The sequence below is a fragment of the Alteromonas sp. S167 genome (assembly GCF_036864375.1).
Lineage (GTDB): Bacteria > Pseudomonadota > Gammaproteobacteria > Enterobacterales > Alteromonadaceae > Alteromonas.
This window is the reverse complement of the sequence record NZ_JAZETR010000013.1, coordinates 1-57,671: the sequence shown is the minus strand read 5'-3', so window position 1 is coordinate 57,671 and position 57,671 is coordinate 1. Positions and strand designations below refer to the sequence as shown.

Sequence of the window (57,671 nt, the reverse complement as noted above, 5' to 3'; positions counted from 1 at the left end):
TTAGAGCGGTACAATACTCTATTCATTCTATCCAGCCACTTTATCAGTTTATCTGGAAATGCATTTTTTAAACCGCTACATGTGAATTGGGTAATATGCGGGCTGTTGCGTCTGAACCGAAGTCTTACGTCGTAAACGAAGGAATAGTGAACATCGCCAGACAGAATAATAAACTCAGGCGGTGTTTTATAATGTCTAAAGATATTCAGCATAACGTTTGCTGTACCTTTATGTGCCATCCAGTTTTCAGCATCGACAGTAAGTGCTTTTCCAAAAAACGTGAACACTTTTTGGATAGCTTCTATAACTTTAACGCCATATATCGGTGCTGCTGATACAACGATTACGGCTTCTTTACCTATAATAGAATGTTGAAAGTCGCATAACGCTTCCCAATCCATCAACCCTGACGGCTTATTCATGTTCGATTCTGAACGCCATCGCTGGGTGCGTGTATCAAGTACTTCGATGGGCGGAGATGTTTCTAAACGATAATGCCATTGGTCAAAATCTAATAGCGCATCAATCATGCTGTCGTGCCCAGTAAGTTCACCTTGTTGGATACTTGATTGAAGTTGCTCGATAAGTGGTTTTACTTTCTCAGGCGCGTTACCCCAACCTTGGCATATCAAATAACCCAGTAAAGCATTACCTACCATGCGTTTTGAAAGTGGGTTGCCATAAACTTCTTGTTCCCATCCTCGGGTAAGGTTCCAATCATCTGTTACGTCGTGATCATCAAATATCATGTAGGTGGGTATGTGCGCGAGTGCGCGCCGTACCGCAGGAAGTTGTTTAACAAAACCCTTTATTGCAATGTGCTCTTTGTCGAACAAATCATGATATTTATTGGGCACGTGACTTTTATCTATTGATACGTGCGACCACATTGCATCTGACCAAGCCAGAATATACATGGCAAAAATTTCAGCACTTGAGATCAGATGGTTTTGCGCATTAACCGAGGTGAAAACTGGTTTTTTCTTAGCACCAAAAAACAGTGAAGATAACACGGTATTGGTGGCTATTTGGGGCAACAATTGTTCTCTTTGGTAAAAACCAAATTCATGTTCGGCCAGTTCGCTTGAATGTGGTACTACAGCACCTGTTAGCGTTTCATGAAAAAGTCCAAGTAGGTCGATGGTATTGTGAATGGCCTTAAGCATAGGGCCTGCAACATCATCGGCGTATATTTGGTCGCCTGTCATCAACAATAAATCAGGTGGAGTAGCATCATTTTGAAATGCGTTTTCGTGCAGTGTATCAACTTGCGCTAATGCATCGTCGTCGTGAAAATGTGGCTTTCTGCAAGACCCATGTAATATTGTTGTGGGCGATGAGGTGTAATGAAAATGCAGTGAAGTACAATTACTGTATAGCAATTGCTGTAAAGATGAATGCCAGCATTGCTGGTTGTCGCTGTTGGTAAAGTGAAGGTTGTACTGAATTCGTCTATTTTCAGGAAACGGGTTTTCACTATTAAATGACAGTAAATGCACGAATGCGCGCTCACCCACTTGTACTGACTGGCAATCTGATGCGCCCGACAAAGCACCATCAGCCAAGTGCAAAGACAGTGAAATATCATCACTAACACTACTTACAAGCCAAACGTAACATTTGTCAGCAGTAACTCGGCGGACTATTGGGCCTGCCACAACAACGGGAAGGGGCTGCATCACCTTTAAGAATACCTCTTAGTCTGTCTGTACTAAAACCTAGGCGGCATAAAACATCTGCATACCTTACTCTTTTTTGTTTATAAACGGTATGCTGGATATAATCCGTTACAATTATGTTAGTCACTTTATATGTAGGGCGTTGTCTACGTAAAATACTGACTACCTAAATGCTTTGTTTTCAAGACGAGATCAATGCTCGCTTGTAAACCTACATGACTTTTTAAATTGACAATAAATTGATAACTCCCGAGGTATAGCGAATTCATGTTTAATAAAATTGTCTTTACTCTGTGTGCGCTGTTATGCGTTTCAGCATGCAGTAAATCTGCAGAAACTGTGACCACACCAGAAAAAGAATTGCTTGCTACTACCACGGTCGGTGAATGGATTGTTGATGCTGAAGGTAACGTCATGTTTGACCCTCAAACGTCAGGGCTGGTTTTACTTGATGGCATGTTGACTACTATCGCCGACGCCAGTGCTGAATCATCTCAGCAACTCAAGCTGCATATGATAAATCCATCAAATTCACATTTGGTAAGTTCAACACCGCGTTTTCACTTTGCATCATCGGTAAGAAGAAGTTGTTTTTACAACTATTTAAACGACCAGCCTGACCTAGAAGCACTGGCTGTAGACCCACGCAATCCTGATGTTATCTACACGGTAACCGAAGATGCCACTCGCACGGGCGCTTTGAGCACGCGCTGCGAAGCTAAATTTGCAGAAACGGGGTCGACTGACTACCCAACGTTACTTGTTAAGCTTACACGTCTTGATGATGGTCGTGTTGAGGTAAGTAATGTTCGCCCTTTGCAATTTGCTTCATCTCTTGAAGTAGGTAATTTTCCAAACGATGGCATAGAAGGTCTTACCATGGACAAAGACGGCACGCTGTACCTTGGTTTAGAAAAAGACAAAGCCGGTCAGCCACGTATTTTTACCTTAAATATCGATGACAACTTCTGGTCTACCGGCGATTTTGCCCCTGTGAAAGAGCCTAATTTAATATTGCCAACATTTAGCGCTGGCAACCATCCTATTAACGGGTTGGCACTTTACAGTGATAGCGCACAAGGCACCTTTATTATCGCAGCAGCGCGCAATGACAATGAACTGTGGATTATTGACATCAGCGGTGATAAAGACACAAAACGCATTCCTGTCACTTTTAAGGTAAATGGCGGCGAGGCGTGTGGACAATATTTAATGGATAACGCGTCTATGGAAGGCTTAATTGTTGAAGGCGATACGCTATGGATTATTAACGATCCGTGGGAAAAGAATTATATGAAAAACGCCATTTGCGAAGCTGATACTAAACGCTACGAAGACTTAGCACCTTTATTGTTTCCCGTTACCATCAACAGTAAGTGGTTTGAATAACGTGCTTAACAGCATTTTTAGGTTTGGTTAAGTGAATCAGAAAAAACTAAAAAGGGTTGCTCGAGGCAACCCTTTTTTATGCTTATTTGAATTGTGCTAGGCATCGCTTCGAAGACGCGATGCGAATGTCTTTTTGAACTTCGCCAACTTTGGCGCCACAACCATTGCGCAGTATTGGTTCTGCGGATTATTTTTAAAATAGTCTTGATGATAATCTTCAGCGTCATAGTAGTTGTTTATTTCGACAACTTCGGTAACAACAGGATCTGGCCAAATCTCTTCTTCGGTAATTTCGGCAATAATTTTCTCAGCTTCAGCTTTTTGGGCATCATTGTGATAAAAAACGGCACTACGATATTGTGTACCCACGTCGTTACCCTGGCGATTAAGCTGGGTTGGGTTGTGCAGTGCAAAGAAAATTTCAAGTACCTCGCGATAAGAAAGGCTGTCTGCATCGAAGGTTACTTGCACAACCTCCGCATGGCCTGTGTTGCCGCTGCATACTTCTTCGTAGGTTGGATCAGCTTTGTCTCCACCTGCGTAACCTGAAATCGCTTTTTCAACGCCATCAACGCTATTAAAAGCCGATTCAATACACCAAAAGCATCCACCCGCAAGCGTTGCTACTTGTAAATTTGCCATGTTAAAACCTCGCTAACTATATGGCTGTAGTGTGGGTGTGGGTGAGCTACAACTCAAGTCATCCAACCTAGTTTTTTTAGCGTATAAATGCATAACAAATTCACAAATGTAGTGGGAATTACCTATAGCTATTCATGCGCGGCGCAAATAAGTTCGAAGATCCGTCATTATTATAAAGCGCTAAATTATATGAATCGTACGTTGGTAACCTCATTCAGGAGTAGTTTTTTGATCATTTTTTATGACGGTTATTGTCCGTTGTGCATGGCAGAGATGAATCACCTGCGCAAGCGAGATAAACATCAGCGCCTTAAATTGGTTGATATACAAGACCCAGACTTTAGTGTTCAGTATCCCACGTTAGATTGGCATGCTTTGAATGCCCGGATACACGCCTTACGAGACGATGGTACGTTAATAACTGGTCTAGATGTAACCCACGAAGCTTGGAAAGCAGTTGGCATGGGATGGGTTTATGCTCCACTGCGTTGGCCCGTTATTCGCATTTTCGCAGACATGTTTTACAACGTTTTTGCGAAGCACCGATATACCATCTCATTTTTACTGACAGGTAAAAAACGCACTTGCGACCGCTGTATTCCAGGAGAACCCAATGGCAAATAATACACTTATCGTTGGTGCAAGTGGCGGAATAGGTCAAGCACTTGTAAAACAGTACGCACAAAACAGCGACCATGTTTATGCGGTTACCCGTGCGACCAAAATTGATTCGGACATGCCAAACAACGTTTCGCTTCATTCCATGAAGTCGCAAAACGACGCCGCCATCTCTGAATTTCTAAAAGGTTTAAAAAGTGAAGGAATTGCGCTTTCCACCGTTGTCATCACCACAGGCTTTTTACATAACGACGATGCAGGTATCCACCCCGAAAAGCGTTTAGAAGATATTTCCGAAGAAGCGATGGCACAATACTTTGCGGTTAATACCATTATTCCTTCGCTGTGGGTCAAGCAGCTTGTAAACGTAATGGATAAGCACAACGCTACGGTTATTTGTTTAAGTGCTAGGGTGGGGAGTATTTCCGATAATGGCCTTGGTGGCTGGTACGGCTATCGCGCGTCAAAAGCTGCGCTTAACATGATGATGAAAACGGCGTCGGTTGAATATAAGCGTAGATTGAAAGATACAATGCTAGTGTGTTATCACCCTGGTACGGTTGATACGTCGTTGTCGAAGCCGTTTCAAAAAAATGTGGCCGCAAAAAAGCTATTTACCCCCGACTTTACGGCAAGTCAGCTAATCACCCATGTTGCATCACTAGATAGAGAGCAAGTTTGTCATTTTATAGACTGGAATGGCGAAGTGGTAACCTGGTGATACGGTCCGACCACATTTCTGTCGGCTCAACATCAAGACTTTTTATTTGACTGCTGTTACCATGCTATTTTTGGGAATGGTGCAGCGTATTGATATGCCTGAAGAGGTTGCAATACAACGCGTTGACGCCAAAGTGAGTCATTTCATTTAACGCCATCCCGATAATTAATAACAATAACTCAACAAGAGGAAGGGATATGAGCGGGGCCAGAGAACAGTTCGGATCGCGCATAGGATTTATTTTAGCTGCAGCGGGTTCTGCAGTGGGGATTGGTAACCTAGTAGGTTTCCCTGTAGGTGCTGCGAAAAATGGCGGCGGTGCATTCTTATTGATGTACGCCATTTTCGTTTTCGCTATTTGTTTGCCAGTAATGCTTGCCGAAATGTCGGTGGGCAGACATGCGAAGAAAGACCCACTTGGTGCTTACAGCGCTATTAGTAACGAAAGTCCTAAATGGAAACTAGCAGGCTGGTTGGCTATAGCCACACCTTTTATGATTGCCGTGTTCTACATGGTTATCACCGTGTGGATTTTTGGTTACCTGTTCGAAGCTGTTAGCGGTAATTTAGATAAGCTTGCCAACCCAGATACCTTCGGCATTTTTATCAACTCGCCTTCAATATTTGCGTATATGGCAGTGGTAGTTGGTGTGGTGTACCTAATACTACAGGGTGGTGTTAAAGAGGGTATTGAAAAAGCCGCTAAACTGCTGATGCCTGCCTTGTTCGTTATGTTACTTGGCTTGGTCATCTTTGTTCTAACCCGTGAAAATGCTATGGCTGGTGTTGAGTTTTACATAGTACCTGACTTCTCTAAGCTTACTGCCTCGGTAGTTAACGGCGCGCTTGCACAGGCTTTCTTCTCGCTATCATTAGGTATGGGTATTTTAATTACCTACGGAAGCTATATTGATAAACGCGCAGACGTTCCGACTTCAGCAAAGCTAGTTGCGCTAACTGATACCGCGGTAGCGTTTACCGCTGGCCTTATGATTTTGCCTGCTATTTTCTCGTTTAATCCCGAGATAAATCCAGACGAGTTAAGCGAGTCGTCAGTGGGCATGATATTCACATACTTGCCGAATATCTTTTTAGCGCTTCAAGACTCAATTGGTTATTTAGGGGCATCTTTTGTTGCTAGCCTTTTCTTTTTATTGGTGTTCTTCGCAGCAATTACGTCTTTGGTTTCTATCTTTGAAGTACCTGTTGCAGCACTTATGGATGAGAAAGGCGTTAGTCGTAAATGGGCATTGGCGTCACTGGGTAGCATCATGATCGTGCTAGCAATTTTAAGTGCGCTATCGTTCGGTAAAGTAGAGTTCCTTACACAGTTTATGCATTATGCAGGTGTTGATAAGTCGCTGTTTGACGTGATTATCGACGTATTTTACGAGACTATTTTGCCACTTAATGGCTTACTTATTTGTATCTTTGTAATTTATCGCTGGAAGAGTGCTAACTTTAATGCCTCATTGGAAGAAGGCAGTGATGGTTACAAAGGCAGCTGGTTTGAAAAGTATGTGGATGTTTCATTGAAAACATTTATACCGCTAATTCTGCTGGTTATTTTTGTTAATACTGTTGCGGTTAAATATTTCGGTTTTAGTGTGTTCGGCTAAGCTTTTAGCATCCCAGTACGCACAAGACTAAGTAAATAAAAAGGCGGTAGCATCAACATGCGCGACCGCCTTTTTTGATCAATCAATTTTGATTAACCCAAAAATCGAACAGTTGACTACATTACGTCAATACATATCGTAAGGGTCTGCGTAAGTCGGCGATATGCCTACTTCCTTCCAGCTTTTCTCAGCATTTATCACCTTTCCGCAAGGCGCTAATTCTGTATCACTGAACGTGGGCTCGGGAATGTTAAACGCTTGTGCCGCTTTAACGTAGTAGTCTCCGCGTTTTGGATGTGCAGAACTGCAAAGTTGAAACACCTTGTTCGATAAGGGTTTTGTGATAATAACCTTTAGTGCCTCAACCACATCGAGAATGTGTACCAAATTTACTCTCTTATTTCCGGCACTGATATCTCGTCCGCTGAGCGATTTTGCGGGGTGGCGGTCTGGACCCACTAAACCGGCTAAGCGCACAATTGACACCTTAACTTTTTCGCTTAGCGTTAATAAACGGTTTTCTATTGTCACATGGGCATGAGCCGATGCCGTCTCAGGTGAAGTAGGCGAATTTTCAGTTATTATATCGCTGGCTCTATTGCTAGTTGCATCGCCGTATACTGAAGTTGTGCTGATAAATACAATGTGCGATACGTTCGCAGCAATAGCATCATCGATGAGCGACAGCATGTTCTTTGTGAAAGTTTCAAGGTTAGTGCTTCTGCGACCTGGAGGTATGTTAATAACGAATGTGGCACCGCTTAAATGTTTTGTGAGCACGCTAGTAGTGTCGCCTAAAGTAAACTGAACACCCTCAATACCTTGTGCTTTAATTGCACCTACCTTGTCTTCACTTCTGGAAGTGGCAACCAAGCTATATTCATCCTTAACGCTGGCGGCTAAATAGCCTGCTAACCACCCGTAACCGCTAATTACTAATTTGTTCGGCACTCTCTTCTCTCCAAAAAAGCATTTTCGTTTAAAAGCGTAAAGCCGCTTAAGACGTATAGTCGTTTAAAACACAATTGTGCCTAAGCATAACCTAACTAATACCTTGTTGCTGCAATGAATATACGCACAAAAAAGCCGAGTTGTTTTACCAACTCGGCTTGTCCATTTTCTGCTGTATTTTTCTGCTTTCGCTTTAACCTGTCCGCTTCCTTGAAATAAGCCGTGGTGAAAGCCTTAGTTTCAGACCTTTACCACAGTAAGCGTTAAGCATTATTACATGCGCATCTCACCGTGACTTTCCATATCTAACAAGTTCAAATCATCTAGACCTGAAATTGTTGCCTGCATTTGGCCTTCGGCGTAATCAGCTTTTTGTAGCACTTCACAAAGCGCGTCAGCTTTTTCTTCAAGTGCTGCTGCTTGAGACTCTAGACGAAACTCCAAGTCTTCGCCCCACGTCTCCATGCGCTGTTCAAATTCTGACATATCACCACCTTCCCACAGCATTTGAGTACCCAGTGCTATAAGAATGCGACCCATAGATTCGCTTACTAGCGACTCTAACTCTGCTTCAAACTCTTGCTCCCAGCTTTCATCAAACCAGCCTGGTTCTTCAAACTCAGTCGAGTCGACACGAAGGTTGCCGGCATCGTCATAGAAAGAAGTTGATAACTTAGTTTCTAATGAGGTAAACAGTGCTTGGAAATCATCGTCCATGGTGTTGTCGCCAAGCAGTTCGGTAAATACTTCGCTTACTGCCACGTTGGCAATTTTTAAACCTTCACTTGCGATAGTAAGTGTCATTGGAATTGCCATATCGATACTGTCGTAGTATTCGGTTACCCAGCGCTGCTGTTCGCTATCTAGCGCTACGTCTTTGCCGTTTAGCGTTAGGTTATAGTACTGGTCAATTTTCACTACGTTGCCGCTGTCCATTTTAACGGTTAGGTCGCCTTGGTAATATTGAATGTGACCATCAAGCTCTACATCACAGCTGTTGTTCTGAAAGTGTGTATCGTGGGCCATTGCTTGGCCACTAAGTAAAGCACTTGCTACTGCAGCTGAAACCAATAATTTGTTCGACATTGTTATTTCCTTAATCAAAATTGACGAAGCAACGCTTTCTTGAACCACATCACACCGCGGGTGGCAATGGAGCGTGTTGATAGGTTTGATTTTGCAATGCGCTTGCCATTATTTATTGTTCAATAAAATCAATGGTTTGCGATTTTTTATGCGACTGTTTAATTTAAGGTTTATTCAATACTTAGCGAAAAAAGTGATTTAGTAGCAAATTTGACCAAGATCAATTTTGATGAATTTGTGGCGATTTCTGGCTAATTAAACTAAACCCAAGCATGTTCAAAACATTTTTATTGGTGCATAATACCGCCAATTATTTTTAGGGGTACCAAAATGGCTGATTGGATTAATGCAATTATGTTTGGTGTTGCGCTAATTGCCTTTACTCTGGGGCTAAGCAGCATCGTTATGGGCTTAATGACTGCGAAAGCAGGTGCAGAAGGCATGCAAGAGAAAATTGAATACGGTTTCTTTGGTGTTACCGGTTTGATCGTGTGTATGCTTATGGCCTATGCCTTGGCGTAACTTTTGTCTTAGTACATAACTTACGTCAAAAAAACCGGCTTTTGAGCCGGTTTTTTTGTGTCTTAATATCTGTTCAAAACAAAGTGCGACGAGATGCAATGTAACTAATCCGCGTCAGCGCTTTGTTCACTGTCACCTTTAAGCTTGTTTTCATTATGACTCGCGCGCTCTTCTTTAAGATACTGCTCACGCTGAGCTAACAGCGATAGGTGGCCGTCTCTTTGGTAAGCCCTTAGCTCAAACGATGCAAGCATAGCCATCACATGATCAAATACATCAGCCTGTATTTTCTCGTACTTTACCCACGCTTTTTCAGCACTAAAGCAGTAAATTTCCAGTGGCAGCCCAAGTTCATTCGGCGGAAGTTGACGTACCATTAACGTAAGGTCCTGATTAATATTGGGGTGCTTACGAAGATAGGCCTCAAGATAGGCTCTAAAGGTACCAATATTGGTTAACCGTCTGCTGTTTAGCAAATCTGACTCATCAATAGACATATCGCGGTGATAGTCGCGAAGCTCTGTTTTCTTCTTTTCAATATAGTCATTAATGAAGCGAATACCCGACAAGCGTTCTAGCATATTGTTGTCGCAAAGCTTAATAGAATGTATATCGATATACACTGCACGTTTAATTCTTCGCCCGCCTGACTCCTGCATGCCACGCCAGTTCTTTACTGCTTCTGTGGTTAAACTATAAGTCGGCAGGGTTGAAATAGTATTATCCCAGTTTTGTACTTTAACGTTGGTTAAACCTATTTCCAGAATTTCGCCGTCTACTTCGTACTTGGGCATCGAAATCCAGTCACCGGTGTTAAACATTCGGTTCGCAGCAATTTGAATACCGGCAACAAAACCTAAAATTGTGTCTCTGAAAATAAGCAGCAGTACAGCAGCTATTGCGGTTAAGCCTGATAAAAGCAATAAAGGACTTTTGCCCACAATAAGCGAGATGCTAAGTAAAATAGCAACGATGGCAAAGGCAAGTTTAGAAACTTGAATAAAGCCAGTGATAGGAGCACGACGCGCCAGTGCCGATGCGTTGTACACATCTTCTATCGTACTTAGTAATGCATATACTGCAAGAACACCGCTATACAGCATATAAAGTTGGGCGCTTTTTATAATGGCGCCGTGCATCACGGCTTCATCTTCTATCAGCACAGGTGTAGCAATATAGATAAACAGAGCAGGAAAGAGGTGCATTAAACGCCTAAAGAAACCGTGTTCTTGTAGGGCGTTATCCCAACGGTTGTTAGACTTATATACCCAGTTAGCAATTTGAGGACGTATTAATAGCCTAGCAATAATGTAAATGAACGCTGATACAACAAGTATTGTACTTAACGCTAATACATTAAAAAGCGGGTCTTCCGTGGTTAAGTTTGGAAAGAGATCTTTAACGTAATGAACAAAGGTATCGCGTATAGAAGAGCTCATCTCCATAGCTTATGACTCCAATAAATTCTTAATGCGGTTGTCTTTGTTTTTCCACAATCCGTTAAGCCAATTCTGAAAATACACGCGAAACTCTGACTCGGTTTTAGCGGATTCCTGTTGTAGTTCTGGCACCGGCGTAACGTTAACGTCTATTACGATTTTTGTCATACGCCCGCTAAGCATGGCCATCATTGGGTGGCGTTTGTTTTCAGGATATAGCAAAGAAATATCAAGCACATTGGTAAATAACTCGCCCATTGCGGCAAGCGTAAAAGATACGCCACCAGCCTTTGGCGGTAATAGATTCGTATAAGGGCTTTGCTTTTCTATGTGCTTATCTGTAGTGAAGCGGGTGCCTTCAACAAAGTTAATCACGGTTGTTGGTACCGTTCTAAACTTCTCACAATAGGCTTTTGTGGTTTCTAAGTCTTTGCCTTTTTTCTCTGGGTATTTTTCAAGATAAGCCTTGGTGTAGCGATGCATAAAGGGCATATCAAGCGCCCACGCACCTAACCCAACGAAAGGAAGCCAAATTAACTCCTTTTTTAAGAAAAACTTAGGGGCAGGAATACGATGGGTGGCAAACTCAATTAATAGAATAATATCTAGGTAGCTTAGGTGATTGGCAATAATTAAATACCAGCGGTCTTTAGCTAATTCGCCGTGAACCGCACACTCAATATCTACGCTGTTAAACAGTCGAATAAGTAGCACGCTGATGCGCCCGAAGCTAAACATTAGGGCATGCATTACGCTATTCCAAGCAGTCCTAATGCGACCGTTAGGCAGCAGTAGTTTTACCAGGCCAAGTAAAATAATAAGCCCACCCCACAGCGCTAAATTAGCAATTTGAAGGGTAGTGTGAATAACGAAAATAAATGGAGCCAGTACTGCACGGATCATAATGGTTTCTGAGTTGCGTTGAGAGAGTCTAATAAATTGTCTTTTGCTTGCCAGCGTTCATTAAGCCACGCTTGAAAGCGTTCACGAACGTGAGGATCGTCAAAATATTTATCGCTAAAAATGCCGTGCTCCATAATATCTTTAATGGGCATAACATCAATGTTTACTCGAATATTTCGCACCTTCCCGCTTACAAAATCCCAGAACGACGGAACGCCTTGTGGGTAATCAATGGTGACATCAATAAGTTTGTGCAGATGGTCGCCCATTGCCGAAAGTACAAATGCAACGCCACCAGCTTTAGGCTTTAAAAGATGCGCAAAAGGCGACCCTTGCTTAGCATGCTTACCAGCAGTAAAGCGTGTTCCCTCTACAAAATTCATAATACTGACAGGCTTTGTACGAAATTTTTCACACGCCTGGCGCGTGGTTTCCATATCTTTACCTTTCAGATGAGGATGTTTTGCTAGGAATGCTTTTGAGTACCTGCGCATAAATGGAAAGTCGAGTGCCCACCAAGCTAGGCCAAGAATGGGTACGTAAATAAGCTCTTTTTTGAGGAAAAATTTTAAAAAGGGGATTTTGCGATTAAATACGCGCTGAAGTACAAGAATATCAACCCACGACTGATGGTTTGCTATCACTAAGTACCAATCATTACGGGTTAACTTTTCCAGGCCATTTACTTGCCACGACGTGCGGCCGCTAATTCGTTGGTTTAAATTGTTAACGCTAATCCATGCGGTGGCACACGCATCTAACAAATAAGATATAAAACGTCGCCATGGTGCGATAGGAATGAGTTTAAATACTGCCAGAATAAAGATGGGGGTAGACCACAACACAGTATTGAAAAAGTATACGATGACAGAAATAGTGCCCACAATATGATGCAGCAAAGCGTTTACCATTGTACTTACCTCAAAAATTAGGCACTTAGTGTAAACGAACTTGATCTAAAATCCGATAGAGCCTTTACTGAATCACCAATAAACATGTAAATAATTAAAGATAAGGAGTTGGAATGAAGCTAGTTGGCGAAAATAGAGTATTTGGTGGTAGACACCTTCGCTATACGCACTCGTCTGAAACAACGCATTGCGAGATGACATTCGCACTGTTTCTTCCCCCTTTCGCGTCGGCAGAAAAGCCTGTGCCTGTTCTGTATTGGTTATCTGGACTAACGTGTACCGACCAAAACTTTATGCAAAAAGCAGGGGCTATGAAATTGGCTGCCGAGCTTGGCATGGCCATTGTTGCACCTGATACCTCGCCGCGAGGAGATGATGTACCCGATGACGAAAACGGTGCTTACGATTTTGGGCATGGGGCTGGGTTTTACGTTGATGCAACGCAAGCGCCGTGGGATAAGCATTACAAGATGTACAGCTATATCACACAAGAGCTTCCTGCTTTGATTGAACGCGAGTTTCCAGTCACCAAAGAAAAAGCCATCAGTGGCCATTCCATGGGCGGTCATGGTGCGCTAGTTATTGGCATGCGAAACCCTAATAAATATGTTTCTGTATCGGCGTTTAGCCCTATTGCGAACCCAAGCGATTGCCCATGGGGTAAGAAAGCACTTAGTCTATATTTGGGCGAAGATAAAACTGCGTGGGAAGACTACGATGCATCCCTATTGCTTGCGAATAAAGCGCACTACATTCCTATGTTGGTAGAACAAGGCACAAAAGACGAATTTCTACAGGACCAGTTAAAGCCGCAATCTCTGGTGCATGCTGCGCAACGTTCTGAAACGCAGCTTACATTGAACATGCATGAAGGCTACGACCATAGTTATTACTTTATTGCTTCTTTTATAGAAGAGCATCTTGAGTTCCACGCAGGGCACATGGGCCTTATCTAGCGTTTTATTTCATTGTTTCCTTAAAAGCCGAGGCAATGCCCTCGGTTTTTCATTGTGGCAGTAAGTAAAATTGGTCAAGTTTCATAGTGCTATATGTTTACTCATTGAAATCTAAACCTGCCTTATTGTTTTTTTATTGAACATAGGTACTATACGCCGCTCGCAAACGCATGCCCTGCGTTGCCTGTGTTAATACCAAGTAAGTTGAGGTTGTTTGAACGTGCCTATCACTGAGTTAAATCGTAAATTTTCTGTCGCTCCAATGCTGGATTGGGCTGGTTGAATCGCTTCGAGTGTTGTTTTATATAGCGTTTACCTAAAGCTCTTTACCCCAATTCCCCTATATGGTCCCCCCGTTTGAGGACTAATAACCCACTATAATGAGAAATGCTGCAATTGCTAGTGTGTAGCAAGGTATTTGCGAATCGCTGCTCTACGTTTGAATGTGCTTAGTAACTTCTCTCTTGGCGAGCCTATCTAATTTTAGGACCAACCAGGAGAATATTATGAAGATCACAAAAGAAAGAATGTTCAACACACTAATCAGGTTTGCTAATTCTAGTATGAGGCTAGGCTATATATTCCTCGCATTCACATTATTTCCATGGGCACACGAATGCATTTCGGTGGCGCTTCGTTGGAAATCAATTACCGAGGCTAACTTAGAATATAATGACTACTTTTATTATCACTGTGTTTGTGTGGCTGCATCGCTTTTTTTCGCGCTGTCGGCGACTACTCTTTTACGCTACATGAAGGACGAATAATCCGGAATGATTTACGGGCACAAAGTGCCCGTTTTTCGTTTTCGCAATATTGTTAGTTCAGATTATTTCGTAGCGTGAAGTTCTTTATATATGAAATATTATCAACAAGTAGTGGATGATTTAGTGCAAAGGAAACTGCGAAAGCAAAAATAGAATTTAGTTTATCCGTAGCACGACTTTCATAATACTAAGTTAGCAAGGTGTAACCAAATTCTGCGCTAGTAAGTTTTAGATTAAGTAGCTTATATTATTTTCATAGTGTAGGTTTATACAAATATAGTCAACTATTTAGGCAGGAAGCTCAGATAATGCTAAAAAAGAAGGCTTTAACATTCGCGACTTTGTTTTTTGGCATAACTGGTTGTATTGTTCAAACTGTTCCTCAACAACAATCTACAAAAGAAATGCCAGTCTATACTGAGCAGGAGACGGAGGATTGTTCGGCCCTTGGTTTCCCTCCAAGTAGAATGAAATACTTTGATTATGCTCTTGAAAAATGGAACCCACGATTCACATGTACGGCAATTCTAGAATGTGTAAGCACGTACCGCGAATTCGGGATTGATATAGTATTCGAGCATCCAAAAGAATATAAATTTTCTAATGTCTATAACTCTCAAATATACAAGTCATGCACGAGTGAAAAACTAGCTGAACTCTATAACGCTAATTCAGAGAGGTACTTTAGTGAAGTACAGGGCTTACTCAGAAAAGCTGATATAGTCCAAGGAGATGAACTATTAAGGCGGGCAGTTCATGTACACACCTTGGTTGATAAAGGCGAGTACGAATCAACAAATGAGTTTCAGGCTCGTAAAGTACAAAAAGCAAAGGAGCTTATACCCTCTATAATGCTTATAGGTAGTTCTTACACAGTAAATAATCTTCGCTACGATGCAGATTCAGAGATTTATAAATTTATCTATAATAGGCTAAACCTTCAGCCGTTTAATTTTAAGATAGCCAGACAAACCCAGAGGCAAGGAAATGTCTCTTATCAGTCTATTATTGGTGTGATAGATGGCTCTTCTTCAAGCTCGGTCAGTCTCAGTTTTGATATAAGTGATTCATATTTTGAATTACACACTTTTAAGAAAGGTGGGTTAAAAGTGCCGATATCTGAGGCGAAAAAAGAAAAATATGAGCTTTACTTGTTCTTTCTTGTTGCAATCAATAATTATGATATTACTTTAGATACTGAATATACTTCAGCAACACTTTCTTCACCTTCTTCATCAATGGAAAAAAAATATACGATAAAAGCAGATAAAGTAATACCTGTAATTTACAGTAAGAGCGAAGACAAGTTTTACACGATAACAATGAAAAGTATCAAAGTTCCCGATAATATTAAATTAAGTGATTTTTTGTAAAAAGATAAGACATTATTGAAAAGCTGTTGTCAGCGGAAAAAGTCATTCTTTCTCTAAGCTCTACTCAGAGGACAAAAGAGAGAGCTGATGAGGTAGTTTAATTAATAGTAACTTTCGAACGTTTTCGAAGCCTTAGAAGCGAGCAAGTGGAAGTGGTTACCAGAAAGCTCTTATATCGTTAGGTTTAAGATTTTCTGTGTACCAACTAGCACTGAATAGATCATTTTTTCAATGGCGTTTGATCCTACTTTTTAGCATAACGACTTTAATTTATTGTGATTAACTTTTTACTTTTAGTATTAAAAGTCAGCAGGCCACAGTAAATATTTAGAAAGATCATTCGCTAGTACAAATTTAGGTGCTCTTGTTGAGTCATAGAAGCTGAAGGCCGTAAAAGACTCATTCGTGAGCGCTTTTGTGTAGCCGATCGCGGACGCAACACAGCTATCACTGAAAAACTCAAGCGATAATGCCTCCAAAGGGATAAGACATGTCCCGAATTGCCTTATCAACGCGTTTGTCAAAATTTCCCTTTGTTTATCATTTGAAAAGTGAGTCGCAGACTTTGTTCTCATTGCTCATCCGATTGGCTTTTTATAAATTCTAGAAAATCGTGCATAAGCACCAAGTGAGGTGCTTTATTCGAGTCAATAAGCTTGAAGATCTTCAAACCTTTCTGTTTAAGCGCATCAATATGTTCTCTATTAAGTTTCGCCTTGAAGCCGAAGAAATGAGAGAGGTCTTGTATATTGACGATTGCACCAAATTGTACAGATAGCTCAAACGCGAGTTGGCTTGTTGATATTTTATTACTCATAAGAATGCTCACTTCTTCGTTGCAGAATAACCTCGGCCAATTCATCAAGGCATACTCTGTCTTGGTCAAACAGTCTTTGAAAGCTAGGGGCAAAATCGTTCTTCTTCAGCTTCGTCTTGAACTGTCTTTGTGCTAATCCAGTTAAGCGACAGCCAAGCTCAAGCGCTGGAACGTGAGGTGTTTTGAATTCGTAAAGTAGTGCAGAAAAAACATCAATTTTTTGCATGAAAACTCTCTAGATAATTGTGGCGTTTAATCAATCTAGATATATTTTCTATCTAAAAAACAGTGTATTGCAAACTTTCGAGAAAAATGAAAACGTCAACCAGTTTTCCTGTTTGAGCGTCTTCTCGTATGTATTTCATTTACTTAACGTGCGTTGGATAAGATCTTCAAAAAGCATATAAAACACCCAATTTGCGTGTTTTCTAGTATGTATTTCATTAACTTAACGAGAGTTGTACAAAACCATCAAAAAAAAATAAAAAAACATCCTTCTTGCGACCTAAATAAGAATTATCTGCCTGTTATTTGTGCTTTACTGGCGGGTGAAGCCTATTTACCAAGCTATCTAAGACATAAAAAAGCCACTCAATTTGTGTTTAAAAAATTTACATAATTATTTAAAAAGATGGTTTTTGAGTGTTTTGTAAACAATTTCTCTACAGAGCACTATGATAGAAATAGCCAGCAAAAAGCTGGCTAAAAGTTTAGCTGAATGTGTCAAATCGACACAATACTTTTGAAGAACTCAGTCATTGTTTGCCCAAAAAAGGCTTGAAAGAGCTTGTAGTTGTCTTGTTTTTTATGGAAGCAACGAATTTTGAACTCATGTGTGAGCAGCTTCGAATACTCGCAGAAATCGATTAAATACTCGCTTTTCGGAATTTCATCCGATGATTGTCTTGCGACCAAAAGAATAAACTCTTCATTTCTTAAAATATTACGATGAAGAACAATTTGCTCCTCTTCAGATTCGAATAGAACAATATACTCGTTTGCCCAGTCGTGCTGCCCATACTCTGTGTACATATCAGTCATCTCCTATTTTTTTGACCTCAATGTTATCTAGCTCCGCGTTGGGGAAATTTAATGCCATTAAAAATTTAGCTAGTCTAATCTTCTGCGTAATGTTTCTTTCTTCAAACAGAGAATGATTTTCCGCTGCCAGTTACTAAGTAGTTGAGAAACCAACGTAAAAAAAGGAAGATTATGAAAAAGAAAAATGAACAGTTAACGTTTGACTTTGAGCAGGCAAAAAATCCGCTAGAAGAAGTGATTTTCATACTGTATGAAATTGTAATTCTTAGGTCATTTGAAGCCGATAGTGACATTAATTTCGCAAGTCTAAACTCAAATGAACAAAAGCATTTATTGATAGCTTACTTGAGAGACAATATTCCAGAGGAATGGAAAGCTGAACCCGTCGTTTCGTTAATCGAAAAGCTACATAAACCTCAATATTCTTTTTACTGAGAAAATATAGTTTTTGATTTAGTATGAAAGCGAATATTAAGTTCGCTCTCTGCAAGTTTAGTGAGCGCGGTTACCGATCGGCTCTATCGTGATAGGTATATACACTAATAGCAGCGTTACAATTTTTTATTGAGCTGCAGCTGTGTACTTATTCAAGCCATTCAGGAATATTTAGCAAAATTGGTGCAGTGAGCGAATAGCAGACCGTAGGCACTATAAGGCATATGATACGCGAAAGGTATAAAGAAATAGTTCAATCGTAAATTTAATTTGTGACATCGAATAAGTAGAGCGGCTCATGGTCTGTGCCCTAAATCACCGCACCAATTTAAACATATATTCGTATAATGTGTTGGCTCAATCTAAAGAATTACCGTCCCATTCGTGATTTGGGTCAGGTAAAAAGGTTAGCCCAATTCCTTCTGTTGTATAAGATGCACCAACCAACCATCCCCCTGGTACTTTACTTCTAAATGTAAACTTGTAGGCTTGTCTGGCTCCATCATTTCGAAGTGCTTCCCAAGTCAATCCTGGCCCTTCTGTATTACCACTTGAAAAAATTCCCATGTATTATTTGACCTTCTGTGATTATTTTGCAAAACAGAATAGCACTGAGCCAAATTACGTCAATATGGTTATATCCAAAGAGTAAGGTTTCAAATTAATAAACATAATGGTGGTTGATTTATTAAACCTTTTTGTCGATGAGTACCAGTAAACTTTATATAACTGTGGTTCAAATCATTAAATCTGAATGACTGCAAATTGCACATTTGGGGCTGACATATGTCTAAGAATCGATACTAGCGTCCGACCGCTCTTTGTCTGAAGGAGCCTCTGAAGCCGTTAGGCTTATCCGTGATTAATATGGTCATTTCATATTCTTTAATATGAAAGCATAGGAATATGGTGTTTCAGAAAAAACGAGTGGTACTATGAACCTTCAGTAATGAACTTTTAGATATGAAGTGTGCTTGAACAATGGAGTGTGAAATGGAAATTGAGATTAGTAACTGCAATAACATTGATAATGGATTAATAAAGATTGCAGAAGGAATACTGAATATAAAGTACGCAATCAATGGTACGGGTAAGAGTACCATATCGAAAGCAATTCAAAAGTCAGTTTCATCAAGACTCAATGGGACTAAAGAATTTACAGAACTTAGGCCGTTCAAGGCATTTAATGATGACTCAATTGTTCCAACAATCACAGGCGATGAAGCAATCAATAGCGTTAAGGTGTTTGATGAGTCTTATATTAATGAGTTTGCTTTTCAGCCAGACGAACTTCTCAAAGGAAGCTTTGAAATTCTCATAAGAGATGAGGAATATGACTCCGTTATGGCAGAAATCGATGAGCTTGTATCTCAAATAAAGAGCCAATTTCAAGAAGACGATGAAATCGAGGCATTGATAGTTGATTTTGACGAGCTGAGTAGTAGCTTTGGCAAACCTACTAAGACTGGCGTGCATGGGTCCAGCACAATAGCTAAAGCTCTCAAGGGAGGTAATAAAGTAGCTAATATTCCGAAGGGTCTCGAAATATACCAGAACTTCATCCAAGGACAGGACAATGTAAAGTGGGTTAAATGGCAGCTCGATGGCGGGCAATTTATAGAAGAATCTGATAATTGTCCCTACTGTGTTAGTGATGTAAAGGAAGTAAAAGAAACAATAAAGCGCGTTGGTGAGGTTTACGATCCCAAATCAATTCAGAGCCTCAATAAACTCGTACAAGTATTTCACCGTCTTGACAAATATTTTTCAGATCAAACAAAAGAAATAATAAATAATTTCGTTTCAAGTGTTGACGGATACACGGAAGAACAGACCGGATATCTTCTTGAGGTAAAAGGACAAATCGATAGGCTTAACGACATGTTTAAGCATCTTAAAAATATTGGATTCTTTACTTTTAAAGATGTTGATAAAGTGATCGATGAATTACGAAAATACAAAATAGATCAAAATCTATATGCACATCTTCAGTCAGATGAAACATTATCAAAAATTGAAAAAGTAAATGACTCCGTAGAACAGCTTATAGGTAAAGCTGGTCAACTTCAGGGCCGAATAGCCATTCAAAAGCGGCATATTGAGAAGGTGGTACAAGAAAATAAGAAAGCTATTAACTCATTTCTTAGTAATGCGGGATATAGATACAAAGTCGATCTTGTTGAGGATGAATCAGGAAAACATAAACTAAAACTAATTCATGAAGATCTTGATTCGGAAGAAGTTTCTGGTGTCAGAAATGTACTCAGCTATGGAGAGAGAAATGCTTTTGCATTAGTTCTATTTATGTTTGATACAGTCAAGAGCGTTCCCGATTTGATCGTCTTAGACGACCCAATTTCTTCATTCGACAAAAATAAAAAATATGCAATTATCGAGATGTTATTCAAAAAGGAGAAATCCTTTAGGGGGAAAACAGTTTTATTGCTTAGTCACGATTTTGAGCCGATCGTTGATATGCTTTATCATCATACGGACAGGTTCGATAAGCCCAGCGCTTCTTTTCTACAGAATAATAACGGTCAGCTAATAGAGATAGATATTGAGAAAGATGACATTATGACTTTTGTTGATGTTAACTCTTCAAATCTTACAACTGATACAAACTTGGTAGCCAAGCTCGTATACATACGTAGAACATATGAAATTCTTAATTCAAGAGGAATGGCATACCAGCTGGTATCAAACGCCCTCCATAGAAGAAAAGAGCCTCTAGTATTTGAGGATGGGACATCACGTGAAATGACTGAAGACGAGATACTAGGTGCAGTAGCTGAAATTCAGCAGCATATTTCAGATTTTGACTATTCAGAATTTATTCAATTAATACTTGATAATTCTGCAATGATCGATCTCTACAATTCGTGCAGCAATAATTATGAAAAGTTACACATATACAGAATTATATCGGAAGGAAATAAAGGGGCAGATCATGACGATATAGTTCTGAAGTTTATTAACCAAGCGTTTCACATTGAGAATGACTACATTTATCAGTTAAACCCTGCAAAATATCAAACAGTACCGCAGTATGTTATCGAAGAGTGTGATCAATACATTGCAACGCTGTAAGAAAGGATCCAACAGGCGCATATTGTCGGACTGGTTTTTACTTCGCCCCAAGCCAGCCGAAAATGCGGGCGTTGTACGTCCGTTGCTTGTCTGTAGGTGACCTTTACGCAGTGGCGCTGATAAGTTCGTTAAGTTAAGTGGTTATTGAAGCTTCGATTATTTTTTAGCGTGATTTTTAGCGATGTAAATCGAGCCAAAAATCATGATCGCGAGCGGCAATAAAAAAATAATTTCTGCTGGCATGAATAGCTCCTATTATTAAAGTTTCTCAGGATGTTTGATGATGTAAACAGCGACTGCAACGATAACACCGAAGATGACTGCCATCGGCAACAGCGTCACGATTGAGTCTATAAAATTTGACATAAGTCAGATTACTTCTTTTTTAGGTGATTAATCAATAAGCCAAAAACAGCTATACCGCCAATGGCGACGTAAATTCCGAGTATTTGAATTTCGTTCATCACGCTTTCTGCTCATTATTCCTTCTATTATAGCTTAATGAAAATTTCGCACTTGCAAAGTTTTCCATTAACTTTTGTTTGCCTAACGGCTTATTTCTTATATTTCATAAAAGCACTCGTACCCTCTAGAAACAAACCTGTGTTTCTAGAGGATAGAAAAAACATATTTACTTTCGTTCTTAGCTGTCTTTTTGGTGAGGTTTCAGCCTGTTTATCGAATTATTCAAATATGCTCTGCCATACGCAATTCTCTTCTCCAGCGGTCAAGCGTGCTTATACTTATGTTATGTCGTTTTGCTAGTTGTGAGCGAGAAATATCAAGGGTGTTTAGTTGTTTAACTATTTGAATACGCTTATCAAGTGCGCACTTATATCGTTCACCCCCTTGCTCGACAAGTTCCCTCGTCTCAAGCTCGTCATGAAATCGTGGTTCAATACCTTCGAATATATTGTGCCATTTTGGCTTCTCCGACATGACAAAGTAACTAATATTTTCGCGGCAGTTAGGTGAGGCCGTTGTTATTCTCTCCACTTTGCGCCAAATATTTCTAAAGATAGCTTCGGAGCGACAAACAAAGATTTGCTCTACATTTTCGAAGTCCGGACATACGATGCTACCGGTTTCATCTACATTTACTAACTCTCGGAATAAGTTTCTAAGGGTGTCTGAATAACAATCTTCTTTTTGATATTTTTCCGCAAAAACTTCTAACCAGTGCGTCAAACTACCTGCGTGTTGTGATATGCCTCTACTTGAATTCTCAATTTCGATGATGAGTAACGTCATATCAGTCGTTATAGCCAAAATATCTGGGATGCATTGAAAAATTGTGCTGGCAGTATTTTTCACTGCCTGAATCTCATGCTCGGATTTAATACCGTTGATTATGTGATTTCCAAACTCGATTTGTTCAGATTGCAATGCTATGAGAAATTCATTAGCTAAGTGCCGGTGATACTGATGTTCGAAGTTACTTAAAAACCCCCTAGCTTTATAAAAAGTCGAGATTTTTTCTAATAAGTCACTTCTTTTATCATTTTTAAGCAATGAGGCCCCTCGGCGAGAGAGTGCAAAAGCTTTAACGCCAGGAGAGTCATTATACGTTTCTGTCCAGATAAGATTGTCTGCCATCATACGCCTTAGTACATGTCGTATTGTTTGAACGCTGGTTTCGCAGTACATGGCAAGTTGGCTTTGGCTAAGCCAACCAAATTTTCCCAGTGCGAAAAGAATATTTACTTCATTTTCTTCACCTAAGAAGATTTGTTTCGCTGCTGCTCCACTTAACTTTTTGCGGTTTTGCATATTTTTACTTTCCTAGTTATTTGTCGACTGAAAAATAACTAGGCTGTTGATGTGCAAACTCTGGCTACACCCTCACTTAAGCGAGGGTGTAGCCAGACAAGAGTACGATATCTTCGTGCTGGACGCACTGCGATATCTTTGGTTTTCGGGCTTTTAGCTCTCCGCTGCTGAACGCAGCTACATTCTAAAAGCGCACGAAAAGCCGCCCTACGTCGCATTCGCGACTCCGAGCAACCACCACTTTCAGTGAATTGGCGTTGTACGGGGCGAGGTTGCACCTCTTCGCACGAACTGACAATTCATCTTTCAAGTCGAGGTTGCTCGGAATCGCTGCGCATCCTCGGGCGGGGGCTAGCCCCCACAATCTTTGCGTTGCTGGGGCAACTTCTTAACGCTGGGGCGTACGAAAAAATTGCGGCTCCCCCAACTTTGTCGCTGAACGCGCCTCAGTTTAAAGACAAAAAAGCCGCTCAAATTAGATAATAAATGCTCACATTGTAAGTAGGCACTGCGCTGCAAAAATCTCGACTTTTGAAGTCAACGCAGCAAATGTTGAGTTAATTGTGAGTATTGCTTGTTGAACACTTAGAGTCTCGAGGATCAATAATTGCGATGAATCGTAATTTTTTAAAGCAACAATGAAAAAATTTCGCACAAAAGGTGCATATATAAAGATAGAACACTGGGTAACTGCTGTTCCGTCAGGTCTCTCGAAAAATCGAGAGCTACGTAAATAAAAGTCTGGCTTTGTTAACGTAGCGAGAGAGATGCCTCTAAGCAGATGTAGAGGTACTGATTGCAAAACCATTCTTTGCTAGTTTCGTTCTGCAATTGCATATTGACGTCTTTTGGATTTTTACAAAAGAGAAAAGAGCACTTCGTAAGAAGTGCTCTTTTTATAGCAAAACTTTACTTCATTTCAATACAGTCAGCTGACTCTTATTAAAAAACAGTTGCTTATGAAAGCTCAATCATTAATGTATTTATTCAATAAATATTGTGTGCAGAATTTAAATGAATGAGTCAAAAGCAATGAAGTGTTTACTCGCTGTTTTGAGTGTAGTTACAGCAGTATGTATGCCGATGTTATTGTACTACGCGAGCATAGATTTACTTGAGTTTGGATGTGTTTTCGCACTTATCAATATCGGAGTATTTTGGAAAATTTATTTGGGGGCAAAAAGATATTTTGATCAGCAAGAACTCGGCTTTGGGGAGTCTTCAGGTAACAGGTTGCTGAGCTATGCGCTTTTTGAGTTCTACTAGCAATTTAAAAGTAGCGACTATCTAAGTGTTCTGACAAAAGTTTATGTCCTCTCGGCCAAGGAAGGCCGAAATCCCCGTTTGTAGCGTCTATTTAATATGGATTTAGACAAAAAAGGAAAATCTGATGAGAGCATCATGAATTGAACAAAGCAATAATTGTAGGGCCTGATATCATATTATGGATAGGCTTGGCGGCATTTTTGTCCTCAACAGCTATAAGAATCTACCTCCTGAGGGACCCAAAAAGAATGCATAGCTAATGCAGTTTAACGCCCGAGAGGGCGTTTTTTATTACGCTAAGGCAAGTATTCCAATGAAAATGAAGATCTCTCAAAAAGAAAAAATTAACGTTTAAAACACCCCATAAAACTAAGTCGTCGCAGTCAGCCAGATAACCCTTAATTCGTTCTCTACTTTAGTATATAGTTTGGGCAGTAGACTTGTTAAACAGGGAACGTTGTATGGTGTTCACAAGTAATTTTGAATTTTTAAAAACGCATGGAGCTTGGTTTTATAATCTCGCAGCAAGTGCTGAACGCAACTTCTCCTCTGATCCCAATACAACACTAATTAAAATGCGCCAACTAGGCGAGGCGATTGCTCAGAATATTGCAGCAAGAGTCGGTGTTGAGTATGGCAATGACGTCAAGCAAGTAGATTTACTTCGCGATATAGATTATTCACTTAGATTAGATGACAACGTTAGAGAAGCCTTTCATACCTTAAGAAAGTTAGGTAACAAAGCAACCCACGAATTTGATAGTAGCAGTCACCGCGACGCCCTTAAGTCGATGATGGTAGGCCATGCGCTATCAATGTGGTTTCACAGTACATTCGGGGGAGATAAAGCCAAAGGCTTTAAAGTTTCCAAGTTTGTAAAACCTGAAGATCCCTCCGCCTACGTTAGAGAAATAGAAGAGCAATTAGAACAACTCAAGATCGAATCTCAACGCACATCAGACCGCATAAAGGTTGCTGAAAAGCTTAGCCAAATTGAGCATGAAAAAGCCGAAGCTGAGCGCCTTCGTGCAGAGCGAATGGCTGAAGAGCGTGAGATATGGGAACAATTAGCGCATGAGCAAGAAGAAGCGCTTGCCAACTACCGAGCTGAAGTTGAGTGTGAGAATAAAGACAACTTTGACCATTTCAAAGCTCAACCAAAAGAGCAGCAGGCCGCTGAGCTTCAGCGCATCGAAAAATCTCACTTTGAAATGGATGAAGCGGAGACCCGTGTCATCATCGACCAGCAACTTATTGATGCAGGTTGGGAAGCTGATACAGAGAATTTACGCTATTCCAAAGGCGCTCGCCCAGAACCCAATAAAAACCGTGCTATTGCAGAGTGGCCCACAGATTCTGGGCCAGCGGATTACGCACTCTTTATCGGCACAACGCTAGTGGCTGTTGTCGAAGCAAAGAAGAATGCCAAGAATGTATATGGCGCTATCGACCAAGCCAAACGTTATGCAAAAGGTATTTCATTGTTAGCTGACGATGTTGAGGTAACAGAATACGGCGAATTCAAAGTACCGCTTACGTTCGCAACCAATGGTCGCGCGTATTTAAAACAACTGGAACAAGAAAGCGGGATATGGTTTTTAGACGTTCGTGATACCACCAATCGTCGCAAAGCGTTGAAAGGCTGGTACTCCCCTCAAGAAATCAAGACGTATTTGCGCCAAACACCCCAAAAAGCCAATGCACAATTAGATGAGATGGGTTTTGAGTACGAACTTCAGCTACGTGACTATCAGAAAAAAGCCATTCTCAGCGTTGAGCAAGCCATTAAAGATGAAAAAGAGCGTGCGCTTGTAGCAATGGCAACCGGAACAGGCAAAACAAAAACCTGTATCGCGCTCGTGTACCGTCTTCTAAAAGCCGAACGTTTTCGCCGAATCCTGTTTCTGGTAGATCGCAGTGCTCTTGGCGTTCAGGCCACTGTCGATTTTGGTGAAGTGCGTATGGAAAACCTCAATACGTTTGCAGATACCTTTGACGTGCTAGGAATGGAGCCAGAAAAAAATCCAAAACCAACGCCTGATGACGACACAAAAGTACACGTGGCTACGGTGCAAGGTTTGGTTAAGCGTATTATGTACCCGTCAGAAGATGCGACTAAGCCAGGAGTAGGGCAGTATGACTGCATCGTAGTGGATGAGTGTCACCGAGGTTACTTGTTAGACCGAGAGCTAAGTGAAACCGAGGTAAAGTTTAGGGATCAGCAAGATTATGTTTCGAAATATCGCGCCGTAATAGACTACTTCGATGCATTTAAAATTGGGCTAACAGCCACTCCCGCGATACATACCACCGATATCTTTGGCGACCCAGTATTCTCTTACAGCTATACCGAAGCAGTAATTGATGGCTACCTCGTTGACCATCTACCCCCTGTAAGAATTCATACCAAACTCAACACCGATGGTATTCATTACAATGTGAATGAAGAAGTACAGGTTTATGACCCACAAACTAATCAACTTGAACTTATTCACACACCCGATGAACTCGATTTTGATGTTGCACAGTTCAACAGAAAAGTAATAGCGCCAGAGTTTACCAAGGCGATAGCGAAGTGGCTGATAGAAAGTGACTCAATTGACCCATTCTCTCAAGAGAAAACACTCATCTTTTGTGTAACTGACAAGCATGCTGATGAGATGGTAGAGGCGCTGAAAGACGCGTGTGAACATTATCATGGAGCCGTTGACGATGACGCTATCATGAAAATAACGGGTGCATCTGATAAGCCGCTCCAGCTTATCAGGCGTTATAAGAATGACCGCCTCCCCAATATCGTAGTGACGGTAGATCTGCTGACCACTGGCGTGGACGTGCCCTCCATTTGCAACCTAGTATTCATGCGTCGCGTGAACAGTCGTATCCTTTACGAACAGATGTTAGGCCGTGCCACGCGTCGCTGTGACGACATTGCCAAAGAGCGGTTTCGTATTTACGATGCTGTAGACATTTACAAGCAGCTCGAAAAAGTGAACACCATGAAACCTGTGGTCACGAACGTAGACATTACCTTTAGCAAACTAGAAAGCGAGATTAAAGAGGGTAAAGACAGCAAACTTCAGGAACTCGCGAAAGACCAGTTTTTGAGTAAGCTTCAAAGTAAGAAGCGCTACCTTACTGACACCCAGCAAAGCGAATTCGAACGCATTGTTGGAAAGCCGCCTCAGGAGTTTGCTCAAGAGTTAAAAGCAAAGCCAGTGCAGGAAGTAGCAGACTGGTTTTTAAATAACCCAGGCTTAGGCGAGCTGCTCGATATGAAAGTAAAAGGCACGGGTGGGTTTAATCGAATCGTGGTATCTGAGCATGAAGACGAGGTACTTGATACCTCAACAGGTTATGGCAGCGGCCAGAAGCCAGAAGACTACCTAACCGCCTTTAACGACTTCGTGAATGCTAACAGTAATAGAATGGTTGCAATTCAAACAGTCATTCAACGTCCGTGGGAATTAACACGTGAAAGCTTGAAACAATTAGCATTAGAACTTGAAAAAAACGAGTTTAGAGAAGAAGATCTTAAGGCGGCATGGAAAGAAGTGCGAAATGAAGATATTGCCGCACGCATCATTGGTTACATTCGCCAAGCCGCAATAGGTGAAGCCCTTATCCCATACGAACAACGAGTAGATAGAGCATTAGATAGAATACTTGCAAGCCAGCCATGGAAAACACCGCAGCGGGATTGGTTAAACACCATCGCTAAGCAAATGAAAGCCAATGTCATCGTTGATGAAGCCAACTTGAATGAAGGTATTTTCAAGCAACGGCTAGGCGGCATTAATCGCGCCAACAAACTCTTCGATCAGCCTATCACCGAAATTCTCGCCCAGTTTAATCGAGCATTGTGGGTAAACGATGATGATGGCGGCTACACAGATGATAAAGCAACAGCCTAATTTCAGGCTGTGCAACGAACAAAATAAGAGACAGTAGTATGAGTACACAAGATTTAATCAGCAAGTTATGGAACCTTTGTCACGTCTTGCGCGATGACGGCGTAACTTACCACGAGTACCTGAACGAACTTACTTACCTAATCTTCCTGAAAATGGTTGAAGAAACAGGGCAGGATAATCTTATTCCTGAGAATTATCGCTGGAGCGATATTGAAAACTTCAATGCAGCAACACGTTTAGAAGAATACAAAAAGCTACTAATACACCTTGGTTCACATGGCTCGTTAATTACGAAAGCGATTTTTGCTGATGCAGCAACATGTATTCGTAAACCAGCAACGCTCAATAAGTTGGTAACTGAAATCGACAAGCTAGACTGGTACTCAGCCAAAGTAGAAGGCTTGGGCGACATGTACGAGGGCCTGTTAGAAATTAACGCAAGCGAGAAGAAATCTGGTGCAGGTCAATACTTCACGCCAAGGGTACTTATCGATGCCATGGTGGAGCTAATGCGCCCAACGCTTGATGACGTGGTAGTAGATCCAACAGCTGGCACAGGCGGGTTTATCATCGCTGCGCATAAATATTTAGAGGAACACAACGACATCTCAAGCCTTTCGGAAACTGCATACGACAAGTACCAGCATAAAACCTTCTTCGGCATGGAGTTAGTGCCAGATACACGCCGCTTGGCAATGATGAACCTAATGCTGCACGATTTAGCGATTGACGATGACAACGCAGGTGTACTTTATGGCGATACGTTATCGAACGAAGGTAAAGCGCTACCTAAAGCCTCGCTTATTCTAGCCAATCCGCCTTTTGGCACGAAGCAGGGCGGGGGCGTACCAACCCGTGACGACTTAGTACATTACACCAGTAATAAGCAGTTGGCCTTTCTTCATGCCATGTACCAAACCATGCTTAAGCCTGGTGGGCGAGTAGCAGTAGTGCTACCTGATAACGTATTGTTCGAAGGCTCTACGGGTCGCAAGATTCGCAACGATTTAATGGAAAAATGTAACCTGCATACCATCCTTCGTTTGCCGACAGGGATTTTTTACGCCGCTGGTGTAAAAACAAATGTGCTGTTTTTTGACAAGCCAAAAGATGTGAATCAAGACACAGGCAACACCAAAAATGTGTGGGTTTACGATATGCGAGCAAACATGCCGCAGTTCGGCAAACGTACCGTGTTAACCAAAGCCCACTTCGATGAGTTTTATGAAGCAGTAGGCAGCGACCTTACCGAGGTTGATGAAGCGCAACGACAAGCCTTTATCGACAATCATCAAAACGGCAGTGAAGTGGGTGATGTAGATACCTGTCGTCTACGCAAATTTACTCGTGAAGAAATTGCAGCAAAAGAAGACTCTCTAGATTTGGCATGGATTCGCGACGATAGCGTTGAAGATGCATCTAAACTGCCCGAACCAGATGTGTTAATTAACGAGGCGATTGAAGAGTTGGCGGGTGCGATTACCGATTTACAGTCCATTTTGGTTGAGTTGGATGTGGCTGAGGCTTCGGAAGAGGTCGTGATATGAGCCTTTTGAAAGTTAATTGGACTAAAACAACTTTAGGGGAAGTTGCAAAATGGTCGTCTGGAGGCACTCCAAAAAGAACAAATAATGACTATTACTGTGGAAGCATACCTTGGGTTAAGACGGGCGACCTCGGTGATAGGATTTTAAACCAATCTAGTGAATTTATTACCGAAGAAGGATTGAAAAATTCAAGTGCAAAACTTTTCCCCAAAGGTTCGCTAGGACTAGCTATGTATGGCGCTACAATAGGTAAAGTTTCTATTTTTGGTATAGAGGCGGCATGTAATCAAGCCTGTGCTGTAGCTGTACCAGACTATGAAAAGATTCATACAGACTTTCTTTATTACCTTCTGAAAAATGAAAAAGAAGCATTTATTAAAAAAGGTAAGGGTGGAGCACAACCTAATATTTCTCAGACTATTATAAAAGCTCACGAGATCACGATTCCCTCTATTGAAGAACAAAAACGCATCGCAGACAAACTCGATAGCGTGCTAGCGAAAGTCGAAGCCGCCCAGGCCCGCCTCGATAAAATCCCCGCCATCTTAAAACGCTTCCGCCAGTCTGTGCTTGCTGCTGCTACATCGGGGGAGTTGACGAAGGAATGGAGGGATCACAGAGATTTAGATTCTGGCGAGTCTCTAGCTAATTTGCGACTTCAAGTGAAAGTTAAGAAAAACTCAAACGAACTTGATGAATCAAAACTTCGAGAACTCCCTAAAGGCTGGAGTTGGGCACAAGTTAAGGAAGTTGGGAGTGTTCAGCTAGGAAGGCAAAGGTCACCGAAATATCACTCAGGTGAAAATATGAGACCATATCTAAGAGTTATGAATGTTAAAGAAGGTTTTATAGATACTACAGATATAATGGAAATGGTGTTTGATGAATCTGATTTTCAAAAATATCGACTATTTCCTGGTGACATATTGCTCAATGAAGGGCAGAGCTACGAGTTGGTAGGCAGGCCTGCCATATATAATGGCGAAGTTGAAGGTGCTTGTTTTACTAATACTTTGGTGAGATTTCGCCCCTTTTTCCCATTGAAGCCGCGTTTCAGTTTCTATGTATTTATGACTTATATGAAAAATGGCAGGTTTCAACAAATAGCGTCACGTACAGTTAATATTTCCCATCTCGGAGCTGGAAGGTTTTCAGAGCTTGAATTTCCCTTCCCTCCTGTAGAAGAGCAAGAAGAGATTGAACGTAAAGTTGAGGGACTCTTTTCAAAAGCTAATATGGTAGAAAAGAACTACGAATCGGCTAAATCTAGGTTAGATAGTCTCTCTCAAGCAATTCTTTCAAAAGCCTTTAAAGGCGAGTTACTAACAAGCCCTGTAGAGTCAGAAATCAAAGAAATTGAAAGCTCTGTTGAGGCAATTCATGCGTGAGCTTGGAATTTGTAAACAGACAGGCAGAGTTTATGAAGGAAGTTCGGGTTCAGGCATACCTGTTGAAGGTCGTTCAAACTTGTTCCCTATGGCCTTTCACGAGACAAGTATAGATGCGCCAGCTCACAGGGAAGACGGTTTTCCGCCTCTACTTTTTCGAGAAGACAGCTTTGACCCTATTACTAAAATTCGGCGCGGCCGAGTGGTAAAGCTGTCCACCGAAACACAGCCGAAGGTTTGGCGAGTACACGACCCTTCTAGAAAAGATTTAAAGTTAGTTAGTTGGGGAGGCGGCGCTGCGCAAGAAACTGAACTAATTACCTACCAGCGTTCGCCATTGAATGAGCTAAGAGGGCTTTCAAAGTTTCCAAATGTGACAATTGGAGAGGCACCACATCATAGTATCTGGAGCCTTCTCTCAATTGAAAAACAATACGATGGAGCGCTATTGCTAACGCTTAAAGCAGTCAGGAGCTTAGGCGTTGTACCGGATATAGATTTAAATAAATACTCTGCGCCTGCGAGAAAAGAGTTAAAGCGTGCTCTGGAGCAAGTTGAAGTCAGCGCCAATAAACTATCTCCAAAAGATACTGTAGACAGGTGCCGAGATGCTCTAAGTATTGCGTTTGGTGATTTAGCAGATGATTTAAAAATTGACCTAGGCCCAGGGATTAAGAAATACATTGAACGCAATAAAGCAAAAGATCCAAAACGTGATGGTCAGGATTTAATTTCTAAAAATGCTGATATCGTCCGTTTGCTGCACTCACGATGTAAACCAAATGAAAGCCATAAACACAGTACCAGACCGATAGACGAAGAAGACGCGAATCTTGCTCTCAATTGTCTATGGTTTGTTTTGACTGAACTGGATGCTCGGTAATGACAGATGAAAAACAACCCGTCCAGCATGAGTTGCCGCTTTTTGAGATTGATGAAGAAAACCTCAAGAAGCTAAAAAGTCACAACCCCCAATCGTTAGATGAAAGTGACTTTTCCAAATATATCGTGTACGTGGATGAAAGTGGTGATCACAGCCTCCAGAGTATTGATGAAAACTATCCCATCTTCGTTCTAGCATTTTGTGTATTTCACAAACGCCACTACAGTGAAGTAATTGTTCCAGCTCTAGAGAAATTTAAGTTCAACCACTTCGGCCATGACCAAGTGGTGCTTCACGAAAACGAAATAAGGCGACGAAAGGGCGCGTTCAACATATTTAAAGGCAAAGAGCATCATCAGCACTTTTTGAACGAGCTGACTGAAATAATCGAGGTCGGTAATTTTATCTTGATAAGCGCGACCATTGATAAACGAGAGCTGCGCTCGAACCCCGACGATAATGCTTATCACATAGCATTGGGTATATGTATGGAAGCACTTCATGGTTTTCTTGCGGAGAAAGGCCAGAGCGAAAAGAAAACACACATAGTTGTTGAATGCAGAGGTGATAAAGAGGATCGAGATTTAGAGCTGGAGTTTCGTCGTATCTGCGATGGCAACAATAAACAAAATCTACAACTTCCCTATGAAATAATCTTCTCTGACAAAAAAGTTATGTCTTCAGGATTACAACTAGCAGACCTAGTTGCGCGACCTATAGGGCTTCATACACTTCGCCCTGAACAAAACAACAGAGCTTTCGACATTCTTCGAGAAAAGTTTTACTGCGAAGGAGGAAGGGACAGCTTAGGAACTGCTTTTAAAGGCGTTGGGATGAGAATTTATCCTAGCCCAAAAAGCGAAAAACCCCGATGAATCCACCGAGGTTTTGACGCCGACCGAGAATGCTCAATCCACTTGGCATATAGTATGGTATTTGTAACCATTTTAGTCAATGGCAATGGTTCTGAAAAACGAACTTTTATATTTTCCTACAATAGAACTCGTCGAGTTCAGCGAACATTTTTATTAGGTGCATTGAGAACTTTGTAATTAAACCCTCCAATAGTTCCTGCCTCGTTTTCTACTAGTTTTGACGGGATATGCAATCTTAAAACAGTACCGCTTTCAATCACAGTTTCCCAATTTTTATAACTACCACCGCTAGTCGCGCGTCCTTTAATTAAAGCCACATCTGATTCTATTGTTGCACCATAATCTCTCGATTTTGCAGCTGCAAGTGGATAGCCCAAGAAAGATACCGGTGACTTGAGGCAGCCTATCTCTCTCGTTGCAGTCAACTCGACCCCAACAAGTTCTGAGTTGTATAAATAATCTAGTTCATCAACCTCTTCTTCAACTAATCCGCTAAAAAGCCAACATTTTGAAAACGCATCCCACTTGCCGCCAAGCTCCTTGCATCGGGCGACAAGTTCTGAATTATATTTATAATGAGTTAATGTACGAATTCCGGCTTCTTTTTGCTCATCAACAGAGCATTGCAGCTTGAAAATCAAATCAACGCCAAATTTTGATTTTATGCTGATATCCGAAACTACAAGCTCTTGCGTTCCCAGCTCCAGTTTTTCACTATTTGAGTCGATGAGTATCCTGCATTTATGGCCGCTTTTTGTCTGAGCAGCAAAATATTTTCGGTTACGTTTTATAATATTAAATGTTTGCATAATTCGTTCTACTTTTCTTATAGCAGGCCTGCGTGGGAGCGGTTTATCTGCGATATTAAGTTTATGTTTGTGATGATTTTTTGAGCATGTAAGTTTGTGTAAATTCGAGTTATCGTCGAGTGGTCACGATGGCCTGTAAAGCAGGCGACAATCGGCACGGGAAGCCCTAATTCAAGCATTCGTGAAATAGCTTCTGTCCTAAGGTCATGTAACGATAATCCTGATATTCCGGCTTGAGACGCTGCGCGGGTGAATACACTTTGGAGTGTTCGTGGTTTAATTTGATAAATTGTTTGCTCTTCTGAGTAGATTTCTGGTCGCAATGCAAGTAGCAATGACTTCGTTTCTGGAAGCATTGGCAGTGTTTTTACTTTTCCTCGAAAGTTGCATTTTTGTTTTAGGATAATCACATCAAACCTAGAAGCTGTAAAATCAATATCACCCCACTTTATAGAAAGAAGTTCTGAGCATCTTAAGCCAGTGTTAATTAGTAATTTGAATAGCAAGGTGTATTCTCTTTGCAAATGTTCAGATTTTCTAACCTTTTTAAGACCTTGGAGCAACTGCTCCCACTCTCCATTTTCAAGTCGCCGATTTTTTTGGTTGGACTGAGATATAAACCCATTTTTGTTCAATAGAATGCAGGCTTTATCAAAAACTGATTTGTCGAATTTTAATTTAAGGATAGCGACGCTATCACTGACTACACGCTTCAGTGACGCAATGTCGATTCTCAAAGTGCTAGGCGAAGGTTTACCTGGCGAAATGCTTCGTTGCTGAAGATATTTTTTCAAACTCATGTAGTCGATTTTTCTGACAGGTGAGCGTGCAATATCGTATTTCAACATGTGTTTAAGCGCACCAATAGTCGTTGAAGACGGTGCTAAAGGAAGATCTTTGACATGCTTAAGCCAAAACTCTATAAAATCTCGTAAAGCAGAATTGAGCGATATTTCAGCTTTTCTTTTGCGAAATGATAGTTTTTGGCGCGCAGGACCTTTTGATTGAATAGGCCCATGCTTTTCGATCATTTCGGCTCGCCATTCCTCTGCTTGTTCTTGCGAGTCAAATCGGGGGGCACGATCTATATTTGCTTTAGCATTTCTATAACGACAAAAATATTTGCCACTTTTGAATTTGATCACAGGTCGAGTGTTGTCTTGAAGCAAAGAATTAAAGTTCACTAACGTCTCCTTTTGACACGCTTGTTTTCGTCGAAATACACATCGTAAAGTTCCTCATTTATCTTAAAAAGAAACTTATGCTGTATGAAAAATCATTAAATAACAATGGGATAATGGTGCGTTTGGGGCGTGAAACAATGTTGGTTTGTTTCACGGGTTTGCTGTATTTTTGAGCAGTTAATTTGTATCTTTTTAAGCTGTTTTTTTTAAAACCGAAGATTTACATCACTTTATTGCGTTGGTTGTACCAAGTGATATTGGCAATTAAAGTTACATTAACTGCCAATCTACTTGTTTTTACTCACTTTTTTGTTCGTAAATTGAACTAGAATTATTAAGCATAAACAAATTGCTTTTAGTTATTATGGCGGGTGTAGAATCCATGTATCTTTAAATAATTCAATTGCTTAAGCGCTTGCCACTATTTTACGCTTCAAAAAGTGCTGAGGTCTGATATTCACATAAACTCGCCACAAAACGTTCAAGTCGCGGTGCCCCGTCACTCGAGCTGTTTCTTCAACCGAATAACCCATTTCAATCAGTCGACTTGCTCCTTCACGGCGCAGATCGTGATAGCGAAGATCGGGAATATTTAGCTTTTTTCGGGTTCGCCGAAAGCCAGATGTAATAGAGCGCGAATTGAATGGAAATATACGCTTGTCTGTCTCTGGCTGTCTCAAAATAATATCTAGCGCATCGCCTAGAAGTGGTAAAACGGCATGATTTCCAATACTCCCGTTAGGGCTTTTTCTATCCCTTACAACAATCGTTTTTTGCTTTATATCTAAATCTCGCCATCTAAGTTTGCAGACTTCGCTTATTCGGCAACAAGTGAGTATCGATATTAGAAAAATATCGTGATATGGAATTAAACAGCAGTGATGTTGCTGCTTTTCTTTTAACGCATCTAATAGTATTTCAAACTCGTTTCCTTCTAATCTGCGCTCTCTTTCGTTACTGCGCGAAATCAACTTTAAGTCGTGTAAGGCGGGGTATGCATCAATGATAGGTCGGTCGTCTACGTTTATACCGAACATGCTTTTACCGACACGAAAAACTTTTCTAATGCAGCTTATGTCAACTGAGAGAGTAGAGGGCGATGGAGATGTATTCGCTTTCTTGCGTTCAAGACAATAACTCACGATATCATTTGCGTTGACCTTAGAAATTAACATTTTAGCAAAAGAAGTTTTCCTGACGATATTCAGGGTGTAGAGAGTGGTTCGGCCAACAGGTCTATTGCTTTTCTGCTTCGCGTCTAGGTATTTTTGAATAAGTTCACCCACTGTACAATCAACTAAGCCCATTTCAATATCAATGAGTTGTCGTTCAACTTTATGAACCATGCTTTTGGCCCATTTACTTGCCGAAGATTTACTGTGAAAGGTTTTTGATGTTGAAAAAGTTACTATTCCAGACTCTTTATTTCTTACCCTCGCACAGTAAACAGTTTGATTTTTCCTAACTCTCTTTGAAATGCTATAATGCGCCATCAAATATTTCCTTAATAAAAAGCAGTTCCCCCGAAGAAGCTTTTCAGTTCCCCCGAAAGAGTGAAAATAAGGAATTAAAGGGATAAATACCGCACTTGGCATTTACTCAAAAATTTAAATAATATCTATACAAAACAAAGGCTTAAATTGAATACTACTGTTCAAACTCTTGACCGCAGGTTCTCTGTCGCTCCAATGCTGGATTGGACAGATCGCCATTGCCGCTATTTTTTACGTTTAATATCAAAGCATACGCTGCTGTATACCGAAATGGTTACCACAGGCGCCATTATTTATGGCAAAGGCGATTACTTAGGCTTTAATACAGAAGAGCATCCCGTTGCTGTTCAGTTAGGCGGTAGCGATCCTACTGATATGGCAAGATGCGCCGTGCTATCGCAAGAGCGAGGCTATGACGAAGTTAACATAAATGTCGGTTGCCCAAGCGACAGAGTAAAAAACGGTAGCTTCGGCGCATGTTTAATGGCCCAGCCAGAAGTTGTGGCAAACTGCGTTAAAGCGATGCAGGCAGAAGTAGATATCCCTGTTACCGTTAAGTGTCGTATTGGTATTGATGACATGGATGAAGACGAGGATTTTTCACGGTTTATCAATATTGTGGCAGATGCAGGGTGCGACACTTTTATCGTGCATGCGCGTAAAGCATGGCTTCAGGGCCTAAGCCCAAAAGAGAACCGAGAAATACCACCGCTTAACTATCCACGAGTGCACCGATTAAAAGAAACAAGACCAGAGCTTTCAATTAGCATTAACGGTGGCATTAAAACCCTTGAAGACACCCAAGCACAACTTGCTTTAGTTGATGGTGTAATGATGGGACGTGAAGTGTACTCCAACCCTTATATTATGGCGTCAGTTGATAAAGATATTTTTGGCGACACTTCAGTAACACCAGCATCCAGAAGATGGCTAGTAGAACAAATGCAGGCATACATTGAGCGCCAAGAAGATCCTTACTTTAAGCCGTGGCATGCTGCGCGTCACATGCTCGGTTTATTTCAAGGCCAAGCGGGTGGTAGAATTTGGCGTCGTTACCTAAGCCAAAATGGTACAGGTAAGAGCCCAGATCCAAACCTGTTAATGAATGCTTTGGATGCGGTTGAAAAGGCACAACGAGAAGTTGAACAGTACAATGGTCAAAAAGACTAATACTTTAGTATTTTTGACTAAAGTTTAATATTTGTACAAAAGGCGTTTAGCAATAACTCGCTTGTGTGAATATTGTATTTTCGAATAAATTCAGTGCGTTACAATTAATTTATGATCTTGGCACACCTCTAGCAATCCCTTAAGTATCGCAACGACAGCGTGTTGTTGCACTGACTACTTTCGAGGGAAACTATGAAAACTTCACTAATTGCAGCGACTTTACTTTCAGCAAGCATGATAAGCGGCGCAGCTAACGCGCAAGAGTCAGTGCTTCAGTCTTTTTTAACAAACATGGTAAACACCGCCGTTTCAACAACAGCCAATGAAATTCGAATGGATGTATACCAATCTGTAGCGAATGCTGCTTATCATTTCGAGCTAGATGCCAATGATGCCAAAGGAACTGGAAGCGTAAGTGTTACCGATTTAGCTGCCACAGAAAAATCGAGTGACAGCACTGAAGAAGATGCTGACTAGCACTTACTAGACATTTTAGATATTACTAAAAAGCGCCATAAGGCGCTTTTTTTGTGCGTATTTTCCAGGCATCAAAAATCCAAAGTTAGGTGTTGGTCAAATTCACAAATCAGTGTGGTTAATTTAACCACTATCTTGTTTTTAACACGCTATGCGATTTGGTGTTTTTTCTTTAAATTGTTTAAAAAGTCAATTAAATCAGTGTTTTGTGTTTTTGGCACGTACATTGAATTACCTTTTATGTAATCAACATGGGAAACCCAGCGATACAAACTTGTGTGATACAGGGCTGGTAACCGAACTACATTCTTAACGGAGAAATAATCATGGGTATGTTTTCGCGCATTAACGATATTGTTCAAGCCAACATCAACGCTATGTTAGATAAAGCTGAAGATCCGGAAAAAATCATTCGTCTGATCATTCAAGAAATGGAAGAAACGCTGGTTGAAGTTCGTACCGACGCAGCTCGTTATATTGCACAACAAAAAACGTTGGCACGCCAAATTGATGCAACGTCGAAACACATCAACGGATGGCAGGACAAAGCGCAACTAGCAATGGACAACGACAAAGAGTCACTTGCAAAAGCAGCGCTAATTGAAAAGCAAAAATATGTAGCAAAGCTTACTTCACTAGAAGAACAGCAAGCGCATTTAACAGAAAGTATTGAAAAAATTCAGGCTGATACGGGCCGCTTGAACAGCAAGTTAGCTGAAGCCAAAGCTAAGCAAAAAACATTGGTACAGCGCAAAAATTCGGCACAGACACGCCTTAAAGTAAAGCAGGCTGACCATGAGAGCAAAATTGATGATGCCATGATGCGGTTTGAAAACTACGAGCAGCGTATTGATTACCTAGAAGCGCAAGTAGATGCATACGACCTTACTAAGTCAGACGATGCTACTTCACTTCAAGCACAGTTCGATGCAATGGAAGCTGACGAGATTATTGAAAAAGAGCTTGAAGCGCTTAAGAAGAAAAAGGTCGCCTAAGCGACCTTCACCTTCACTAAGTTCATTCATTACATACGTAAATCGCATACAGCAAAGTACATACATTTGGAGAGACATAAAATGAAAATGCCAACACAAAAACGACTATATAGAGATTTAGATTCAGGTGTTATTTCGGGTGTTTGTGCAGGTGTTGCACGTTACTTTGATATTGATGCGGTTTGGGTAAGAGCAGCGGCAATTGTGAGTTTGTTTATTGCAACACCTATTACGCTTGTTGCTTACATCGCGGCCGTTATCCTTCTACCGAGGATGGTGTAATGAAAAACTTTCTTCTTGCTTTGGTTATTGCCATTGTTTTAGTGAACTGTTTAGGCAGTTTGGTTGATGATTTTTTGGGTATGCACATTGTAATGTCAGACGAACTTCTGAGCCCTTGGGAAAGTATGGCCGTATTGTCTTTAGTGGGGGTAATACTTGCCATCGTAGGCTTCGTTGTAGCGGTGAGTGTTTTAGGTACTATTTTTGTTGGGTTAGGTGTTGGCGTTATCGCACTGTTGGCCGTTGGCTTTAGCGCCTTTTGGCCAATGATTATTATTGCCATTGCGCTTTATGCGCTAAAGAACAGAAACGCAAACCGCTATAATCAGCAAAATGGCACCTTTAACCACCACAATGTATAGCAATCAGTAGTAGTACATAAGTTAATTTAAGTTGTGATAAGGTGTTGTTTGTTGACGGTGGTTTTTATTTCGTCACAAAGGTTTCGCAATTATCATGTACAAAGAAACACTTATAGCTGGCCTTAGGCCAGCTATTTGTTATTTAGAAGGAAGGTTGGTGTAGATATGAGACAATCATTGAATGCAAAATGGATAGCAGTTGTCGCTGTGATAATTATTGTTCTTTTCTGGCTTGTAGGTTGGTTCTGGAGCATGTCGCCAGATACTTTCGATGTAAGAAAACGTTTGGCCGAGAACTCGACTGTTGAAAATCCAACAAGCATTGCTGGGTATACAATCACGACAACAATGATAGACGTGTCTGAAACCCTGCTTGATAAGCCAGGCGGCTATTTATCAAATGATATTACACCTCCCGGCATCTTCCTAGATAACATGCCTGCATGGGAATTCGGTGCCCTAGAAATGGTGCGCGACCTCGCCCTATCTATGCGTAAAGACTTCAGTCGCTCGCAATCGCAATCTATCGAGAATGTGTTTTTAACGAAAGCACACCCTAAATTCAACATGGACCATAAAAGCTGGGCGTTGCCATCTTCAGAGTCCAGCTACTCAGACGGTATCGAACTGTTAAAGCAATACAGAGACGAGCTTGCTAATACCCGTAATTCAGATAGTCAGTTTTACACCCGTGCCGATAATTTGCGCGAATGGCTAAAGCAAGTCGAAAAACGCTTAGGCAGCTATTCACAAAGACTAAGCGCAAGCGTAGGATCTGCTAGAATTAACACTGACTTAGCCGGTGACGCTAAAGCTCGACGTTCTACGCCTATGGCGAGTCAACGTGTAGTGCAAACCAGCTGGTGGAAGCTAGACGATAATTTTTACGAGGCACGTGGTGCAACGTGGGCGCTGCTTCATTTTCTTAAAGCAGTGGAAATTGAGTTTTATGACGTACTTGAAGACAAAAATGCGCTTGTTAGTCTTCAGCAAATCATAAGAGAACTTGAGGCCACTCAGCAAACGGTATATAGCCCAATGATATTAAATGGAAGCGGCTTTGGTATGTTAGCTAATCACTCGTTAGTAATGGCAAACTATATTTCTCGAGCAAATGCCGCTTTAATTGAACTTTCAGAACTGCTCAATCAAGGATAATTAATGAAAAAAGGTCTTCTAGCTGCTGCACTTGGATGCGCATTGATTTCTACTGCATCTCAGGCCGATACTATCGCTGGTGTGTATGTTGGTGCACAAACATGGCAAACCGATACATCGGGTGGCTTTGCTGACAGCAATAATACTACCGACTTTAATTTCGATGACGAAAACAATACGTCTGTATATATTGCTGTTGAGCACCCTGTGCCTTTTCTACCGAATGTAAAAGTGAACCATACAACATTGGAAAACAGCGGTTCTACAGTATTAACCACAAATTTCACGTTTGATGGTGAGTTGTATACAGCGAACACTCGCATTAATGGTGACGTAGAAATTGATTCAACCGACTTCATTTTGTACTACGAGCTTTTTGATAACGACCTAGTAAGCTTTGATTTAGGTATTAACGGCAAATACATCGACGGCTCTTTGTTTGTAATCGATCCAGCTAGCGACACTCAAGGACAAGTTGAGTTCTCTGGCGTTGTGCCAATGGCATACTCTAAGGTGCAGTTAGGTTTACCGTTTACCGGTTTATCAGCTTACTTCGAGGGGAGCTATTTATCGTTCGATGACCATGAGCTGAGCGATTATCAAGCGGCTGTTCAATATTCTTTTATCGAAAGCTTAGCAGTAAATATGACCTTACAAGTGGGTTACAGAAATGTAACGGTAGATATTGAGGACCTAGACGATGTATACGCTGACATGGAATTTGATGGCGTGTTTGCAGGTCTAGAGCTGCATTTCTAAGCTATTTCAAGCATTCGACAAAAGGCGTGACTGTCTGACAGTTCACGCCTTTTTTATTTCAATGACGCTTTTAAGCACTTTCAGTAATAAAAAAGTTTCATTTATTCTTTTCTCTTCTTGTAGAAAGCCGTTAGCCTTAGCGCCATCGATAAAAGGCTAAAAGACTATGTCACAAGATTCTAATTCTAATTCAGCGCCAGGCGCAGTATTAAACGACCAACAATGGAATGCAATTACGCAGGCCATTGCAGGACTAAATCGTGATCAACTTACATGGGTAAGTGGTTATGCTGCGGGTATGGCAGCGGCACAAGGTGGTGCTTTAGCACCCGTTGCTCAAGTTGCTTCAGCACCTGCTGGCGACGCACCAACGCTTACTATTTTATACGGCTCGCAAACAGGTAACGCGAAAGGCGTAGCTGCACAGTGTCAAGCTAAGGCAGAGGAAGCTGGGTTTAACAGTAAGCTGGTAAGCATGGCCGATTACAAGCCTCGTAGTTTGAAAAGCGAAACGCATGTTGCCGTGTTTGTAAGTACCCATGGTGAAGGTGACGCGCCTGACGACGCGATTGAATTACACGAATTTTTAGCCAGTAAGAAAGCGCCAAAATTAGCCAGTACAAAATATGCAGTACTAAGCTTAGGCGATAGCAGCTACGAGTTTTTCTGCCAAACAGGAAAAGACTTTGATGAGCGTCTAGGCAAGCTTGGCGGTCAGGCCATTGTGGAACGTCTAGACTGTGATGTTGATTACGAAGCTGAAGCCGAAGCATGGCTTAATAAGCTAATCGAGTCTTTGAAAGGTGATTTTAGTGCGTCTACCCAAGTAGCTGTAGCAGCACAAACGGGCGCTGCGGTTCAGGGTGTAGCTGCACAAACTTACACCAAAAAAGCGCCGTTCAAAGCCACACTTATCGACGCGCAAAAAATTACAGGCCGAGACTCGGTAAAGGACATCCGCCACATTGAAATTAGCCTAGAAGACTCGGGTATTACCTATAAGCCTGGCGATGCTTTGGGCGTGTGGTTTAAAAATGCCCCTTCGTTGGTTTCTGAGTTTTTGAATGTTCTGTCGCTTAATGGTGATGCTGAAGTGGTTGTGGCTGAATCTACCATGACACTTACCGAAGCACTTACATCAAAGCTTGAACTTACGCTTAGCTATCCAAATTTCATTAAGGCATATCAAGCGGCTACTGGCTCTGAAGGTCTGGCTGCATTAATGGAAGATAAGGCGCAGCTTCGCACGTATATGGCGGAACGCCAAATCATTGATATCGTGCGAGACCATCCAGGCAAGCTCTCAGAGCAACAACTGGTAGATGCGCTTCGTCCGTTAACGCCTCGCTTGTACTCTATAGCGTCAAGCCAAGCGGAAGTTGAAGAAGAAGTTCATTTAACGGTTGCACATGTCGACTACGAAGCCTTTGGTCACCGTCATCAAGGCGGCGCATCAGGTTTCTTATGTGAATATTTAGAAGAGAATGGTGAAGTGGATGTATTCGTTGAAAACAACGACAACTTCCGTCTTCCTGCCGATCCAAATACGCCTGTAATCATGGTGGGTCCGGGAACGGGCATTGCGCCATTCCGCTCATTTATGCAAGAGCGTGATGCACAAGAAGCTGAAGGTAAAAACTGGTTATTCTTTGGTAACCCGCACTTCACTCAAGACTTTTTATATCAAGTTGAATGGCAAGGCTATGTTAAAGACGGCCTGCTAGACAAAATTACGCTAGCGTTTTCGCGTGACCAAGAAGAAAAGGTATACGTTCAACATCGCTTACTTGAAAACGGTAAGGAAGTATACGAGTGGCTTGAGCAAGGCGCACATTTCTATGTGTGTGGAGATGCTATGTATATGGCTAAGGATGTTGAAAACGCACTGATTGCTATTATTCAAGAGCACGGTGGTAAGTCAGAGGCTGATGCAAAAGCCTATGTTGTAGAGTTACGTAAAGCGAAGCGTTATCAGAAGGATGTCTATTAATGAGTAACGAAAAATCACCATTTATCGTTGAGGGCAAACTGGCTGACAACGAGCGATTAAAGCGTGAAAGTAATAATTTGCGCGGCACGATTACTACCGACTTAAAAGACGATCTTACTGGTGGCTTCACCGCTGACAACTTCCAGCTTATTCGTTTTCACGGCATGTATCAGCAAGACGACCGCGATATTCGTGCCGAGCGTTCAAAGCAAAAACTAGAACCACTGCACAATGTGATGCTTCGTGCCCGCTTGCCGGGTGGCGTTATTACTCCCGATCAGTGGTTAGCTATCGACAAATTTGCCGCCGACCACACTATTTACGGCAGTATTCGCTTAACTACGCGTCAAACATTCCAGTTTCACGGCGTACTGAAGCCCAAAATTAAGTCGATGCACCAAATGCTAAATAAAGCGGGTATCGACAGTATTGCGACTGCAGGTGACGTTAACCGTAACGTACTATGTACTTCTAACCCGGTTGAAACAGAGCTGCATGTAGAAGCATTCGAATGGGCGAAGAAAATAAGTGAACACTTGCTACCAAAAACGCGTGCCTATGCCGAGATTTGGTTGGACGGTGAGAAGATAGAAACAACAGAAAAACCCGTTGAGCCAATTTTGGGTGATAACTACTTACCGCGTAAGTTTAAAACCACGGTTGTTATTCCACCTCAAAACGATGTTGATGTTCATGCTAACGATCTTAACTTCGTAGCTATTGCTGACAACGGAAAGCTTGTTGGCTTTAACGTGTTAGTAGGTGGTGGTTTAGCAATGACCCATGGTGACAAGAGTACCTATCCTCGCAAAGCGAGTGATTTTGGTTTTATCCCACTAGAGAACACGTTAGATGTTGCTGCTGCTGTTGTTACTACACAACGCGATTGGGGTAACCGTGTAAACCGTAAGAACGCGAAAACCAAGTACACCCTTGAGCGTGTTGGCGTTGATAACTTTAAAGCTGAAGTTGAAAAACGTGCTGGTGTGACGTTCCAAGACAGTCGCCCATACGAATTCACAAGCCGTGGCGACCGCTTCGGTTGGGTTGAAGGCATCGATGGCAACTATCACTTAACGGTGTTTATTGAAAACGGCCGTATTTTAGATTACCCAGGTAAAACACTAAAAACGGGTTGTGCTGAAATTGCCAAAATTCACAAGGGCGATTTCCGTCTAACGGCAAACCAGAACTTAATTATTGCGGGCGTTGCACCAGAGCATAAAGACACTATTGAGTCTTTAGCAAAAGAGCACGGCTTAATTGCACCAGAAGTGTCTAACCAACGCTTAGATTCTATGGCATGCGTTGCATTACCTACATGTCCACTAGCGATGGCCGAAGCAGAGCGCTATCTTCCTGACGCTGTAACTGAGCTTGAAGGTTTATTAGCTAAGCATGGTTTAGCTGAAGACAGCGTGGTATTTCGCGTGACAGGCTGCCCTAATGGTTGTGGTCGAGCAATGTTGTCTGAAGTTGGACTTGTGGGCAAAGGCCCGGGTAAATATAACCTGCACTTAGGCGGTGACAGAGAGGGAACGCGTATTCCTCGTATGTATCGTGAAAACATCAGCGAGCAAGAAATCATGGCTGAGCTGGATACGTTGTTTGGTCAATGGGCCAAAGAGCGTAACGAAGGTGAAGCGTTTGGTGATTTTGTAGTGCGCGCGGGTGTTGTTAAACCGGTAGTAGACTCCGCACGGGATTTCTATGACGCATAATACAGCAGTAAGTCAGCAACCACTGTCGTTAGATATCAGCAAGGAAGCACTTGCTGATATCAATGAAACACTTGAGAGCATGTCTGCTCAAGAGCGTGTTGCATGGGCACTAGAAAACTTGCCGGACACGCATATTGTTTCATCGAGCTTTGGTGCTCAATCGGCAGTCATGCTACACATGCTAACGCAGGCTAAACCCGATATTCCGGTTGTACTTACCGACACCGGTTACTTGTTCCCAGAAACGTATCAGTTCATCGACAAATTGGTCGACAGCTTGAAACTTAATCTGCACGTGTACCGCGCCGATATGTCATCGGCATGGCAAGAAGCGCGCTTCGGACGTCTGTGGGAGAAGGGCATAGAAGGTATCGAGCAATACAACAAGATGAACAAAGTTGAGCCAATGCAGCGTGCGCTAAAAGATCTTAATGTCGGCACTTGGTTTGCAGGCTTGCGCCGTAGTCAGTCGGATACACGCGGTAAGTTGCCAGTCCTACAAAAGGTAGGTAATCAGTTCAAGCTGTACCCTATTATTGACTGGAGCAACAAAGACCTGCATTACTACTTAAAAGACAATAACCTTGACTATCACCCACTTTGGGAACAAGGCTATGTGTCAATTGGTGATTGGCATACCACACAGTCACTTCAAGAAGGTATGAGTGAGCAAGACACGCGTTTCTTTGGATTAAAAAGAGAGTGTGGACTTCACGAGTTCGGCGATGGTATCTAGCCCACCACAAACACTTCATTTAGCACCGATTTTATGGCGCTAATGTAATTGTCGTTGGGCGATTTACCCACTAACTTATAAAGTTCACTGCCAACAGGCGTGAACTTGTAGTACACAAGGGCAACGCCCGCCGTTTTGCATGTAAGGCTGATATTCTCGTTCACACATCGAAGCGTCACTTTCTGACCTTCTTGATACTCACCACTTTCAATTTCACTGGCATAAATCAACTTCATTTCTTGAAGTGCCAAAAGGTCTGGGTAGCTTAGGCCAACGGTGCTCAGATTAACTTGCTCAGGATGGTGTTTTCTAAGGAGCGAAAAAAAGCCTTTTCTTCGGTGATAGCCAACCAAAATTCTTGGTACAGCGTCACTATTTCGCTTGCTTGCTACATTGGCCGCTTTAGTAAAAACCTGTGCGTCTCGGTGAGTAAGCGTCTTCAATAACTGCAGTGTACGCAGAGAAAAGCTTCCTGGACGCGCTACTTCCACTGCAAAAATTTTTCCCCATAGCTCTTGCATGGGTCTACTGTAAATCTCTTCAGCCATAGTGCTAAATGCAAAGAACCAATCTGGGTCAAGATTGTCTACAGTTTGTTCATCAATTGTCACATTTAGTGCTATATTTAATACAGCTTGAAGATTACTCGCTTTCTGTGTTTCTAGAATTTGTTTTCTGCGTTCTAAAGCATGTTTTTGTTTTTTGGGGTCGGGCGACAGCATAGAAGGGCTTATACCTACCCTTGCGAACCAAGAGAGCATGCGCTGGCGGCTTGTATCAAGCCTAGCTGCACTACTGGTTTGTTCTGCTGTAGGCTTATCAGCGTGTTGTGTCACCGGCTTTTCGAGAGGTTTTTCGGTTTTTCTTACCTCAGGCGAAAAAGGTTGGGGTGTAATCTTCATGACCGATAATATGTTTTTGATTGCAAATTTCTGTAGGAGCACTATTGCATTGCGTCACTTTTTTATCAATGTAATCGTTGCCTTTATACAATGAGTAGCGCATTCTTATATTGTATGTTTTGAGGAAACTAAGTGGTAATGTCGGCAATGGATTACGATAACGACGAACTCATCTTTTTAGAGGATGATGGTTCGACAGATGAACATGTTGTGCTAGGTAAAGACTGGAATGTGCTTATTGTTGATGACGATGAGGAAATTCATACAGTAACACGCTTAGCGTTGGCTGACCTTGTCGTAAACGACCGCAAACTCAACTTCATTCACGCCTATTCGGCGAAACAAGCCAAAGAACTGCTTCATGAATACGGCAGTACTATAGCCATTATTTTACTTGATGTGGTAATGGAGACAGACGATGCCGGATTTGAAGTTGTAAAATATATTCGCGAAGACATGAATCTGCTAGAGCCGCGTATCATTCTGCGAACGGGCCAGCCCGGTTACGCACCGGAAGAGCAAGTTATCAAGCTTTATGACATAAACGACTACAAAACAAAGACTGAACTGACTCGCGCTAAACTCCTTACCACCATCATTTCCTCGCTGCGTTCTTATCAACAAATTGTCACTATTAGTCAAAACCGAACTGGTCTTGAAAAAATTATTGCTTCATCGGCTAATTTGTTTGAAGAACACTCTGTAAAAGCCTTCTGTGAAGGTGTAGTAACGCAAATTAGCTCGTTGATTGGTTTGGATTCAGAAGGGCTGCTGTGCGCTAGAGCTGGGTCCTTGATCGATAGAGAAGATGAAGATGTTTATGTACTCGGTGCAGCAGGGGAATATGCGAAGTTCATCAACAAACCAATCCAAGAGCTTAACAGTGCTGAAATTGCTGAGAACATAGCGCGTTGCTTACGACTAAAAAAACATATTTTTGAGCACAATTTTTCTGTTCTCTTTATCAGCCGCGCAGGCTTTGAGGCCGCGGTGTTTGTTCGCCAAACCCACGAAATAAATGAACTCGACAAGCATTTATTAGAAGTCTTTTTATCCAGTATCTCCGTTGGGTACGAAAACGTAAACCTCTTTCACGAGCTGCGTAATGCCGCATTTAGAGATTGGCTAACCCGTCTACCTAACCGCAATGAGTTTATCAACATGCTAGATAAACCTCATATCTTTGCTTGTGAAGACTGCTGTGTGGCGCTTATTGATGTTAACCACTTCTCAGATATCAATGATGGTTTAGGCCAAGAAGTGGGGAATGATCTCTTACGTGCGATAAGCGATCGTTTCTTAAGTTCTTTTGACGACTCGGTGAAAAAAGGCCGAATTGGCGCTGACGTATTTGGTTTAATCGGACCAGAAGCAGTGGTTAATCCAGAATCTATCAATGAACTTTTTAGCTCGACCTTTGTTGTTGAAGATCACACGTTGCCAGTTAATGTCACCATCGGATTTTGTCGATTGGACAAAAAGCGCAATATTGGTATTGAGATTTTAAAACGTACCAACATTGCACTTAATAGAGCGAAGAAAAACCTTACCGATAATTACGAGTTTTACGCAAAGGATATTGAGGATCAGACAACATGGCGTTTAGATATGATCCGCCGTTTGCGAAGCGATTTTGCTGCTCGTAAGTTGGAATTGTGGTTTCAGCCGCAGGTCGATCTGTTAAATGAGCAAGTTGTGGGTATGGAAGCATTATTACGTTGGCCAGACGGTAATGGCGGCTTTATTTCACCTGCAGTTTTTGTACCTTTAGCTGAATATTCGGGACTCATTGTCGATATTGGCGAATGGGTGTTAGAAGAAGCGTGCAGTCGTCTGCAAAAATTAAAGGAGCTTGGCTACGGACATTTGCGCGTGGCGGTAAACATTTCTATTCCTCAGTTTCGCGATCGTTTATTCGTTGAAAAGGTCAAGCTTGCGCTGTCTACAGCAGAATGTGACCCTAGCTTGTTAGAACTAGAGATTACCGAAAGCGTGGTTATGGATGAACCACAAATAGTGATAGATGCACTTCGAGCGTTAAAGGAACACGGCGTTCAAATAGCGATTGACGATTTTGGAACCGGTTTCTCTTCAATGAGCTATCTACAACAGCTACCTTTAGACAGACTAAAAGTGGATCGCTCGTTTGTTAAAGATGTTAAGCCAGGCGCTAGCGCTGTATTAGCAGAAACCATTGTAACGCTAGGTAATAAATTGGGTCTGCTCACTATTGCCGAAGGTGTAGAAAAACGAGAGCAAGCTAGCTATATGATTAAGCTTGGATGCGACGAGGCGCAAGGTTTCCTGTATGCTAAACCTATGCCCTTTGCAGAGCTGCTAGCATTCTTAGAATCTCAGAAATAGCGCACTGTCATATTTTTTCGAATTTTTCGCTAAATATTTCACACTGTAATACTTCTGTCACAAAAGTATGATCGGAATTGACTGTTCGGCGTATATACAGTATATTTACACAACAGTGACGTACTGTAATACAGGAGAATAGACATGCGTAAAGTAGTAATTGGTTTAGCATTATCAGCTGCATTTGGTATTGCGCATGCGGAATCTGGCAGTAACCAGCTTTTCGATTGCATGGATGCGAAAACATTCGAAATGAATAACCAATGTATGGCTGACAAAATCAGCACTAACATTCGTTTCCGTGATGCACAAACAAAGCTCATCGATCTAGCGAGCGAGAGTCAGGGCGATTATGCCATTGCAACAATGACTTTCGATCAGGAAAAAATGCATATTGATGTGGTAGCTCACAAAGACGCGCTAAATGCGCTAGCAGCTAACCGCAACTAAGCGAGTCAATCGTTTTGAAAGCCGGCTTCATCGCCGGCTTTTTTGTGCCCGTTAAAAAATTCTGTTCAATCCGTTTATAGCAGCTACACGATACGCTTCAGCCATAGTAGGGTAGTTAAACGTGGTATTAACGAAATAATCAATCGTATTGCCTTCACCTTTTTGTTGCATTATTGCTTGCCCAATGTGGACGATCTCAGATGCACGCTCACCAAAACAATGGATCCCAAGAATTTCTTTTGTCTCTCGATGAAACAAGATCTTTAAGCTTCCTGTTTGGGTAGAGGCAATCTGAGCCCGTGCCAAATGCTTAAATTGCGCTCGACCCACTTCGTACGGCACTTTTGCAGCGGTAAGCTCTTGCTCAGTTTTACCAACAGAGCTTATTTCAGGGATGGTGTATATACCAGATGGAATGTCGGCAACCAGTTCGGCGTGCGTCTTTTTGTTAAGCATGGCTTCTGCTGCAAACCTACCTTGGTTGTAAGCTGCTGATGCTAAACTGGGATAGCCTATTACATCACCTACTGCATAAATGTTATCAACATCTGTTTGGTAGTTTTCATTTACTCTAAGCTGTCCACGGCTGTCTGCTTTAATACCTACGTTCTCAAGTTTTAATGTGTCAGTGTTGCCTGTTCGACCGTTTGCGAATAATAGGCAATCTGCACGCATGCGTTTACCAGAATCAAGATTGAGAATAACTGAGTCGTCGGTAGCCTTTACCGACGAATACGCCTCGTTATGACGTATAAGGACACCGTTGTTCCATAAGTGATAACTAAGTGCATCTGATATTTCGGTATCAAGAAATGACAGCAACCTGTCGCGCATATTTACCAGATCTACCTTTACGCCTAAGCCTCTAAAGATGCTGGCGTATTCAGAGCCGATAACACCTGCTCCGTAAATGATGATCGATTTAGGATCGTGATTAAGCGACAAAATAGTGTCTGAGTTATAGATACGCGGGTGATTAAAGTCGATATCTTTGGGGCAATATGGACGTGAGCCTGTGGCAATTGCAATTTGCTCGGCTGTAACAATATCTTTCGAACCATCCTCACGCGTTATCTCAAGAGTATGTGCATCTATAAAACTGGCTTCACCGTGAAACAAGGTAACGCGATTTCTATCGTAAAACGATGAACGCAGGCGGGTTTGGCTTTTAACCACACCACTTGCATGGCGCATAATGTCAGAGAACGTAAGGCTTTTACTTAAATGGTTATCAGCAAATAAAGGCGATGTATTGTATTCAATTAAACGGCTTACCGAATGGCGCAGAGCTTTTGACGGGATAGTTCCCCAATGCGTACAGCCACCTCCAACAGCCTCGTACCGTTCAACAATGGCGACTTTTTTGCCTGCCTTTGCAAGCTGCATTGAAACACCTTCACCGCCAGGTCCTGTACCAATGACAATGGCATCGTAATGATAAGACGGTGCTTTTGACTTCTGTTTTGTCGCCATACAACTTTCCTCAATGTTCTGCATATATTGTGGTAACTATAGTACTACCTTACAAACTCTGTAATACCAACTCTAGTCTTATATAAAAAAACCACATAAGCAGACACTTATGTGGTTTCTTGATAATATTTAAACAGCGCGGATCCACGCGTTAATTTATGCCATTTGCAACGACAAGCTTTGTAATTGGACCCACTTCTCTTTTTGAACAGCGAACGCGTGTTTAAGTTCTTTATACTTGTATGCGAGTTCAAGCCCCTCCAAACTGCGTTTAAGGGTTTTCTTTTTAATCCGCATCACGCGCTTTTTCGTGGCGTAATACTCGCTCATGCGCTGCATAAGCAAATCATATTCGTCTTGAATCGTTTTCATCATTTCTTCAGCGTTAGGCAAGACTGAAACTTGCTCACTAGCTCGCTGAAGTTGCATGGCTGCAAGCGCCTTTTCAATTCTCTCTTCAGGAACTTTACGTAAATTAGTTGTGAGCCCAACAAGTGATAGTCCTTTAATTAACCACTTTGTCGGATCAAACTGATACCAGCGAATACCATTTCTGTAGTCATATTCAAAAATATGGTGGTAGTTGTGATATCCCTCACCGAAAGTAAAGAACGCAAGCACACCATTGTCACGCGCCGTATTTTTATCGGTATAGGGCTGGCTACCCCAGAAATGGGCTAACGAATTAATGAAGAAGGTTACGTGATGCACAAGCACTAGGCGTAACACGCCTGCAATTAATATCATGCCCAGCACATCGCCATTCAGATAGCCTAAAAAGGCAGTTATGCCAAAGTTGGCAATTAGCATAATTGGCAAATAGTGGTTGTGCTGCCACATAACAACTTTGTCTTTTTGAAGATCCTTGCAGTTGCTGTAGTCGTCATAACGTTTAGCTTGATACTCTCGTAACATCCAACCTATATGGGCAAACCATAACCCTTTTTTCGCTGAGTATGGATCTTTGTCATTGTCGTCAACATGGCGGTGATGAATACGGTGGTCAGAAGACCAATGCAAAATACTGTTTTGCAGCGCCATTGCTCCACCAATTGCTAGCACAACTCGCACAACGGGGTTGGCATCATAGGTTTTATGCGACCATAAACGGTGATAGCCTGCGGTAATCGACATGCCGGTAAAGTAAAAAAGAAACAGTGCGGTACCGATTTCCGCCCAGTCTATACCTTGGTATGCCACCCAAAGCGGAACACCAATAAATGCAATCGCGCCAGATATTATAAATACCAGCACATTCGTTAAGATAAGAGGAGGTTTTTTCATTTTATACAACTTGGCTTACAACTGTTCGCTAATTTATCGTTTTACACGTTCTCAGGCAAGCAAAACCAAGATAAGTTCTGCTTACATGTGTAAAGTTTAATTATAGTGTAATTGCCAGTTTTCGCGCTCATTAAACGCGCTTTTCTGATTAGTTGTTGTTTATGAAAGAGATGATAGCTTGGGCAATTTCTTTTGGTGCTTCAATTTGCGGGTAGTGACCAATATTGTGAAGCTTAACGATATGCTTTGAGGATACTAACTCCTCAAAACGAGCAACCATATGGCCACCTGATATAGGATCTGCGCAGCCGTTTACCAATTGAATAGGGCACACAGCATGTGTTAGGGCGTGTAGCCAGCGTTCACGATTGTGCTTGCGCTGTGTCATGTAGCCTATTAATTTATGAAAAACGCGTTTGCCATTATTGTGTGTTATCAACGCCCACATTATTTCCAGTTCTTGTTTAGTGGGCTGGGTGTGTTTACCAAATATGGAACGCATGTTCTTGTCTACGCTTTTTTTGGTCACCAGTTTAGCTACAAGCGAACCTACAAAAGAATTTAGTAATACTTGAATAAACTTAGGCTTATGGCTTTCAGGAAATAGTCCTCCATTGAGTAACGTAGCGCTATGTATAGTGATGCGGCGTTTATTACGTTCAATGTGTGCGTGACGATACAGTAATTCTTGTGCAACAGAGTCGCCATAGTCGTGGGCAACTAAGTGGCACTCATTAATATTTAGGTGTTTTAATAGAGCTTCATAAATATCTGCTTGAGTGTGTATGGTGTAATCAAGTGACTCTGGTTTGTCTGAAAAACCAAATCCAATCATATCCAGGGTAATAACTCTAAAGTACTCGCTCAATGCATCCCATATCTTACACCAGTCCCAACTTGCCGTGGGGAAACCATGAATGAGCAACAATGCAGGTTTTTGCGCATCCTTTAAATGTATATTTTCTCCGCCGTCTTTAAAGAAAATTCGATGTGATTTAAAAGAGAAAAAACTGCCGCTAGAAAGCCAGTTTTCGAGTGTAGGCAATAAATTGGCTGCTTCTTTTTCCATCACGCTCACGTTTCTCTTTATCTTTTTTCTTACTGTATCTTGGTTTATAAGCTACACCTAGCGATTTTAAAATTTAAAGTTCTCTCTTTTGTGTAGCATGAGATAGACTAACGCAGAACTTAAAAATGGTGTCATCGTGAGTCGACAAGAACAGAAACTAAAAACACGTCAAAATATAATTCATGCTGCGTTTTCTTTGCTTGATGAAAACCGAAGCCTATCTGCCATTAGCTTAAGAGAAGTTGCACGGGAAGCGGGTATTGCACCTACGTCTTTTTATCGACATTTTAAAGATATGGATGAATTGGGTTTGACGCTCGTTGACGAGGCTGGACTGGCTTTGCGTCAGCTTATGCGTCAGGCAAGACGTAGAATCGCCTCTGGCGGTGGTGTAATACACACCTCTGTTGAAACCTTTATGGAATTTATCTCAGCTAATAAGAATGTGTTTCGCTTACTATTACGTGAGCACACCGGCACATCATCAGCATATCGTTTAGCCGTGTTTAGAGAGATACAGCACTTTATTGATGAACTTACCGATTACATTATCGAACAGCAAGGTGTGGAGTACTCTTGTGCCCAGCTGCAAGCTGACGCGATGGTGAGGTTGGTGTTTAGTGCTGGAGCAGAGGCACTTGAAGCCGATGAAAAGTTGAGAAACGAAATTGGTGAGCGCGTAAAAATGCAGCTACGTTATGTCCAGATTGGCGCTTTTGCTACGAATGCAAAAAGCTAGTTTATTACGGCTTCAATCGCTTGGTGCGAAAAAAATAGTGCGATACAAAGCAAGAATGCACGATAAGAGGCGCTTATAGCGCCTCTTTCTTATTTTCTATCTGTTAACGCTTACGCGTTAATAAAACACCGGCTTCAACATGATGAGTAAAAGGGAACTGGTCAAATAATGCGGCATTAGCAATGCTGTGTGTTTCACATAACAAATTAAGGTTGTCGGCGAGTGTTTCAGGGTTACATGATATGTACACAATGTTGTCGTAATCCTGAATCATTTTTAAAGACTCAGTGTCTAATCCTGCGCGCGGTGGGTCAACAAGCACTGTGGTAAAGTTATAGTCTTCTAGGGAAATGCCTTCAAGACGACTGAACGTACGTTCACCTTTCATCGCTTGAGTGAATTCTTCCGCAGCAAGCCTTACAATTTTCACATTATCAAGCGCATTTTGCTCAATATTAAACTGAGCCGCTTGTACTGAAGGCTTCGCTATTTCAGTGCCTATTACATTATCGAAGTGCATAGCGAGTGGTAACGAGAAGTTGCCTGCGCCGCAATACATTTCCAGCAAGTCGCCCGATAAGGGCTTAACACAATTGAGTGCCCATTCAATCATTTTACAGTTAACGTTAGCATTTGGTTGCGTGAAGCTATTTTCAATGTGTTTGAAAATAAACTCTTTACCGTTTACAGGCAGCTTTTCAATGACAAAATCGTTGTCGATAATGCGTTTTTGTTTTCGCGCGCGGCCAATGATATTTACCTTCGTGAAAGTCGTCTCTAATTGCGCTTTAAGTTTACGCGCTTGTTCTTCCCATTCGTCATCAAGCTGGCGATGGTAAAGTAGGCTAATCACCAACTCTTCAGACAGTGCAGACAAATAATCAATTTGGAACAGCTTCTTTCTAAGCACATCATTCGGTTTAATCAACGCAAGCAGTTCAGCCATTGCTTTATTAATGGTTTCACATGCTGGTGGAAAAGTATCAACTCTGTATTTTTCCTTTGTCTCTTGGTTGAACATAATGTGATAAAGATCATCACCTTCATGCCATACACGAAACTCCGCTCGCATACGGTAATGCATCGGTGCAGAAGGAAACACCTCAAGCGCTGGCGCTTTAAATGGTGAAAGTAGCGCAGAAAGACGTTCTACCTTTTCATCTAATTGTGATTGATAGTCAGTTTGACTGGTTGTGCTCATGCCTTTCTCCATCGCTATACTTCAGAAACATTGCCGTGCTTTTGAGCACAGGTCGCGAATTGTAGTGGGTTGTAAAATATCTGCAACTAGCGAACGCCATGTTTAGCGTTATTCCTTGGTATCTCTACATTTATTAAAAAGGTGTATTAAAATTAAACAAAATTGATTCTTTGCCGATATATTGGTTGAGGATAGTGAGGATCAGATTATGAACGTGGGTCAAATTAAAGCTTTCATGGGTGAGACGAAGGCGGATCAAAAGGCAACAGTTCACCCGAACGAAGCGCTTAAAAAGCAGCTTCAGCAAGATGGGCTACAGCAAGCAGCTGAATTCAGCAAACAGCAGGCCGCACAAGTTACTATGTCTAGTAGCCAAACCAGTATTGGTCTTAAGGTAGTAAGTAGCAGCCTTAGTCAAACACTTGAGCTTGACGGTCAAAAGCCTCAAGACGTAAAAGCAAAAAGTATTGAAGACAAACCGGCAAGCCTTTTTGATTTCGAGAAAGTGGCGAGAAATGTTTTGAAATTCGTTGGTGGTGTAATTCGTGGCGCGGCAAATGGTGGTGCGAATGACGAGAAGCTTAGCGGTTTATTTAGTCAGGCCAGAGAAGGTGTAAGCCGTGGGTTTGCGATGGCCGAAAAAGACTTAGCTGGCTTTATGAATGAAGAGATAGAGCAGGGCATGACAAAAAGCCGCGATCTTATTGATACGGGAATTGACGATTTAGAAACTGATATATTCGGCCGACAGTCACCTAACGCGGTCTCTCTTTCAGCCCTTAACGCAGTAGCGGCTTCTGATGAAAGATCGGGAAATCTTTTGATCAGAACCAAAGATGGCGATGAAGTAACATTCAGTTTTGAAAGTTTGCGATCTTTTCAGGCTTCACAGCAGTTATCTTTTGTTGCTGAGAACAAAGCTAATACTGTGAGCAGCAACGGTGAGAATGCTGAAGGACAAAACGCACCAGCCTATTCAGTAGCCGCGCAACAAACTACGTCGTACCAATATTATGAGAAGAGCGGAATTAGTTTTTCTTTGAAAGGCGAGCTTGATGAAGACGAGCTAAATTCAATTGCTGACTTAGTAGGGCAGGTGCAGGATCTTGCCGATACATTTTATAGTGGTGACATAGATAAAGCGTTTGAAGAAGCGCTGAGTCTAGGCTTTGATGATAAAGAATTAGTTGGCTATGCGCTTAACCTTAATAGAACGACACAATCTGAGGTGCTGAAGACCTATGAAGGCATTCAACATTATAATGACGAGAAAAGCGATAAGTCGAAGTTTGGTAATGTAGTAAGTCCTATCTCTCAATATTTAGATAAGATGATGGGAACGTTTGTTAACGCCGAAAAGACTTTGAACAGTAATGAAGATTACAATGCGTTAATTGGTGGCCTAATTAGTAATATGGAAGATGTTCAGGTGCCTGACCTAGTAAGTGCAATAAACCGCTTCCATTCGTTTAATCAGACATTACTAGCGGGACTTCCACAGGCTGACAGCACTGAGCAAACGTCGGACAAGCCAAATAACGCGTAATATGAGCATGTTAGTAAATAGAGTAACTAATAAAAAGCCCGGTATTAACCGGGCTTTTTATTTAGGCGTGTTCAACTTTATCTTTAGCGGGTCGAACCTTGAGGGTTCGCTCCTGAAAGATTGAGTCGTTTGTTTTCTCAATGACTGAATTAAGATCGTTAGTAACAACTTCTATAAAGCCGTAACCTTTTCTCTTTCCTGTTTTACGATCCTTCATCAGGCGAACTGATTGAACTTGGATGAAATCACTAAAGTAATCTTTAACCGCGTTTTCATTTGCGCGATAGGGTAAGTTACCAACATAAAGTGTTTCTACTGATCCTTCATTTGTTTGATCGCGCACATCTGAGGAAGATGGACTTTGAATAAGTGATGCTAACCAGGGAGTAACGATACCACTTATTAATAAAGCAGCTGAAACCGTGATCGGAACATGGACGTCTAAACTAGCAGAGGAAAATAACAAATAACCTGCGATTGCAAAAATAGCGCTAATAACAGCGCATTGAATAAAGCCTACTTTCATATACCTACCTTTCTATTGTTTATTTTATGGGTTGGAGGCTGGTTATAGTTTACTCATTTGTAACAAATTGAACAATAAAATGTGAAAAAACTAATCTAAAGGCGCATTAGATCGGAAGAAATGATGCGAAAATGAGCGGTTAAGCTTAAAAACTCATTAAAATGCAAAAAAATACAATTTAACTGTTGATCTTTCGAGTGAGCTATCTATAATGCGCTCCACGTTCTGAGGGGGCTTCAAGCAAAACGAAGCAATCAATGAGCTGAGTGCGAAACCAAGTTTTCAAACAAATAAAAAGTTTAAAAACATGGTTGACATCGAAAATAAACGATGTAAAATGCGCTTCCACTTCGAGAGAGGTGATTCGCGAAAGCGAAAT

General features: G+C 41.6%; 51 protein-coding genes (1 of these 51 running past the window's edge). 29 read left to right on the top strand and 22 right to left on the bottom strand.

Annotated features, from left to right (window positions below; all coding sequences use genetic code 11):
* Nucleotides 1–1,679, bottom strand: the 5' portion of a protein-coding gene (locus V7R35_RS16875) for an alkaline phosphatase family protein (protein ID WP_334016072.1). Its footprint begins 196 nt before the window's first position; only the first 1,679 of its 1,875 coding nucleotides appear in the window; the start codon lies at nucleotides 1,677–1,679; its stop codon lies off the left edge, out of view.
* A 267-nt stretch (nucleotides 1,680–1,946) separates the two neighbouring features.
* Between V7R35_RS16875 and V7R35_RS16870 the strand changes: the two genes are divergently transcribed.
* Nucleotides 1,947–3,068 carry a hypothetical protein gene (locus tag V7R35_RS16870; RefSeq protein ID WP_334016037.1) on the top strand — a complete coding sequence of 374 codons (1,122 nt, stop codon included), beginning with the start codon at nucleotides 1,947–1,949 and terminating at the stop codon, nucleotides 3,066–3,068.
* 96 nt (nucleotides 3,069–3,164) lie between these two features.
* Here the strand turns inward: V7R35_RS16870 and msrA are convergent, their stop codons facing one another.
* Nucleotides 3,165–3,710 (bottom strand): peptide-methionine (S)-S-oxide reductase MsrA, encoded by a 546-nt coding sequence (gene msrA / locus V7R35_RS16865; RefSeq protein ID WP_334016036.1) that lies wholly within the window; start codon nucleotides 3,708–3,710, stop codon nucleotides 3,165–3,167.
* 228 nt (nucleotides 3,711–3,938) lie between these two features.
* Between msrA and V7R35_RS16860 the strand changes: the two genes are divergently transcribed.
* From V7R35_RS16860 to V7R35_RS16850, 3 genes are all read left to right on the top strand, one after another.
* Complete coding sequence (locus V7R35_RS16860; protein ID WP_334016035.1) at nucleotides 3,939–4,334, top strand: thiol-disulfide oxidoreductase DCC family protein; 396 nt, start codon at nucleotides 3,939–3,941, stop codon at nucleotides 4,332–4,334.
* On the top strand, nucleotides 4,324–5,049 hold the full coding sequence (locus V7R35_RS16855; RefSeq protein ID WP_334016034.1) for an SDR family NAD(P)-dependent oxidoreductase: 726 nt from the start codon (nucleotides 4,324–4,326) through the stop codon (nucleotides 5,047–5,049). The genes V7R35_RS16860 and V7R35_RS16855 overlap by 11 nt, the downstream gene beginning before the upstream one ends.
* 197 nt (nucleotides 5,050–5,246) lie before the next feature.
* Nucleotides 5,247–6,668, top strand: coding sequence for a sodium-dependent transporter (locus V7R35_RS16850; protein ID WP_334016032.1), 1,422 nt, complete (start codon nucleotides 5,247–5,249; stop codon nucleotides 6,666–6,668).
* A 126-nt stretch (nucleotides 6,669–6,794) separates the two neighbouring features.
* Here V7R35_RS16850 and V7R35_RS16845 read toward each other — a convergent pair whose 3' ends face one another.
* A complete protein-coding gene (locus tag V7R35_RS16845) occupies nucleotides 6,795–7,619 on the bottom strand; it encodes an NAD-dependent epimerase/dehydratase family protein (RefSeq protein WP_334016030.1) in 825 nt (274 codons plus the stop codon).
* A 273-nt stretch (nucleotides 7,620–7,892) separates the two neighbouring features.
* Nucleotides 7,893–8,705 (bottom strand): DUF2884 family protein, encoded by an 813-nt coding sequence (locus V7R35_RS16840; protein WP_334016029.1) that lies wholly within the window; start codon nucleotides 8,703–8,705, stop codon nucleotides 7,893–7,895.
* Nucleotides 8,706–9,035: 330 nt separating this feature from the next.
* On the opposite strand from V7R35_RS16840, the gene V7R35_RS16835 reads away from it, so the two are divergent.
* On the top strand, nucleotides 9,036–9,227 hold the full coding sequence (locus tag V7R35_RS16835; RefSeq protein ID WP_334016028.1) for a hypothetical protein: 192 nt from the start codon (nucleotides 9,036–9,038) through the stop codon (nucleotides 9,225–9,227).
* Between the two features lie 104 nt (nucleotides 9,228–9,331).
* Here V7R35_RS16835 and V7R35_RS16830 read toward each other — a convergent pair whose 3' ends face one another.
* The 3 genes from V7R35_RS16830 to V7R35_RS16820 are packed head-to-tail and all read right to left on the bottom strand — an operon-like array spanning nucleotide 9,332 to nucleotide 12,480.
* Nucleotides 9,332–10,672, bottom strand: a complete 1,341-nt coding sequence (locus V7R35_RS16830) for a mechanosensitive ion channel family protein (RefSeq protein WP_334016027.1) — start codon at nucleotides 10,670–10,672, stop codon at nucleotides 9,332–9,334.
* Between the two features lie 3 nt (nucleotides 10,673–10,675).
* Nucleotides 10,676–11,569 carry an acyltransferase gene (locus V7R35_RS16825; protein ID WP_334016025.1) on the bottom strand — a complete coding sequence of 298 codons (894 nt, stop codon included), beginning with the start codon at nucleotides 11,567–11,569 and terminating at the stop codon, nucleotides 10,676–10,678.
* Nucleotides 11,566–12,480 (bottom strand): acyltransferase, encoded by a 915-nt coding sequence (locus V7R35_RS16820; RefSeq protein ID WP_334016024.1) that lies wholly within the window; start codon nucleotides 12,478–12,480, stop codon nucleotides 11,566–11,568. Before V7R35_RS16820 ends, V7R35_RS16825 begins: the two co-directional genes overlap by 4 nt.
* A 113-nt stretch (nucleotides 12,481–12,593) precedes the next feature.
* Here V7R35_RS16820 and fghA point away from each other — a divergent pair, with 113 nt between their 5' ends.
* A complete protein-coding gene (gene fghA, locus V7R35_RS16815; protein ID WP_334016023.1) occupies nucleotides 12,594–13,436 on the top strand; it encodes an S-formylglutathione hydrolase in 843 nt (280 codons plus the stop codon).
* Nucleotides 13,437–14,511: 1,075 nt separating this feature from the next.
* Nucleotides 14,512–15,576 carry a hypothetical protein gene (locus V7R35_RS16810; RefSeq protein WP_334016021.1) on the top strand — a complete coding sequence of 355 codons (1,065 nt, stop codon included), beginning with the start codon at nucleotides 14,512–14,514 and terminating at the stop codon, nucleotides 15,574–15,576.
* Between the two features lie 299 nt (nucleotides 15,577–15,875).
* Here the strand turns inward: V7R35_RS16810 and V7R35_RS17880 are convergent, their stop codons facing one another.
* The 4 genes from V7R35_RS17880 to V7R35_RS16795 form a co-directional block, all read right to left on the bottom strand.
* The gene (locus V7R35_RS17880; RefSeq protein WP_438823486.1) at nucleotides 15,876–16,151 is read right to left on the bottom strand and encodes a pyocin activator PrtN family protein; all 276 of its coding nucleotides are present in this window, start codon (nucleotides 16,149–16,151) and stop codon (nucleotides 15,876–15,878) included.
* Nucleotides 16,148–16,393 (bottom strand): hypothetical protein, encoded by a 246-nt coding sequence (locus V7R35_RS16805; protein ID WP_334016020.1) that lies wholly within the window; start codon nucleotides 16,391–16,393, stop codon nucleotides 16,148–16,150. The genes V7R35_RS17880 and V7R35_RS16805 overlap by 4 nt, the downstream gene beginning before the upstream one ends.
* Nucleotides 16,386–16,619, bottom strand: coding sequence for a hypothetical protein (locus tag V7R35_RS16800; protein WP_334016019.1), 234 nt, complete (start codon nucleotides 16,617–16,619; stop codon nucleotides 16,386–16,388). The genes V7R35_RS16805 and V7R35_RS16800 overlap by 8 nt, the downstream gene beginning before the upstream one ends.
* A 497-nt stretch (nucleotides 16,620–17,116) precedes the next feature.
* Nucleotides 17,117–17,425, bottom strand: coding sequence for a hypothetical protein (locus V7R35_RS16795; protein WP_334016018.1), 309 nt, complete (start codon nucleotides 17,423–17,425; stop codon nucleotides 17,117–17,119).
* Between the two features lie 180 nt (nucleotides 17,426–17,605).
* On the opposite strand from V7R35_RS16795, the gene V7R35_RS16790 reads away from it, so the two are divergent.
* Nucleotides 17,606–17,869 carry a hypothetical protein gene (locus V7R35_RS16790; protein ID WP_334016017.1) on the top strand — a complete coding sequence of 88 codons (264 nt, stop codon included), beginning with the start codon at nucleotides 17,606–17,608 and terminating at the stop codon, nucleotides 17,867–17,869.
* A gap of 357 nt (nucleotides 17,870–18,226) precedes the next feature.
* Here V7R35_RS16790 and V7R35_RS16785 read toward each other — a convergent pair whose 3' ends face one another.
* Nucleotides 18,227–18,397: a hypothetical protein gene (locus V7R35_RS16785; protein WP_334016016.1), complete on the bottom strand. Its 171-nt coding sequence runs from the start codon at nucleotides 18,395–18,397 to the stop codon at nucleotides 18,227–18,229.
* Nucleotides 18,398–18,862: 465 nt separating this feature from the next.
* Between V7R35_RS16785 and V7R35_RS16780 the strand changes: the two genes are divergently transcribed.
* Nucleotides 18,863–20,959 (top strand): hypothetical protein, encoded by a 2,097-nt coding sequence (locus V7R35_RS16780; RefSeq protein WP_334016015.1) that lies wholly within the window; start codon nucleotides 18,863–18,865, stop codon nucleotides 20,957–20,959.
* Nucleotides 20,960–21,646: 687 nt separating this feature from the next.
* On the opposite strand, the gene V7R35_RS16775 is transcribed toward V7R35_RS16780, so the two are convergent.
* Nucleotides 21,647–22,729: a hypothetical protein gene (locus V7R35_RS16775; protein ID WP_334016014.1), complete on the bottom strand. Its 1,083-nt coding sequence runs from the start codon at nucleotides 22,727–22,729 to the stop codon at nucleotides 21,647–21,649.
* Nucleotides 22,730–23,743: 1,014 nt separating this feature from the next.
* Here V7R35_RS16775 and V7R35_RS16770 point away from each other — a divergent pair.
* The 6 genes from V7R35_RS16770 (at nucleotide 23,744) to V7R35_RS16745 (ending at nucleotide 32,602) form a co-directional block, all read left to right on the top strand.
* On the top strand, nucleotides 23,744–23,995 hold the full coding sequence (locus V7R35_RS16770) for a hypothetical protein (RefSeq protein WP_334016013.1): 252 nt from the start codon (nucleotides 23,744–23,746) through the stop codon (nucleotides 23,993–23,995).
* A gap of 461 nt (nucleotides 23,996–24,456) precedes the next feature.
* Complete coding sequence (gene hsdR, locus V7R35_RS16765; RefSeq protein WP_334016012.1) at nucleotides 24,457–27,909, top strand: type I restriction-modification system endonuclease; 3,453 nt, start codon at nucleotides 24,457–24,459, stop codon at nucleotides 27,907–27,909.
* A 38-nt stretch (nucleotides 27,910–27,947) separates the two neighbouring features.
* The gene (locus tag V7R35_RS16760; RefSeq protein ID WP_334016011.1) at nucleotides 27,948–29,456 is read left to right on the top strand and encodes a class I SAM-dependent DNA methyltransferase; all 1,509 of its coding nucleotides are present in this window, start codon (nucleotides 27,948–27,950) and stop codon (nucleotides 29,454–29,456) included.
* Entirely contained in the window at nucleotides 29,453–30,844 is a 1,392-nt protein-coding gene (locus tag V7R35_RS16755) for a restriction endonuclease subunit S (RefSeq protein ID WP_334016010.1), read from the top strand. Before V7R35_RS16760 ends, V7R35_RS16755 begins: the two co-directional genes overlap by 4 nt.
* Nucleotides 30,837–31,727, top strand: coding sequence for a hypothetical protein (locus tag V7R35_RS16750; RefSeq protein ID WP_334016009.1), 891 nt, complete (start codon nucleotides 30,837–30,839; stop codon nucleotides 31,725–31,727). Before V7R35_RS16755 ends, V7R35_RS16750 begins: the two co-directional genes overlap by 8 nt.
* Entirely contained in the window at nucleotides 31,727–32,602 is an 876-nt protein-coding gene (locus V7R35_RS16745; RefSeq protein WP_334016008.1) for a DUF3800 domain-containing protein, read from the top strand. Before V7R35_RS16750 ends, V7R35_RS16745 begins: the two co-directional genes overlap by 1 nt.
* A gap of 137 nt (nucleotides 32,603–32,739) precedes the next feature.
* On the opposite strand, the gene V7R35_RS16740 is transcribed toward V7R35_RS16745, so the two are convergent.
* From V7R35_RS16740 to V7R35_RS16730, 3 genes are all read right to left on the bottom strand, one after another.
* A complete protein-coding gene (locus V7R35_RS16740) occupies nucleotides 32,740–33,411 on the bottom strand; it encodes a hypothetical protein (protein ID WP_334016007.1) in 672 nt (223 codons plus the stop codon).
* Between the two features lie 17 nt (nucleotides 33,412–33,428).
* Nucleotides 33,429–34,595: a tyrosine-type recombinase/integrase gene (locus tag V7R35_RS16735; RefSeq protein ID WP_334016005.1), complete on the bottom strand. Its 1,167-nt coding sequence runs from the start codon at nucleotides 34,593–34,595 to the stop codon at nucleotides 33,429–33,431.
* Between the two features lie 407 nt (nucleotides 34,596–35,002).
* Nucleotides 35,003–35,941, bottom strand: coding sequence for a site-specific integrase (locus V7R35_RS16730; protein WP_334016004.1), 939 nt, complete (start codon nucleotides 35,939–35,941; stop codon nucleotides 35,003–35,005).
* A 342-nt stretch (nucleotides 35,942–36,283) separates the two neighbouring features.
* Between V7R35_RS16730 and dusA the strand changes: the two genes are divergently transcribed.
* The 10 genes from dusA to V7R35_RS16680 all read left to right on the top strand — a co-directional run bounded on the left by dusA (nucleotide 36,284) and on the right by V7R35_RS16680 (nucleotide 45,738).
* Nucleotides 36,284–37,258, top strand: coding sequence for a tRNA dihydrouridine(20/20a) synthase DusA (gene dusA, locus V7R35_RS16725; protein ID WP_438823487.1), 975 nt, complete (start codon nucleotides 36,284–36,286; stop codon nucleotides 37,256–37,258).
* Between the two features lie 192 nt (nucleotides 37,259–37,450).
* On the top strand, nucleotides 37,451–37,735 hold the full coding sequence (locus tag V7R35_RS16720; RefSeq protein WP_334016002.1) for a hypothetical protein: 285 nt from the start codon (nucleotides 37,451–37,453) through the stop codon (nucleotides 37,733–37,735).
* 326 nt (nucleotides 37,736–38,061) lie between these two features.
* A complete protein-coding gene (gene pspA / locus V7R35_RS16715) occupies nucleotides 38,062–38,730 on the top strand; it encodes a phage shock protein PspA (protein ID WP_334016001.1) in 669 nt (222 codons plus the stop codon).
* An 81-nt stretch (nucleotides 38,731–38,811) separates the two neighbouring features.
* Nucleotides 38,812–39,012 carry a PspC domain-containing protein gene (locus tag V7R35_RS16710; RefSeq protein WP_334016000.1) on the top strand — a complete coding sequence of 67 codons (201 nt, stop codon included), beginning with the start codon at nucleotides 38,812–38,814 and terminating at the stop codon, nucleotides 39,010–39,012.
* Complete coding sequence (locus V7R35_RS16705) at nucleotides 39,012–39,374, top strand: hypothetical protein (RefSeq protein WP_334015999.1); 363 nt, start codon at nucleotides 39,012–39,014, stop codon at nucleotides 39,372–39,374. Before V7R35_RS16710 ends, V7R35_RS16705 begins: the two co-directional genes overlap by 1 nt.
* Before the next feature lie 165 nt (nucleotides 39,375–39,539).
* Nucleotides 39,540–40,532 (top strand): DUF2333 family protein, encoded by a 993-nt coding sequence (locus V7R35_RS16700; RefSeq protein ID WP_334015998.1) that lies wholly within the window; start codon nucleotides 39,540–39,542, stop codon nucleotides 40,530–40,532.
* 3 nt (nucleotides 40,533–40,535) lie between these two features.
* The gene (locus tag V7R35_RS16695; RefSeq protein ID WP_334015997.1) at nucleotides 40,536–41,291 is read left to right on the top strand and encodes a TIGR04219 family outer membrane beta-barrel protein; all 756 of its coding nucleotides are present in this window, start codon (nucleotides 40,536–40,538) and stop codon (nucleotides 41,289–41,291) included.
* Nucleotides 41,292–41,457: 166 nt separating this feature from the next.
* The gene (locus V7R35_RS16690) at nucleotides 41,458–43,281 is read left to right on the top strand and encodes an assimilatory sulfite reductase (NADPH) flavoprotein subunit (protein WP_334015995.1); all 1,824 of its coding nucleotides are present in this window, start codon (nucleotides 41,458–41,460) and stop codon (nucleotides 43,279–43,281) included.
* Nucleotides 43,281–45,002, top strand: a complete 1,722-nt coding sequence (cysI, locus tag V7R35_RS16685; RefSeq protein ID WP_334015993.1) for an assimilatory sulfite reductase (NADPH) hemoprotein subunit — start codon at nucleotides 43,281–43,283, stop codon at nucleotides 45,000–45,002. Before V7R35_RS16690 ends, cysI begins: the two co-directional genes overlap by 1 nt.
* Nucleotides 44,992–45,738, top strand: coding sequence for a phosphoadenylyl-sulfate reductase (locus V7R35_RS16680; RefSeq protein WP_334015992.1), 747 nt, complete (start codon nucleotides 44,992–44,994; stop codon nucleotides 45,736–45,738). The genes cysI and V7R35_RS16680 overlap by 11 nt, the downstream gene beginning before the upstream one ends.
* Here the strand turns inward: V7R35_RS16680 and V7R35_RS16675 are convergent.
* Nucleotides 45,735–46,640, bottom strand: coding sequence for a TIGR03899 family protein (locus V7R35_RS16675; protein WP_438823485.1), 906 nt, complete (start codon nucleotides 46,638–46,640; stop codon nucleotides 45,735–45,737). The two genes, V7R35_RS16680 and V7R35_RS16675, sit on opposite strands and share 4 nt — an antisense overlap.
* 138 nt (nucleotides 46,641–46,778) lie before the next feature.
* Here V7R35_RS16675 and V7R35_RS16670 point away from each other — a divergent pair, with 138 nt between their 5' ends.
* Both V7R35_RS16670 and V7R35_RS16665 read left to right on the top strand, forming a co-directional pair.
* Nucleotides 46,779–49,004 carry a bifunctional diguanylate cyclase/phosphodiesterase gene (locus tag V7R35_RS16670; protein ID WP_334015990.1) on the top strand — a complete coding sequence of 742 codons (2,226 nt, stop codon included), beginning with the start codon at nucleotides 46,779–46,781 and terminating at the stop codon, nucleotides 49,002–49,004.
* Between the two features lie 144 nt (nucleotides 49,005–49,148).
* Nucleotides 49,149–49,454, top strand: a complete 306-nt coding sequence (locus V7R35_RS16665; protein WP_334015989.1) for a pyridine nucleotide transhydrogenase — start codon at nucleotides 49,149–49,151, stop codon at nucleotides 49,452–49,454.
* 51 nt (nucleotides 49,455–49,505) lie between these two features.
* Here V7R35_RS16665 and sthA read toward each other — a convergent pair whose 3' ends face one another.
* The 3 genes from sthA to V7R35_RS16650 form a co-directional block, all read right to left on the bottom strand.
* On the bottom strand, nucleotides 49,506–50,927 hold the full coding sequence (sthA, locus tag V7R35_RS16660) for a Si-specific NAD(P)(+) transhydrogenase (protein ID WP_334015988.1): 1,422 nt from the start codon (nucleotides 50,925–50,927) through the stop codon (nucleotides 49,506–49,508).
* 156 nt (nucleotides 50,928–51,083) lie between these two features.
* A complete protein-coding gene (locus V7R35_RS16655) occupies nucleotides 51,084–52,211 on the bottom strand; it encodes an acyl-CoA desaturase (RefSeq protein ID WP_334015987.1) in 1,128 nt (375 codons plus the stop codon).
* A gap of 148 nt (nucleotides 52,212–52,359) precedes the next feature.
* Nucleotides 52,360–53,280 (bottom strand): alpha/beta fold hydrolase, encoded by a 921-nt coding sequence (locus tag V7R35_RS16650; protein ID WP_334015986.1) that lies wholly within the window; start codon nucleotides 53,278–53,280, stop codon nucleotides 52,360–52,362.
* A gap of 136 nt (nucleotides 53,281–53,416) precedes the next feature.
* Between V7R35_RS16650 and fabR the strand changes: the two genes are divergently transcribed.
* Complete coding sequence (gene fabR, locus V7R35_RS16645) at nucleotides 53,417–54,019, top strand: HTH-type transcriptional repressor FabR (RefSeq protein ID WP_334015985.1); 603 nt, start codon at nucleotides 53,417–53,419, stop codon at nucleotides 54,017–54,019.
* Nucleotides 54,020–54,122: 103 nt separating this feature from the next.
* Here the strand turns inward: fabR and trmA are convergent, their stop codons facing one another.
* A complete protein-coding gene (gene trmA, locus V7R35_RS16640; protein WP_334015984.1) occupies nucleotides 54,123–55,220 on the bottom strand; it encodes a tRNA (uridine(54)-C5)-methyltransferase TrmA in 1,098 nt (365 codons plus the stop codon).
* Nucleotides 55,221–55,428: 208 nt separating this feature from the next.
* Here trmA and V7R35_RS16635 point away from each other — a divergent pair, with 208 nt between their 5' ends.
* Nucleotides 55,429–56,766: a DUF5610 domain-containing protein gene (locus V7R35_RS16635; RefSeq protein WP_334015983.1), complete on the top strand. Its 1,338-nt coding sequence runs from the start codon at nucleotides 55,429–55,431 to the stop codon at nucleotides 56,764–56,766.
* Between the two features lie 61 nt (nucleotides 56,767–56,827).
* Here the strand turns inward: V7R35_RS16635 and V7R35_RS16630 are convergent, their stop codons facing one another.
* Nucleotides 56,828–57,292: an RNA recognition motif domain-containing protein gene (locus tag V7R35_RS16630; RefSeq protein WP_334015982.1), complete on the bottom strand. Its 465-nt coding sequence runs from the start codon at nucleotides 57,290–57,292 to the stop codon at nucleotides 56,828–56,830.
* Nucleotides 57,293–57,671 lie beyond the last annotated feature (379 nt).

Excerpts from the sequence above, each read along its gene's own strand:
- V7R35_RS16775 (WP_334016014.1), bottom strand. The coding sequence starts at position 22,729 with ATGCAAAACCGCAAAAAGTTAAGTGGAGCAGCAGCGAAACAAATCTTC.
- V7R35_RS16700 (WP_334015998.1), top strand. The coding sequence starts at position 39,540 with ATGAGACAATCATTGAATGCAAAATGGATAGCAGTTGTCGCTGTGATA.
- pspA (WP_334016001.1), top strand. The coding sequence starts at position 38,062 with ATGGGTATGTTTTCGCGCATTAACGATATTGTTCAAGCCAACATCAAC.
- V7R35_RS16630 (WP_334015982.1), bottom strand. The coding sequence starts at position 57,292 with ATGAAAGTAGGCTTTATTCAATGCGCTGTTATTAGCGCTATTTTTGCA.
- msrA (WP_334016036.1), bottom strand. The coding sequence starts at position 3,710 with ATGGCAAATTTACAAGTAGCAACGCTTGCGGGTGGATGCTTTTGGTGT.
- V7R35_RS16720 (WP_334016002.1), top strand. The coding sequence starts at position 37,451 with ATGAAAACTTCACTAATTGCAGCGACTTTACTTTCAGCAAGCATGATA.
- V7R35_RS16665 (WP_334015989.1), top strand. The coding sequence starts at position 49,149 with ATGCGTAAAGTAGTAATTGGTTTAGCATTATCAGCTGCATTTGGTATT.
- V7R35_RS16835 (WP_334016028.1), top strand. The coding sequence starts at position 9,036 with ATGGCTGATTGGATTAATGCAATTATGTTTGGTGTTGCGCTAATTGCC.
- V7R35_RS16750 (WP_334016009.1), top strand. The coding sequence starts at position 30,837 with ATGCGTGAGCTTGGAATTTGTAAACAGACAGGCAGAGTTTATGAAGGA.
- V7R35_RS16655 (WP_334015987.1), bottom strand. The coding sequence starts at position 52,211 with ATGAAAAAACCTCCTCTTATCTTAACGAATGTGCTGGTATTTATAATA.
- V7R35_RS16870 (WP_334016037.1), top strand. The coding sequence starts at position 1,947 with ATGTTTAATAAAATTGTCTTTACTCTGTGTGCGCTGTTATGCGTTTCA.
- V7R35_RS16850 (WP_334016032.1), top strand. The coding sequence starts at position 5,247 with ATGAGCGGGGCCAGAGAACAGTTCGGATCGCGCATAGGATTTATTTTA.
- V7R35_RS16680 (WP_334015992.1), top strand. The coding sequence starts at position 44,992 with ATGACGCATAATACAGCAGTAAGTCAGCAACCACTGTCGTTAGATATC.
- V7R35_RS16805 (WP_334016020.1), bottom strand. The coding sequence starts at position 16,393 with ATGAGTAATAAAATATCAACAAGCCAACTCGCGTTTGAGCTATCTGTA.
- V7R35_RS16755 (WP_334016010.1), top strand. The coding sequence starts at position 29,453 with ATGAGCCTTTTGAAAGTTAATTGGACTAAAACAACTTTAGGGGAAGTT.
- fghA (WP_334016023.1), top strand. The coding sequence starts at position 12,594 with ATGAAGCTAGTTGGCGAAAATAGAGTATTTGGTGGTAGACACCTTCGC.
- sthA (WP_334015988.1), bottom strand. The coding sequence starts at position 50,927 with ATGGCGACAAAACAGAAGTCAAAAGCACCGTCTTATCATTACGATGCC.
- V7R35_RS16780 (WP_334016015.1), top strand. The coding sequence starts at position 18,863 with ATGGAAATTGAGATTAGTAACTGCAATAACATTGATAATGGATTAATA.
- dusA (WP_438823487.1), top strand. The coding sequence starts at position 36,284 with ATGCTGGATTGGACAGATCGCCATTGCCGCTATTTTTTACGTTTAATA.
- V7R35_RS16770 (WP_334016013.1), top strand. The coding sequence starts at position 23,744 with ATGAATGAGTCAAAAGCAATGAAGTGTTTACTCGCTGTTTTGAGTGTA.
- V7R35_RS16760 (WP_334016011.1), top strand. The coding sequence starts at position 27,948 with ATGAGTACACAAGATTTAATCAGCAAGTTATGGAACCTTTGTCACGTC.
- V7R35_RS16855 (WP_334016034.1), top strand. The coding sequence starts at position 4,324 with ATGGCAAATAATACACTTATCGTTGGTGCAAGTGGCGGAATAGGTCAA.
- V7R35_RS16840 (WP_334016029.1), bottom strand. The coding sequence starts at position 8,705 with ATGTCGAACAAATTATTGGTTTCAGCTGCAGTAGCAAGTGCTTTACTT.
- V7R35_RS16830 (WP_334016027.1), bottom strand. The coding sequence starts at position 10,672 with ATGGAGATGAGCTCTTCTATACGCGATACCTTTGTTCATTACGTTAAA.
- V7R35_RS16745 (WP_334016008.1), top strand. The coding sequence starts at position 31,727 with ATGACAGATGAAAAACAACCCGTCCAGCATGAGTTGCCGCTTTTTGAG.
- V7R35_RS16650 (WP_334015986.1), bottom strand. The coding sequence starts at position 53,280 with ATGGAAAAAGAAGCAGCCAATTTATTGCCTACACTCGAAAACTGGCTT.
- cysI (WP_334015993.1), top strand. The coding sequence starts at position 43,281 with ATGAGTAACGAAAAATCACCATTTATCGTTGAGGGCAAACTGGCTGAC.
- V7R35_RS16635 (WP_334015983.1), top strand. The coding sequence starts at position 55,429 with ATGAACGTGGGTCAAATTAAAGCTTTCATGGGTGAGACGAAGGCGGAT.
- V7R35_RS16695 (WP_334015997.1), top strand. The coding sequence starts at position 40,536 with ATGAAAAAAGGTCTTCTAGCTGCTGCACTTGGATGCGCATTGATTTCT.
- trmA (WP_334015984.1), bottom strand. The coding sequence starts at position 55,220 with ATGAGCACAACCAGTCAAACTGACTATCAATCACAATTAGATGAAAAG.
- V7R35_RS16820 (WP_334016024.1), bottom strand. The coding sequence starts at position 12,480 with ATGGTAAACGCTTTGCTGCATCATATTGTGGGCACTATTTCTGTCATC.
- V7R35_RS16825 (WP_334016025.1), bottom strand. The coding sequence starts at position 11,569 with ATGATCCGTGCAGTACTGGCTCCATTTATTTTCGTTATTCACACTACC.
- V7R35_RS16690 (WP_334015995.1), top strand. The coding sequence starts at position 41,458 with ATGTCACAAGATTCTAATTCTAATTCAGCGCCAGGCGCAGTATTAAAC.
- V7R35_RS16740 (WP_334016007.1), bottom strand. The coding sequence starts at position 33,411 with ATGCAAACATTTAATATTATAAAACGTAACCGAAAATATTTTGCTGCT.
- V7R35_RS16670 (WP_334015990.1), top strand. The coding sequence starts at position 46,779 with ATGTCGGCAATGGATTACGATAACGACGAACTCATCTTTTTAGAGGAT.
- hsdR (WP_334016012.1), top strand. The coding sequence starts at position 24,457 with ATGGTGTTCACAAGTAATTTTGAATTTTTAAAAACGCATGGAGCTTGG.
- V7R35_RS17880 (WP_438823486.1), bottom strand. The coding sequence starts at position 16,151 with ATGAGAACAAAGTCTGCGACTCACTTTTCAAATGATAAACAAAGGGAA.
- V7R35_RS16675 (WP_438823485.1), bottom strand. The coding sequence starts at position 46,640 with ATGAAGATTACACCCCAACCTTTTTCGCCTGAGGTAAGAAAAACCGAA.
- V7R35_RS16795 (WP_334016018.1), bottom strand. The coding sequence starts at position 17,425 with ATGTACACAGAGTATGGGCAGCACGACTGGGCAAACGAGTATATTGTT.
- V7R35_RS16810 (WP_334016021.1), top strand. The coding sequence starts at position 14,512 with ATGCTAAAAAAGAAGGCTTTAACATTCGCGACTTTGTTTTTTGGCATA.
- V7R35_RS16730 (WP_334016004.1), bottom strand. The coding sequence starts at position 35,941 with ATGGTTCATAAAGTTGAACGACAACTCATTGATATTGAAATGGGCTTA.
- V7R35_RS16705 (WP_334015999.1), top strand. The coding sequence starts at position 39,012 with ATGAAAAACTTTCTTCTTGCTTTGGTTATTGCCATTGTTTTAGTGAAC.
- V7R35_RS16800 (WP_334016019.1), bottom strand. The coding sequence starts at position 16,619 with ATGCAAAAAATTGATGTTTTTTCTGCACTACTTTACGAATTCAAAACA.
- V7R35_RS16710 (WP_334016000.1), top strand. The coding sequence starts at position 38,812 with ATGAAAATGCCAACACAAAAACGACTATATAGAGATTTAGATTCAGGT.
- V7R35_RS16790 (WP_334016017.1), top strand. The coding sequence starts at position 17,606 with ATGAAAAAGAAAAATGAACAGTTAACGTTTGACTTTGAGCAGGCAAAA.